This is a genomic window from Polynucleobacter sp. AP-RePozz3-80-G7 (assembly GCF_018882145.1).
Taxonomy (GTDB): domain Bacteria; phylum Pseudomonadota; class Gammaproteobacteria; order Burkholderiales; family Burkholderiaceae; genus Polynucleobacter.
In genome coordinates this window covers 109,049-164,663 of record NZ_JACVPC010000005.1, presented here as the reverse complement: position 1 = coordinate 164,663, position 55,615 = coordinate 109,049, and the positions used below count along the sequence as shown (strand labels likewise).

Genomic DNA, 55,615 nt, shown 5'->3' with positions numbered 1-55,615 from the left:
GGTGTAACCACTAAGCAGCTTCTGGCGGTAGATGTCACCAGCCTCGCTTTTGAAATTGCGCAGCTTCTCAGTCATATCAAATGATTGATTGATTCGATCTGCCGTATAGGTATCCCAAGCGGCAAAAACGAGTAAGTGAGAAGAATCCACTACTTGGGATTGGTCCCATGAAATGGCTTTAATCTTCTCGCGAATGGCTTTATTGGTGATTACAAATACTTCATACGGCTGCAATCCACTAGAGCTGGCAGTTAAACGAATGGCCTCCAGTATTAACTCAACTTTTTCCTGGGGGACGGATTTTGTGGAGTCCATTTTCTTGGTGGCATAGCGCCACTGTAATTTGTCAATCAAGCTCATTCTGATTTCCTTGGATTTAATCTAGCAATAGTGAGACAGTGTAATTTATAACGAGTGCTAGTGCTAAACGAGCTAATATGTAGGCATTCAATCTCAAAAGACTGCAATATGAATCAAATTGAAATTATTCGCGATGTCAGTGATGTGATGGATGCCCTTGGAGTCGCCGTAGTATCCATCGGTGTTTTATGGGGCCTCTTCTGTTTTGCAAAAGGCCTGATTACGCAGACGGCCGATATCGCCTATAAAACTTTTCGTATTCAGATCGTTCGCTCTTTGATCCTTGGTCTTGAAGTCTTGGTTGCGGGGGATGTGATCCGTACTGTAGCCATCAGCCCAACCTTGACAAGTGTGGCAGTATTGGGCGCCATTGTTTTAATTCGTTGCTTTTTGAGTTGGTCACTCACATTAGAAATCGATGGTCGCTGGCCATGGCAAACACCTAGACCAGGTCAATCAGAGTAAGAGGTATTTACTTCAATAAGAGAAAGGGAGTCGAAAGACTCCCTTTGTTTTGCTGCAAATTGATTATTAGTTATGCAGCAACCGCTTCTTCTGGCTCGGTAACTGATGAGCGAATGAGGTAATCAAATGCTCCTAGAGAAGCTTTAGCACCTTCGCCCATTGCAATAATGATTTGCTTATATGGAACAGTGGTGCAGTCTCCAGCTGCAAATACTCCCGGCAAAGAAGTTTCACCTTTTGCGTCGACGATAACTTCCCCGTGCTTAGAAAGATCAATAGCGCCTTTGAGCCAATCAGTGTTTGGTAACAAGCCGATTTGTACAAAGATACCTTCCAGTTCAATATTGTGCTCAGTGCTGTTGGTGCGATCTTGGTAGCGCAAGCCATTGACCTTGCCATTGGCACCCAATACTTCTTTGGTGAGTGCGCTCATAATGACAGTAACGTTTGGCATGCTAGCCATCTTCTTTTGCAATACTGCATCAGCCCGCAACTTACTATCGAATTCAATTAAGGTCACGTGACTAACGATACCCGCTAAATCAATGGCAGCCTCAACACCGGAATTACCGCCGCCAATCACCGCTACACGCTTACCTTTAAATAAAGGGCCATCACAGTGAGGGCAGTAAGCAACCCCTTTGCCGCGGTATTCTTGTTCGCCAGGAACATTCATTTCTCTCCAGCGGGCACCAGTACTGATGATCACAGATTTGCTATTCAGAACTGCACCGTTGGCTAATTCCACTTCAAGACCATGATTCGTTTTGCGCAAAGCATTGGCGCGCTGTAAGTTCATGATGTCGACTTCATAGCTCTTCACGTGTTGCTCGAGCGCTTGCACTAATTTAGGTCCTTCCGTTTCTTTTACAGAAATGAAGTTTTCAATACCCATAGTGTCCATGACCTGTCCGCCAAAACGTTCAGCCACAATGCCGGTGCGAATACCTTTGCGTGCCGCGTAGATAGCAGCAGCAGCACCGGCAGGCCCACCGCCAATGACTAAAACATCAAAGGATTCTTTGGCAGAAAGCTTTGCAGCCTCTTCTTTGGGTGTTGAAGTATCTAGCTTGGCAACAATCTCTTCAACGCTCATACGGCCTTGACCAAATACTTCACCATTGAGAATCACAGTTGGTACAGCCATGATTTGGTATTGATCTACCAAGCCTTGATAAAGGGCGCCGTCAACCATTTCATGGGTAACGTTTGGATTGAGGGCTGCCATTAAGTTCAGGGCCTGGACAACGTCAGGACAGTTGTGGCATGACAAGGAGATGAAGGTCTGAAAGCTAAGCTTGTCATCCAATCTAGTAATGCGATCAATCACCTCTTGCTCTACTTTGGCGGGATAGCCACTGGCCTGCAAAATAGCCAAAATGAAAGAGGTCATCTCGTGACCCATTGGTAGGCCGGCAAAGGTAATGCGTGCTTCTTGATCAGTCTTGCTAACGGTAAAGCTAGGAATATGCTCACTCTTACCGTCAGTTTTTAAGCTGATCTTGTCAGACTGCTCAGCTACTTCATTTAAGAGCTCAAGCATCTGCTTAGAGCTGTCGCTGTCATCTAGGCTGGCTACTAGAACGATCGGGCTAACAATCTTTTCAAAATATACCTTTAACTGAGATTTGATATTGGTATCGAGCATGATGATTTCCTTGGGTATTTTTTTAGGTGAGCCTATTGGGCAGGATCTGGTCCTCTCCAATAGACTCTCTTAAAGAGAGTCTATTGATTACTGATTTAACTTAGATCTTGCCTACGAGATCCAAAGATGGAGTCAATGTTGCTGCGCCTTCTTTCCACTTAGCTGGGCATACTTCGCCTGGGTGTGCTGCTGTGTACTGAGCGGCTTTCAACTTACGTAAAGTTTCAGAAACGTCACGAGCGATTTCATTTGAATGAATCTCTGCTGTCTTGATGATGCCTTCTGGGTTGATGATGAATGTGCCACGCAATGCCAAACCGGCTTCAGGAATATGAACACCGAACGCGTTTGTCAAGGTGTGTGTTGGGTCGCCAACGAGCGGAAACTTTGCTTTACCAACAGCAGGAGAAGTCTCGTGCCAAACTTTGTGTGAGAAATGAGTATCGGTTGTTACGATATAAACCTCAGCACCCATTTTTTGGAATTCAGCATAGTTCTCAGCTGCATCTTCAATTTCTGTTGGGCAGTTAAAAGTAAATGCTGCTGGCATAAAAATCAGAACTGACCAGTGGCCCTTGAGGGATTCGTCAGTAACCGTTACAAACTTACCATTATGGAAAGCTTCGGTTTTGAATGGTTGAACTGCGGTATTAATAATGGACATACTGTGCTCCTAGTGTTGGTTAATCAATTTCTTTAGTAACTACTACAACTAGAGCAATTTTGAACCTCAGTTGTTTATTTGTCTAATGAATAAATTTGATATTTATGATCGAATTTATAGATAATTGATTCTAGGGTCTCCAGCCTGCTTAAAACAAGTTATTTCAAGACTCTTGAAGAAAATAACCATTTTTATGGGTATTTGAAAGGCTCGGGTGAGCCTTTGGGCTATAGTGGCCTTAATGCCATTAAAAGCATATTTTTTACTGATTTTGGAGAAATGACATGAGTTTGACGAAACATGGATTAATAGCCTTATCTATTACAGCACTTGCGCTCTTAAGTGCCTGCGTTACTGATGGCAAATACAATCAATTGGACCAGGCGTATAGCCAGCTTCAACAGGCCTACCAAGGTGATGAGGTGGAAATTCGTCAATTACAGGGCGAATTGCGCATTACTATTCGCGACAAAATTTTGTTTCCAGAGGGTGGCTATCGCTTAAATGCAAAAGCTGAGCAGGTTTTAGCAAAAATGGCGCCAACACTTTCTGGATTTAAAAATACAAAAGTGGTTGTTCGTGGCTATACAGATAATGTATCGATCGGAGCCGAGCTACGTAATCAAGGAATTGCTACAAACTTGGACCTCTCTTCAAAGCGTGCGGATAATGTAGTTGACTATCTTATTCGTAAGGGCGTTAGCCAAAGTTTGATTTCTGCGCAAGGCATGGGTGAATCTAATCCAGTTGCTTCTAATGCAACTCCAGAAGGTCGTGCACAGAATCGTCGTATTGAAATTACCTTGGTTGGACCAGGTAATTAATTCATAGCCCATATAAGGATAGAGAATGAAACATTTATTAAAGCTTAGCGCAGCAGCAATTGTTGCTATGGCGTTGACAGCATGCGGTACGCCCGATATCAAAACATCCTCAGCAGATTTTATAAAGGTGAACAACGGTATTTTGACAAGCAGTTATGGCAAGACCATTTACACCTTTGATAAAGACCAGGCTGGTTCAGGAAAATCCGAATGTGTGTCAACTTGTGCGAATAATTGGCCCCCAGTTTATGTAGAGCCAGGCATCATGCTCTCAGGAGATTTTTCTTCTATCGCCCGTAACGATGGTCAAAAGCAGCTAACTTACAAAGGTAAGCCACTGTACTTCTTTGTTAAGGACAAAAATCCTGGCGATAAGACTGGTGATAACGTCAATAATGTATGGCATGTTGTAACGCCATAGTCTTTCGTTTTTAAATAGATATATGTAATAAATGCCACCCTAGGGTGGCATTGCCTTTCATGAAAATACTTTTATCACTTCTTATTAGCTTTTTTGTGTCAGCAAGCTATGCTGAGGACTTATTGGTCCCCGTTTCAAAATTTGACAACGACTCTCAGCGGCTAACCAATAGCAAGGTGTTGGAATTTTGGGGTTATCACAATTACGACGGCAATGATAATTATCAAAATATTCTTAAGCTTCGCTATTACAACCCTTTAGCAGCCGGCGAGTGGCGTGGACGTATACGTCTGGATACTTCTTACGCCTCAAATTACAACTCTATTTCATCGGCTAATAATTCAGGGCAGTACAGTGCGGGCAACACCATGGTGACGGTATGGGGTCAAGATCAAACTTTTCTGAAGCCCTTGGGGGCTTTAGTTGGTGGTCGCGTTGTATTTCCATTTGGCAATAACGGTCAGTGGGCAGTGGGGCCTCAGTTAGGGTGGTCTTTTTTGCCTGAGGTGGACAGCCTTTTACATGTGACTGATTTCTCGCCCTTATTGCGCTATATGTATGGTTTTGACACCAAAAATAATAGCCAAGTCATTAATCCTAGCCAACCAGCGTTGGTAAGGAATCTCCAGGTGTTCCCAACTATTGGCTTCCAGCTATCCCCAAACACGATGTTGCGTTTTTGGGATGAAAACGGCGCAGTCTATAACTCTGCTGGTGGAGGCTGGTTTGTGCCAATTGATGCCATGGTGACACATCGTTTCGCAAGGAACTGGGTATTTGCAGTGGGGGCTAGCAAGCAAGTGGTTCAAAGTTATCACCAGTACGACTGGTCTACCTACGCGAAGGTCTCCTATAACTTCTAGAGCGCAAGCCTTTAAGTGTTAGGCCTACAGACTATAATTAGTTCCAAAATTTGTATTAACTATTTCCTCACCAATCTTATATTACATCGGTCCTTTTATGAATAAGAAAATTCTCCTAGCATTCTTATCAGTGTCTACATTATTTACTTCGATGGGTTTGGCTTATGCGGATGAGGAGCTTACGCCAATTCCTAAGATTTCTAATCAGTGGACTGTTGATGTAACGCCTTATGTCTGGCTCCCTAATGTTAGTTCTACACTCAACTACAAAGGTCAATACCTAAATACTGCTGATGCGAACATGAATAACATTATTAGCAATCTGAAGTCTGGGGCAATGATTTCTGGAGAGGCGCATTATGGTAGTTGGGGAATGATGGCTGATGTAGTCAGTGCTACCTTGCAAAAGAGCGGTACTACATCAGTTACTCCGGCGCCTGGTTACAACTTTAGGGTGGCGATGAAACCTACCCTTCAGCAAACCATGTTGACTGGCGCGGCTACATATAACCTTATAAACAATAAAGACGCTAATGTTGATGGTTTGTTGGGAGTACGTTGGATTAGTATGACCGCCACGTTGAACCTCGCGCTTGACGGAACAAATTATTCATTGAGCGACTCAAAGACTGTAAGTACCGTTGATCCGATTATTGGCTTTAAAGGGCGCTATCGCATCGCAGATTCCACTTGGTACATTCCTTTTTATGCTGATATCGGCAGCGGAGGTGGAACTACTAATGTTACTTGGCAGGCAATGGCAGGCGTCGGCAAGACTATTGAAAAATGGGTTGATGTCTCCTTGGTTTATCGCGGCCTCTACTATGACATGAGCAGCTCAAAGACAAACGGTGCAGGTTTACTACAAAAGACGACCTTTCAAGGCCCACAATTATCAGCAACATTTCACTTCTAATCCTCAATTCATTAGAAATAAAACATGAACCTCACTCTAAAAATAACAGCTACCTTAGCGGCAGTAGGTGTTTTTGCATCCCCAACTTTTGCCCAAGAAATTCCTGCCCGTGCGGGTATGGTTGCTGCTGAGAAATCAGGTGCTGTAACTGTTTCTGCCAAGCCGGCCGTGGACAGCGTTGACATTGCTAAGAAATTAGCAAATCCAATCGCCAATATGATTTCAGTGCCGCTGCAATACCAATTTAGCCGCGGTGTAGGCCTAAATCAGGGCGGCTCCGAGCAAACTTTATTATTTCAGCCAGTCATGCCATTCAATTTAGGCGGCGGTGACACATTCATCGTTCGCCCTATTGTTGCGGGTGTTAGAGAAACTAGTGTGCAAACTGCGCCTGGCCAATCATTTTCTGGATACGGTATTGCTAGCGTAACTCTTGAGTCTTTTTATGCACCCAATACCAACTCCTCTTGGATTTGGGGTATTGGCCCGTATGCGCAATCACCATCCGGTAATAGCGGTAAGTTTGGCTCACAACAAACTGGTGCCGGCGTGACTGCTGTTGTCCTGAATCGCGAAGGTCCATGGACTTATGGCTTGCTTGGTTACCAATCCTGGAACGTAGGCGGCAATCCAACTTTTGGCACACAAAATAATTTGTATGGGCAGCCTTTTGTTGCTTACACCGATAAACAGGCTTGGACATATACAGCCAATATGGAAGCGCAATATAACTACGATACGCATCGCACATCAAACCCTCTATATGTAGGCGTTTCCAAATTGGTGGTGATTGATGGCGTGCCTTTCTCCTTTGGTGCTGGTCCTATGTATTACGTCAGCAATACACCCGGTGGGCCATCTGGTTGGGGTGCGCGTGCTACGGCCACACTAGTTGTTCTTAAGTAATTTGCTGCAGAGTTTCCCACTTATAAAAGATAGGAAGTTAATCATGAAAAAACGGATGTTTAATAAATTACTAGCCACTTCGGTTTCAGTTACCTTGGCATTTGCTCCATTGGTGAGTGAAGCCTGTACTAGCTTCTTGCTCAAAGGTAGTGATGGTGGCTATGTTTATGGCCGCACAATGGAATTCGGTTTGCCTTTGAATTCTCAGTTAACTACCATTCCAAGAGCTTATGCCCATCAAGGAATTGGTGTTGATGGTAAGTACGGCTCAGGCTTGAATTGGAATTCTAAATATGCAGTAGCCGGCATGAATGCACTTGGCTTGCCTGAGTTGGTAGATGGCATGAATGAAAAGGGTCTCATCGGAGGCGTACTTAACTACCCAAATAGTGCTGCTTACCAGGCAGTTACCCAAGCTGACTCAGCAACAAGCATCAATTCAGTTCAGGTGCTCACTTACGTGCTGACAAATTTTGCTACTGTTGATGAGGTGAAAGCTGGTCTACCAAAGATTAAAGTCAATGGCGCGAAGTTGGCTGTTTATGGGAATCAGACACCACCAGTGCACTATACATTGCACGATGCCAATGGTAAAAGTATCGTAGTTGAGTACTCCAAAAATGGACTATCTATCATTGACAACCCAACGACTGTATTGACAAATGACCCTCCGTTTCAAGATCACCTCAATAGCATTGGAAACTATGCCAATCTCTCTAAAGTAGAGAAGCCACCACTAGTCATTAATGGAGCCACTTACGCAGCACCGAGTTCTGGTAATGGATTGCATGGCCTTCCTGGAGATTTCTTGAGTCCAAGCCGTTTTATTCGCGCACTATTTTTATCAAACTCAGTGCCAACAAACTTTACCAACGCCCAAATGGACGGTGCTGCTTGGCACATTCTAGGAAGCTTTGATATTCCTCCTGGATCAGTGACCTTGCCAGCTAGTAATCCTTATGGTGGCGGCACTGGCGGTTATGAGGTAACTGAATGGAGCATTGTGGCCAACAATAAAACCATGGTTTACAACGTCAAGATGTTTGAAAACAATAATACGTATGCATTTGATTTGAAAAAAATGGATGTGAATGCTAAGGAAATGAAGTACGTTAAATTAGCTCAGCCAAAAATTGTAGTCCCGGTTAATTAATGGATTTAAATTCGGCTATCTGATATTAATAAGAGGCTCGCTTGTCGAGCTTCTTTTTTAATTAGATTGATGATTGCAATTGAAGTATGGTTAGTATTCTATAAATGAAGGTTTGATAGAGGCCCCCAGTGAACCTAAAGTCTAAAATTATTTATGCCGGTGTATTAGGTCTTTTCTCAAGCCTAGCTTCAGCGGTTCAGTTGCTTGATCCGCCATCAACACCTAAGGTCACTAATATCACTGTGTTTGTGGCTAAAAAAATTGTCACGATGGATCCGGCGATTCCGAATGCAACCGCTGTTGCTGTTGCGGATGGGCGTATTTTGTCCGTAGGCTCTTTGGAAGATATGAAGCCTTGGACAAGCAAGTACCCTTCGCAAATTAATCGGGATTTTGCTAATAAAGTGATGTACCCGGGATTCATTGAGCCACATGCACATCCTTTGTTGGGCGGTATTTTGTTCAACAAACCATTGCTGACACCATCGCCAATGCCAAATCCATGGGGGGCAGCATTTCCTGGGGTTGCTAATTTACAGTCAGCAATGACACAGCTCAAAAAATACTCTGATGACATCAAGGATCCGAACAAGACTCTGTTGGCATGGGGCTTTGATGTGGTTGCTATGGGAAAGATGCCTGACCGCCAACTTTTAGATCAGGCTTCTAGTACCAGGCCAATTGTTGTTTGGGACGCTTCTGGTCACGATATGTACGTCAATAGCGCTTTCATCAAGTTCTATGGCATCACACCTGACAAAGTCAAGAATGTGAAAGGCATAGGTATTGATAAAGATGGTCAATTGAACGGTCAGTTTTTGGAAATTCCTGCAGTAACTTATATTTTGGGTATTGCTGGAAAAGATATTCTCAATCCGAGTGAGATTCCGACTGACTATTTGTATATGAGCGATCTCATGCAGCAAGGCGGAATCACCACTTCTGGCGACTTAGCTTTTGGAACATTGAATATTGATATGGAGCTCAAGATTGCTAAGGCTTTTAGTCAATCCTCGGCAGGTGCTTTACGAATTGTTCCGGTCGTTTACGCGGAGCCTTTTATTCAGAAGTATGGTGATAAGGCGATTGCAGAAGCACAGGCCCTACAACAGCAAGATAACGACCGTTTGATATTCCAAGGCGTGAAGTTTTATAGTGATGGCGGTTATTTGCCAGAGACCATGCGCATGCAACATCCAGGTTATACCGATGGCAGCCTAGGATCATCAAACTACAAGTCAGCTCAAGACTTTGCTGCTGCAATGAGGCCTTGGTGGGATGCTGGCTATCACATTCACATTCACAGTAATGGCGATATTGGTAATCAAAATTCGATTAATGCTTTGCAGTTAATGATCGATGCCAAGCCGAGATTTGATCATCGTTACACAATTAACCACTTTGGCATTCCATCGACTGCAATGGTAATGAAGATTAAGGCTCTTGGCGCAGTAGTCAGTGCCAATATTTCTTATATTTCCGAGCGCGCTAAATTGGAGTATCCAGCCTTAGGTATGGATCGTGTGTCTTATGCGACTCGACTAGGTACCTTAGTTCGTAATGGTATTGTTACTTCCATTCATTCGGACGCGCCTGTATCTGCCCCTGTGCCATTAAAAGAGGCATGGACTGCAGTAACTCGTAAGGATGTGTATAGCGATGGCAAGGTGTGGGCTCCAGCGGAGGCGGTAACCGTCTCTGATGCGATGAAGATGATTACCATTAATGCTGCTTACACATTGGGTGTAGAAGATAAGGTCGGAAGTATTGAGGCCGGTAAGTTCGCGGACTTTGCAATTTTGGATGCCGATCCGCAAGCTATTCCCGCAATTAAAATTAAGGATGTTGGAGTGTATGCGACAGTCTTAGGCGGTAAAGTCATCCCCGTATCAGAAACCAAGAAGCCCAGACCCTTAGATTAATACCCTCAATTGAGACTGACTATTTAAACCTTATCAATCACCTAAATATGACCAATACACATCATTCTTTTTTGAAATGCTTTGCCTTAACTTTGCTAGCGGCATGCTTTCTAGCTGGCTGCCAATCGACCGGTCAAAATGGCAAGCCACTCACTACTGCAGAGATTATCCAAAAGCGTGACGCTACATTAAAGATGTCAAAGACGGGTCTTGATGCATTGATCAAGCAAAAACCGGATGTTCAAAAAGAAATTGATCAGGCGGCTGGATATGCAGTCTTTACGACTACCAATGTCAATATTGTCTTGCTGGTTGTAGCCCGTGGCGAGGGTGTCCTGTTTGATAAGCGTCGCAAAGAACCTATTTTTATGCAAGCGCTCAAAACAGGTGAAGGTTTGGGGGCTGGCTATCAAGATCAGTACCAAGTGGCGATCTTTAAGACCCCGGGTGCTATCGATCAGTTTTTGTTGACTTCGATTGATGGTCGTCGTGGTGGCATCGATGTAGATGCAAATTTTTCTGCTGGTTCTGGTGGTACGATTCGCTCCTTTAATCCCGAAATTACCTTCTATACAGTGGGACTCTCAGGATACGATTTACAAGCTAACTATGGCGGCACGCTCTATTTAGTAGATCAACAGATTAATAGTGCGGCTACTCTAGACAGTCTTCCAAAGAAGAAGCCCGACTCAAAGTAAGAAATAGAGTGTATTGATCTCTAAATGCTGATGGAGCCCCAGCTAGTAATAGCCGGGGCTTTTCTTTTGCCTGTATCTGGTAGATCTACTGGTTTTTCTCTATAGAAACCCGCCTGAACCAGAGTAGATTGGTATCTGGGATTACCCATCTGAAAGGTTGATATGAGCAAGAAATCACTTGATATGAATGCAATGCCAGGACAACAAAGAGCTATTGATGCGACCAAGGCAGCTGGGCGCGTGGCGATTGAAAGTGCTCAGGCAATCGCACAGATTAATCAGCAGGCGACACAGGAATTAGCCGGCATGATTCAGAAGAGGGTAGCTGAGCTAATGAAAACTCAGAACCCTCGCTCTGCATTTGAATTTGTTCATGCCGAAGTGCTGCAGGATGCTGCTAAAGAGATCTCTCAGTATCACAACCAATTACTTCAGGTGCTTAAAAGCGGTAATCAAGAGCTCGCTGATATTGCTGAAACCATGATTCAAGAATCTAAGGCAGATTTAATTCACTTTGTAAATGATGCAACGGATAATGCGCCGCTTGGTAGCGAGGCTTATGTCTCTGTATTCAAAACCTCATTTAACAACGCATTGCAAAATTTTGAACTGATTCGCGCTGCAATGGCGGACTCATTTACAAATTTTGAGAAGAGCGTCGAGAATGTTGGCAATCTCGCCAGCCCAAAAAGCACCTCAAAAAAGAAGGGCTAGAGATTTAATATTGCTTCTGAAATTGCAGGGCGGTCTTAATGGTCTGAAAGTGAATATCCACCGTAGATGTCATTTCCTTTCCGTAGCCGCCCGCCATTGAAAACGCGATGGGTCGTTGTCTATCCAAGGCATACTGAAATACCGCCTCATCCCGTAAGCGCATTCCTGCTGTACTGACATTCAGCCTTCCTAGGCGATCACTTTCATGGGGGTCTGCACCAGCTAAGAAAATGAGGCAGTCTGGCTTGAAGCGTGAATCCATTTGATCTAGGGACTGGCCCAGAGCATCTAAGTAGGCGGCATCATCACAACCATCGGTCAGACCCCAATCAAGATCGCTCTCTTCTTTTTTAAAAGGAAAGTTATTTTCCCCATGAATAGAGAGGGTGAAAATAGAATCATCATTTTGCAGTATCGATGCAGTGCCATTTCCTTGGTGCACATCTAAATCAATCACTGCAATCTTCAGGGATGAGCTAATCTCTTTTTGTAAAGTGCGGGCTGCAATAGCGGAATCATTAAAAACACAAAACCCACTACCAGAATCTCGATATGCATGATGGGTGCCGCCCGCAAGATTGGCGGCAATACCTTCTCGTAAAGCAGTTTTGGCTGCAGCAACCGTGGCGCCTGCTGAGCGACGTGAACGTTCCACCATCTGCTCACTCCATGGAAATCCAATCTCTCTTTGCTCTTGCGGAGAAAGTCTTCCTTCAATGACTTTAATGAGATAGCTTGGATCGTGAGCGAATAGGATTTGGGTATCTGTTGCGGGCGGTGCTTCTACAAGCTCAATATTTTTTTCTCCACTCACCAAATCACGTAATCGAGAATACTTTTCCATCGGAAAGCGATGCCCCTCTGGAAGTGGCAATACAAAATGGTCGGTATAAAATGCCTTCACGCTTTTACATTTCCCTTGAATATTCTTTCAGGATATTCAAGGGTACAGTCTCTAGGGCTTTGATGTGAGTGCTTTCAAGTTTGATGGATGGCGCGCATTGGGCATTGAATGCCTCTACCCAGCGATTAATACATAGGCACCATTGGTCACCAGCCACTAACCCTGAAAATTGATACTCTGGTCTTGGGGTGATGAGGTCATTTCCTTTTTGCAGGCTAAATTGTAAAAATTCATTTGTCACAATGGCACAAACTAAGTGACTACCCACATCCTCTTCATTAGTTTTGCAGCATCCATCCCTAAAAAACCCTGTTAGGGGATCGAAAGAGCAAGGAATGAGGGGTTCACCGAAAACATTCAGCGCAACTTCTTTTTGCATAGCAACCTTAAAAATATCCGTGTCAGCCAGTTTATTGAATAAGCCGTAAACTTGCTGAACAATGACCCAATTAGAAAAGCTCACCTTGTTTTACGATGGCGCTTGCCCGTTGTGCCAGGCGGAGATTCTCTTTTTATCGGGACGCAATCAGCACAATCTATTGGGCTTTGTCGACATTAACTCAGAACAGTATGAACCTCAAAAGGTGGGGGTATCCTGTGAGGCTGCATTGGCAGCGATGTATGGCCAGTTTGCTAGCGGCAAATTGATCCAAGGCGTCTCAGTTTTTCCTGAGGCCTATCGTCGTGCAAACTTACCTCGTATGACCTGGCTCTTTTCAAGAAAGCCACTTCAACCATTCTTGAAATTGGCATATCTCTTTTTTGCTAAGAATCGGCATGTGATATCTAATCTCTTTGGGCCAGTAGCGTTACGTTTAGTGAAGACTCGTTCGAGGGTGTCACAGAAATGAAGAAAGCCTATCCTCTTCTCATCGCTGCTCTACTGAGTTGCTTGGCATCGCTCAGCTTTGCTCGCGATCCATTGGAAGTGCCACCATATTTAAGCACTGCAAAACTACAAGGAAGCGGTCGACTGACTTGGTGGGGCCTACATATATACGATGCTTCTTTTTATAGGGTGGGCTCACTATCCTCATCTGAGTTTGCATTGGATATGCGCTATCAAAAATCCTTCTCCGGTAAATCGATTGCCAATCGGAGCGCAGAGGAAATGAAGCGCACTGGCGTACCTGATGAACAAGCCGCCCTTTGGGGTAAGGAGTTAGCATCATTCTTACCCAATGTGGAGTCAGGGCAAACTTTGACTGCTATCTATTCTCCTAGGCAAGGAACCATTTTTTATCATGACGATAAGCAAATTGCGCAAATACCTGGGGCAGAGTTTTCAAAAGCATTTTTTGGAATTTGGTTAGATCCTAAAACTAGCGCTCCTAAACTTAGAACAGAACTATTAGGACAGACCTGTCCGCCACCACTTTTTAATGAGGCTTGTTAAGTCATGAAATCCCTTTTTACACGCTTGATGTTCATAATATTTTGTGGAGCGCTTTTAGTATCATGCTCTTCGCCTCAGGTTTCTCAATATGCGGCTGAGAAACCGGCTTTAGACCTGAGTGAATACTTTTCTGGAGCGATTGATGCCTATGGCATCTTTACTGATCGAAGTGGCGAAGTTAAAAAGCGCTTTACTGTGCTGATCAAAGCAAATTGGACGATAGTTGAAGGTAAAAAAGTCGGAACTTTGGACGAACGTTTTGAATACTCTGATGGCACAAAGCAAACGCGCATCTGGACGCTAACTGAGCAATCTCCGGGTAATTACATTGGTAGGGCTGATGATGTGGTGGGTGATGCGCAAGGTCAGCTTGCCGGAAATGCACTTAACTGGACCTATACCCTTGCTTTGCCGGTGGATGGCGCTATATATAACGTGCAATTTAATGATTGGATGTACTTAATTACCCCCAAGGTAATGCTCAATAAGGCCAAGATGAGTAAGTTTGGGATTGATTTGGGTGAGGTGACTTTGAGCTTCTACAAGCGCTAAGCAAAAGCACCGGATTTGTGTCACACTTTCTTGGAAGTCGCCTTTGGGCGCCTCATCCAAGGAGATCCAGATGAATCATAAAATCAAGCAAATTTCAATTGCTTTATCCGCTGTGGGAATGTTGTCATTAGTGGCATGCCAATCGATGGAGCAAGGCGCCGGGCAAAAAGCCAGCGCTAGCCTTGATTCAAGGTCAGGCTCACAAGCCAAGGGTGAAGCGGTATTCATTTGGCAAGGAGATGATGTTCTCATCAATGGTAAGTTTTCTGGATTAAAGCCAAACTCAGAGCAAGGCTTTCATGTTCATGAAAAAGGCGATTGCTCTGCTCCGGATGCAACCAGCGCAGGTGGTCACTTCAATCCTGAAACAAAATCTCATGGCATGCCAAATAGCGGCATGAATCATGCAGGAGATCTGCCCAACATTAAGTCCGATGCCAATGGCAACGCAACTTACACTGCTAAGTTACATGGATTTGCTGTAAATACAGGCCCAACTGGAATTGTTGGTCGCTCTGTGGTTGTGCACAGAGACCCGGATGATTACAAATCTCAGCCTGCAGGAAATTCTGGCCCACGTATTGAGTGTGGCTTGATTAAGTAATCGCATCTATTCATTAAATTAGTTTATACAGGGCATTTCATGAGAATCGAAGATACCGATCCAGCGCGACATGCAGGGATTGAATATCCAATGGAGGTGGGTGCTCCAGTATTTGCGCCCATTAAAGTTACTGAGGAAAAAGATAAGGCTGTTAACGTAGCTCGCCAAAATGCCAAGCTTGAGTACGATCGCATTATGGAGCAGGCTGAAGTCTTGATGAAGCAGGCCAAAGCATTACAAGCAAGACTAGACGCTACGGAGATGGTGCATAGCGCTAAATTTGGCTTTAATCCTATTCACGGAAAAATTTACCATCTCTACTTTGACGGTAGAAATAACACTAATGTATTGATTCAGAATGGTCCAAAAGAATGGAGTTGCGGAATTCCAGACGGTTGGACTTATTCGATGGCAGTAAAGAAGTTGGGTGACAGTACTTGGGCGGTAATTGAAGAGGATTCTGTTGGCGCCCTTACTGTATGATGTTTTTCTCTATATAAAAATAATTGGGTAATCTGTGACAAAAGCTCGAGTCGTTAGTCTTACTGAACTAGGTAGTGCAGACGTAATCAAAGTGATTGATAAAGAATTGCCACCACCTGCAAAAGGTGAAGTGCAGCTCCGTCAAACTGCCATCGGATTTAATTTCATTGACGTATATCAGCGCTCAGGCATTTATCCATTAGAGATGCCTACGGGCCTTGGGCATGAGGCTACAGGTGTAGTTGAGGCTTTGGGCGAAGGCGTCACTGATCTAAAAGTGGGTGATCGCGTCGTTTATATGAATGCCGGGATTGGCGCTTATGCAAGCGCACGTAATGTAGCGGCCGACAAATTGGTTGTTCTGCCCAGCAATATTTCTGATGAAGTAGCCGCAGCCGTTTTCTTTAAAGCAATGACTGCGCAATATCTTGTACAGAAAACCTATCAAGTAAAAGCGGGTGATGTAGTGCTGGTGCATGCAGCTGCTGGCGGCGTTGGTCAAATTTTGGCTGGTTGGGCAAAAGCATTGGGTGCATTTGTTGTTGGCACTGTGGGTTCGCCAGCAAAGTTTTCTGCTGCTAAGGAAGCGGGTTGTGATGCTGTTGTTGATTACTCTCAAGCAAATTGGGTTGAAGAAGTGCTTAAAGCCACTGGTGGAAAAAAAGCCAATGTAGTTTATGACTCTGTTGCTAAAACTACTTTCTTAGGCTCTTTAGATTGTGCTGCTCCTTTTGGAACAGTCGCTTTGTTTGGCGCTGCTTCAGGCCCAGCTCCAGAAATTCAGCCAGAGATCTTAAATAAGAAGGGCTGTCTGTTTTTAACTAGACCTTCTGTATTTCCACACAACGCTACTGCAGCTTTGTTAAAAGAAAACGCTAAAGCAGTATTTGATGCCATTGCCAAAGGGCATGTCAAAGTACAAATCGGCGCTAAGTTTTCTTTGGAGCAAGCCGCTGACGCGCACCGTGCTGCTGAGGGACGAAAAGTTTCAGGCGCCATTGTGATGATGCCATAAGCTTAAGTGTTCCTATGTACATAGGCCCCGTTTATGCGGGGCTTTTTTTATGCATCAATCAGACGTAAGATAGAAGCATGAAATCACTTTTAAAAATACTGATCGCTACTCAACTAATTTTATTGAGTTCTTTGTCCTTCGCACAAATTCCTGAGACACAGCATTCACAGGGAATTTCTTACATCACTGGTGGCGTAGGTGAGAGTGAGATGGTTGCGATTTTGGCTGATGCAAAGCAATGGCCATTGCTATTAGAAATGTCTCAAATAGAAAATGGCAGAGGAGTCTGGATCTTCGGAGCAAGTATCAAAATCATGAGTTCTCAAAAAAAGTTCATTTTTGATGCCCAAGCAGATGGACCTTATATGCTGATTAATCTTGAGTCTGGTGACTATGTGATCGAGGCAAGTTATCAAGGGGTGGTTCAAAAGAGAGTGCTTTCTATTAAATCCGACTCACCACAAAAAGTTTCCCTTTTCTGGAAATAATGCCTTGAAAATTGACGCATTGCGTCATAAGCCTAAACATTCAACTTGGTCTATAGTTTCTTGATTACTACAATCATCAGGAGATGAATGAATGAAATGCTTTTCAACTAAAAGCGGTTTGGGTGTATTACTTTCAGCAATATTAGTTTCAACAGCCTCACTCAGTAATGCGCAGAATTCTCCAGCTGTCGGTGCTCAGGGTAAGGCTGAGGCGCTATGGCTTGGACAGGCAGGTTTCCGGATTAAATCTCCTCAGGGAAAAATGATTCTGATTGATCCCTGGATTACTGGCGGACCCAAGACGCCGCCGATCTATAAGAATGATTTGGCAGCAATTGGTCCGATTGACGTATTGCTAGTCACGCATGCTCACGTTGACCATCTTGGTGATGCGCCAGCTATTGCTAAGATGAATAACATCAAGTTATATGGTCCGGCTGATATGGTGACGCCACTAACTACTTTGGGAATTCTGCCGGCAGACTTGGGTCATCGCTTTAATAAAACGGGTCGCGTAACGCCTGCGCCTGGAATCAAGGTAACCGCAGTTCAAGCAGAGCATTCTTCTTTATTGGTTTGGAAAAATCCGGCTACAGACAAAATGGAGTCACATCCCGCCGGCGAGCCTATGGGCTTTATTATTGAGCTTGAGAACGGTTTTAAGATTTGGCACATGGGCGATACCGGCTTGTTTAGTGACATGAAATTTATTGGTGAACACTACAAGCCTGATCTAGTGATGGTTCCGATTGGAGGAAATTTCACAATGGCTCCTGATGATGCTGCCTTTGCATTACGCACATGGATTAAGCCAAAGATGGTGATCCCAATGCACTACAACTCTAACCCGATGACTAAAGGTACGTTAGCCGAGTTTCAGGAGGCTATGAAGGGTAGCAATATCAAAATTATTCCGATGACTGAGGGTGAAACAGTTCAATTCTGAGGAATATCGAAGAATGAGCCTAAACCCCACAGAATTTGTGGGGTTTTTTATTGGATTTACTTGTATTTAGTTCGTATTAGTACTAAACTAGTTCTAACTAGTACTTTAAATAGGATTTATGAACTTTTTACCCGCCCTGAGAAACCTCGTTTCTTCATATCAAGCATTTGAGCGTTATTCAGCTCCGCATATAGCGGCAATGGGTTTAACAATGACCCAGTTTGATGTGATTGCCACATTGGGAAATCAATTGCCAATGACCTGTAAAGAGTTGGGAGAAAAAACATTGGTTACTAAGGGCACTCTAACTGGTGTCTTAGAGCGATTGGGGGCCAAAGGTCTTATTCTTCGAGAGACAAATTCTGAAGATGCCCGTAGTCAACTCATTGGATTAACACTAGAAGGTCAGTCTGTATTTGAAAAAGTATTTCCGGAGCATTTAGAGTATCTAAGTAAAGCATTTAAAAAATTATCGTCAGATGAATTAAAGCAGCTCGAAGAATCACTCAAGTTGTTGAAAGACATCTTTTAATCAAGTTGAAAATTTGAAGGAGAATGTAATGACTAAAGTAGCTGTCGTATTTCATAGTGGATATGGACACACCGTAAAGCAGGCTGAGGCTATTGCTAAAGGCGCTAATGGAACATTGATTGCCATTGACGCTGAGGGCAATATTACTGATGAACAATGGGAAACAATTAATGATGCTGACGCGATTGTGTTTGGCTCTCCAACCTATATGGGTTCGGTTAGCTGGCAATTTAAGAAGTTTGCTGATGCTAGTTCTAAGCCATGGTTTTCACAGCAGTGGAAAGACAAAGTCTTCGGTGGTTTTACGAATTCAGCAACGATGAATGGGGATAAGCATTCAACCTTGCATTACTTCTTTACTTTGGCCATGCAGCATTCTGGCCTTTGGGTTGGTACTGGATTGATGCCTTCGAATTCGAAAGCGGCTAAGCGTGATGACATTAACTACGTAGGCTCATCTGCAGGTGCAATGATGCAAACACCATCGGATGCAAGTGCTGATGAAGTGAATGCGGGTGATTTAGAGACTGCAAGGCTGTACGGTGAGCGCATTGCAAAAATTACCAAGCAGTTGCGCGGCTAATGAATAAAGTCAGATACACCTCAATTGCCATCATCTTACATTGGGTGATGGCGCTTTTGATATTTGCAACATGGTCAATTGCAATTGCTGTGGCTGATATGCCATTAAGCCCAGTCAGAATTACAGGAATCAGCTGGCACAAATGGCTTGGTGTCACCATATTCTTTTTGGTGGTGCTACGTTTGTTGTGGCGTGCAATTCAACCTGCTCCTGCATTAAACATCGCAATGCCAGCATGGCAAGAGCGTGCAATGAAGCTAACCCATCTTGCACTGTACTTACTAATGCTTCTGATTCCGATTGTGGGCTGGTTAATGAGTTCCGCTAAGGGCTATACCGTCAACTACTTTGGCTTATTTGAATTGCCGGATTTGGTAGATAAAGATAAGGCACTTGGCCATCAGCTGAAAGAGATCCATGAGTTTCTGGCTAACGGCTTAATGGCTTTGGTTGGGCTTCATATTTTGGCTGCACTAAAGCATCAATTTATCGATAAAGATGGCTTAATAAGCCGCATGACCTTTGGAGGCTCTACCCATGAAAAGTAAATTCTCATTACGTTTTGAGATATTGGCACAAGCTTTATTAGCTATGCTATTTATTGGCGCTGCAAGCTCAGCTTATGCGGTGGAGTATTCATCTATTGATGCCGCGAAAAGCAAAATTACTTTTACAAGTAAATTGATGGGCTCAAAGATCTCTGGAAGTTTTGGAAAATTTTCAGGGAAGGTTGTATTTAACCCGGACGAGCCAGAAAAAGCGAAGGCCAATCTCATCATTGAGATCTCTAGCTTTAACGCTGGTGGAGAAGAGTTACAAGAAGAAGCAAAAGGAAAAGACTGGTTTAGTACAAAGCTCTTCCCAACTGCAAGCTATGTTACTGACTCTGTTAAGTCCACAGGCCCTAATAGTTTGGATGCCCATGGAACCCTAACCATTAAGGGTAAAGCAATACCACTGTTGATTTCTGTCAAGTATCAGCCGCAAGGCAAGCAGATGGTCTTTGATGCCAGCTTTCAGGTACTGAGGTTAGATTTTGGCTTAGGTGCTGGAAATTGGGCAGATACTTCCGCGGTTGCCAATGAGGTGCCAGTCAATGTTCACTTAGTCTTAAATCAAAAATAGTTTTACAAATTAACTTATCTAAACTCATTTTTACTAACTTAGTTATTCAATTTTTAATCAGGAGAATTACATGAAATCAAAATTACTTATCGCTTTATTTGCAACAATTGGTCTTAGCTCTGCTTTTGCTGCGCCAGTAACTTATGCTACTGATGCTAACCATACCTTTGCTCAGTTTGAATATAACCATTTAGGATTCTCTAAGCAGACTAGCCGCTTTAATGCAGTTGCTGGAACTGTAACAATTGATCAAGCCGCGAAAAAAGGCAGTGCAGATATCACTATTGATACGAAATCTGTTGATACAGGATCTACTTTGTTTAATAGCCATATTCAAAGCGAAGACTTTTTATCTACCACTCAATTTCCTACTGCTAGCTTTCAATCAAACGATATGATTTTTAAGGGCGACAAACCCGTGGCTTTAAAAGGTGTGTTGACATTGAGGGGTGTAAGTAAGCCAGTTACTCTAAATATCACTAATTTTGAGTGCAAAAAACATCCAATGTCTGGCGTTGATTATTGCGGTGCCAATGCCGAAACAAAAGTTAAGCGCACAGAATTCAATATGGGTAAATACGCGCCGAACGTAGGTGACGATGTAACCATCATGATTGCTATTGAGGGCTCTAAAAAGGAGTAATTCCTTTTGTTGGGCTGATGTCCTCTGAAAAACCACCTACGGGTGGTTTTTTTCTTGGTTGACTCGGCTTATAATTACATAAGTAATTGAATTAAATGGGATTATTCCTTTAACTCCACTTTTGCTGGTTTGACAGCTCTTAGGGGCTCTTGGACAATGCCATGGGTGGTTGATTCAAGCCCCAAGCCCTCATGACAGTCGATACTCATTCCTCCTCCAATACACCGCATTTGATGCTCGAAGCTCGTAGGCTGACTTGTATTCGTGGGGAGCGACAATTATTTCAGAATCTGAATCTCATGGTAACGGCTGGAGAGTGCCTGCATGTGCGCGGCGAGAACGGGGTTGGGAAAACCAGCCTACTGAGACTCCTGACGGGACTCTCTAAACCAGATGTGGGAGAAGTTCTTTGGAATCATCAGTCAATCGCCAAAGATCCCTCTACATATCATCGTGAACTTTTATTCCTGGGGCATCGTGATGCTCTTAAAGAAGATCTCACTGCATTGGAAAATCTGCAGTTGTATGCAGTGCTTGATGATATTCAATTGCCACACGATAAGGCCCTAGCAGCGCTCTGGCGTTTTGATTTGCGTGGGCGTGAGAGCTTGCCGGTCAGTTTTTTATCTGCTGGACAAAAGCGTCGGGTCTTAATGGCTCGCATGTTGACACGTCAAGCCAAGTTGTGGATCTTAGATGAGCCATTTAATGCGCTTGATATTCATGCCGTACAAGATTTACAAGGATTAATAGCGGAGCATGTGGAGCAAGGTGGTTTAGTCGTGCTGACTAGCCATCAAGCGGTGGATCTTCCGCGTGTGAGGGCGCTAGATCTATGAATGCTCTGCTCGCAATCATTCGCCGTGATTTGCTCTTGGTCATGCGCCGCAAAAGCGAGGTACTTACGGCTCTCTTCTTTTTTGTTGTGGTGACTAGTTTGTTTCCATTGGGTATTGGTGCGGATTCTGCTTTGCTGCGTAAGATTGCTCCAGGCGTTCTTTGGGTTGCAGCCCTGCTATCCACACTATTGGGGTTGCAGCGCATGTTTGCCGCAGACTACCAAGACGGCGCTTTAGAGCAGCTTGCCTTGTCGCCGCAGCCTATGGTCTTGTTAGTAACTGGAAAAATTATTGCCCATTGGATTGTGAGTGGACTACCACTCGTGCTCTTGGCCCCGATTATTGGCATTCAGTTTGATCTGGATGCCAGTTCTTTGTATGTACTGATGGGAACTCTATTATTAGGTACCCCAGTGCTATCCTTACTAGGCTCCATAGGTGCAGCGTTGACCTTGGGTGTCAGAGGTGGCAGCGTGTTATTAAGTTTATTGATACTGCCGTTATATATCCCAGTTCTTATTTTTGGTGCTGGCGCCGTATATGCCAATAGTGTGGGCTTGGATGCCTCAGGCCATTTTTCATTGCTGGGCGCGTTATTGATTTTGGCTTTAGCATTTGTTCCTTGGGTAAGTAGTGCTGCTGTAAAGATTGCAATTGAATGAATCCGATAAATACTTTTTCTAATCACCGCTTAGTTAACTGGTTTAAGTTATCTAGCCCCAGCACTTTTTATCCGGTGGCGGGTAAGCTCACCCCATTCTTCTGGGCCTTGGCTTTTTTATTTGGCGCCGCTGGTTTGTGGGTTAGTTTCTTTGTTGCGCCGGTGGACGCTGTGCAGGGGCAGGGCTATCGCATTATCTTTATTCATGTACCCGCATCCTGGATGTCGATGTTTATTTATTTAGTCATGGCCACATGGGCAGGACTAGGACTGGTCTTTAATACGCGTTTGTCTGCCATGATGGCGCAGGCTCTTGCCCCTATAGGTGCTTGGATGGCATTTTTATCTTTGTGGACCGGGGCATTTTGGGGTAAGCCCATGTGGGGTGCCTGGTGGGTTTGGGATGCTCGGCTTACTTCAGAATTAATTCTTCTCTTTCTGTATTTGGGCTTTATTGCATTGCGAGCTTCTATTGATGACCCTCGCCGTGCCGATAAGGCGAGCGCAATTTTGGCTTTGGTAGGCGTTGTAAACGTGCCGATCATTTATTTCTCGGTGAAATGGTGGAATACCTTGCATCAAGGTGCCTCCGTTTCACTCACAAAAGCCCCGGCGATGGCACAAACTATGCTCTGGGGTATGTTGTTGATGGCTTTATGTCTTTGGATGTACACCGTTGCAGTCACCTTAATGCGAGTGAGGGCAATCATTTTGGAACGTGAAGCCCATGCTGATTGGGTGAGACAATCAATTGAGGTGAAAATCTGATGTGGAATAGCCCTTCTGAGTTTTTTGCCATGGGCGGCTACGCACTGTATGTGTGGAGTAGTTTTGGTGTTTGTGTGCTGATATTGATATTGGAGCCCCTCATGGTGCGTGCTCGCTTTAGAGCAATCGTACGTCGGTTGAAGCAAGAGCAATTAGCCAAGCAGTTTGATAAAGAGATTAGTAAGTGAAGCCTAGATATAAACGTGCATTAATGATTATTGCAGCGCTGATCGTAATTGGTGTAGCTGCACTCTTAATTTTGAATGCACTTAATAGCAATATTGCTTTATATGTCACTCCAAGTGAAGTGTCAGCAGGCAAGGCGCCTCAAAGCCAGGCTTTTCGAATTGGTGGCATGGTGAAAGACGGCTCTTTAAAGCGCGATGGTCTAACCGTGCACTTTGTGATTACTGATCTGGTGAAAGATATTCCAGTAGCATATACAGGCATCCTTCCTGATTTGTTTAAAGAAGGTAAAGGTGCCGTGATCCAAGGTCGCATGAATGCCAATGGTGAATTTATTGCTAGCGAAGTACTGGCTAAACATGATGAGAACTACATGCCTCCTGAAGCCAAGCATGCCTTAGAGCAAGCTCAAAAAAACGGAACGAATAAATGATTCCTGAGTTTGGGCATTACGCACTAGTTCTGGCGCTTTGCATTGCTCTCATTCAAGGGGTTTTGCCCTTGCTGGGCGCGCACTATGGCCGACGCGACTGGTTGGTGCTGGCAAGACCTGCTGCGCAAACGGTCTTCTTATTATTGGCGATTGCTTTTGGAATCTTGGCTTGGAGTTTTTACGCCAATGATTTTTCTGTGCTTTATGTTGCTGAGCACTCTAATTCACAGCTACCGGTGATTTATCGATTAGGCGCAGTATGGGGTGGACATGAAGGATCGCTCTTGTTGTGGATTTTCTTACTGGCTACCTGGACCATTTTGGTTGCTCAGCTTTCTAAAGCATTAGATGACTTTATGGTGGCGCGAGTAATTGGTGTTTTGGGGCTGGTCACTAGTGGCTTACTCCTGTTTGTTTTAACAACCTCAAATCCGTTTGAGCGTTTATTGCCAGCCGCTCAAGATGGCCGCTCATTAAATCCACTCTTGCAAGATCCGGGCTTAGTATTTCATCCGCCAATGTTGTACATGGGTTACGTCGGTTTTTCAGTGGCTTTTGCATTTGCGATTGCCTCCTTATTGTCCGGAAGATTGGATGCAGCTTGGGCTCGTTGGTCACGTCCTTGGACAACCGCTGCCTGGGTTTTCCTGACCCTCGGTATTGCTTTGGGTTCATGGTGGGCTTATTACGAACTGGGTTGGGGCGGGTGGTGGTTTTGGGACCCTGTTGAGAATGCTTCGTTTATTCCTTGGCTCGTGGGTACTGCCTTATTACATTCTTTAGCAGTTACTGAAAAGCGCGGTGGCTTTAAGAGTTGGACTGTGCTCTTGGCGATTACCGCCTTCTCTTTATCGCTACTAGGAACCTTCTTGGTACGTTCAGGCGTTCTGACCTCAGTTCATGCATTTGCAACCGATCCAAGGCGCGGCATCTTTATTCTGATCTTCTTATCACTCGTAGTTGGTTCGTCCCTGATGCTGTACGCATGGCGTGCGCCTAAGAGTTCGATGGGCGGCAAATTTAGTTTGAGCTCCAGAGAAACATTGATTTTGCTTGGTAATGTCTTTTTAGTGGTTTCTGCCGGATCTGTTTTGCTAGGCACCCTATATCCATTGCTGATTGATGCTTTGCATCTAGGTAAGATTTCTGTAGGTCCTCCTTATTTCAATAGCGTATTCGTTCCCATCATGGTGCCATTGCTGGTATTGATGGGTATCGGCCCATGGGCAAGCTGGAAGCAGAGTAATTTAATTGGCATCATTAAGCGTTTATGGATTGCAGGCGCAGTTGCTCTGATTGCAGGCGTTGGAATTCCCTTAATCATGGGGCAATTTACTTGGCTTGCAGGCATGGGCTTCATGTTAGCTTTTTGGGTCATGGCTTCGGGCTGCATGCAAATCGCTCGCCAAGCTAAAGCAGGAAAACCAACCCGTTCCTTTATTGGCATGCAAGTAGCGCATCTAGGTATTGCCGTTTTTGTTATTGGCGTCACAATGGTCGGCGCTTATCAGGAAGAAAAAGATGTGCGCATGTCCGCTGGCGATACAGTAAGAGTTGGCGGGTATCAAATCCAGCTTCAGGGCGTTAGCGCTGCTCGCGGTCCGAATTACCAGGCAATACGTGGCACATTCCTGCTATCTAAAAATGGCAGCGAACAGATCAGTCTTTATCCAGAAAAGAGAAGCTACTTTTCATCGACGATGCCGATGACTGAGGCAGCGATTGATGCTGGGCTCACCCGCGATATCTATGTATCGCTAGGCGAGGAGCTGAATGACCAATCCTGGGCAGTACGTGTTTACTATAAGCCTTTTGTGGATTGGATTTGGGGTGGTTGCCTGTTGATGGCATTAGGTGGCGTGTTGGCTATGTCGGATAAGCGCTATCGACTGAAGTTAAAGAGCAAGTTCGCATGAAAGCAAAATTTTTAATCCCCCTGATCTTGTTTGTAGGCTTGGTAGTCTTTTTGGCTATTGGCTTAAATCGTGATCCACATGAGGTCCCATCGCCTTTAATTAATAAGGCCGCTCCTGCGTTTGAAGTGCCTCAATTAGCCGATGCTAATAAAACATTTTCACCGGCAAGTATGAAGGGTCAGGTATGGATTCTGAATGTTTGGGCATCCTGGTGTGTAGCTTGTCGTGAAGAACATCCGGTGTTGGTTGAGCTTTCCAAGTCCCAAATAGCGCCAGTGATTGGTTTGGACTACAAAGATAATCGTGAAGATGCTGTAGCGATGCTGGCAAAACAAGGTAACCCTTACGCACTCTCCGCCTTTGATGGCAATGGACGTGTTGGTATTGATTATGGTGTCTATGGGGTGCCTGAGACTTACATCATCGATAAGGCAGGAGTGATTCGCTTTAAACACATTGGCCCATTAACAGTGGATTTATTGAATCAAAAAATTTATCCTATGTTGAGTGAGTTAAAGAAATCATGAGGCGAATTTTATTAATCGCCGTTTGCGTATTTAGTTTAGGCAACGCGTTTGCTAAAGATGCTGCACCACTCGCGGATGATCCTGTAACAGAGCAGCGCCTCATTAGTATTTCAGAAGAAATGCGCTGCCTAGTTTGCCAGAACGAGTCTTTGGCTGGCTCACGTTCTGATTTAGCAAATGATTTGCGTCGTGAAATTCGGATATTGATCAAAGAAGGTAAGAGCGATGATCAAATCCGCTCGTTTATGGTTGAGCGCTATGGCGATTTTGTACTGTATCGCCCGCCAGTGAAGCCAGTGACCTGGTTGCTATGGATTGGCCCATTTGTTATTTTGGGTCTGGGTATTGCTGGTTTATTAATCTATTTAAGACGTAGAAATAGTAGTCTGCCTGATATCACGCTGACTGATACTGACAATCAAAAAATTGATGCACTTTTAAATGCAAGCGATAAGAAAGAGGGATGAAATAAGTGACTAGCTTTTTGATCCCCGCTTTTTTACTCCTGGTTCTGGTGTTAGTGCTATTGCTGCGCCCCTTCATCTTCCCCGCAAAGAGCTCTGCGACATCGCGTCGTCAGATGAATGCCACCATATACCGAGAAGAGTTGGATAAATTAGAGGCCGAACATACAGCTGGCGTAATTACTTCTACTGATTATGAAATTGCGCATGCAGAAATGCGTCAGAGACTTTTTCAAGACACCATTGAAGAAGACGACCGAGAGGTTGCGGGCTCTTCAAAGAAGACTGCAATTGGGCTGTGTATCTTTATTGTTTTGCTCTCCTCGGCGCTGTATTTCTCCTTGGGGGATGTTGTTCGAGTAGCCCATAACAATTCTGAAAAACCAGTCACCCAGGAAGGTATCGAAAAAATGGTGGCTGAATTTGCCATCAAAATGGAAAAAGATCCTGGCAACTTAAAAGGCTGGGCGATGTTAGCTCGCTCCTATCGAATCTTGGGCCGTGATGAGGATGCTGCCAAGGCATACGCACGTGCTGGTAGCTTTATTGATTCTGATCCGCAATTGTTAGCCGACTATGCAGATGTATTGGCAAGCAATGCAAATGGGAGTTTTGTTGGGAAGCCTTCGCAGTTGATTAATCAAGCCTTAAAGCTGGACCCCAATAACATGATGGCACTTTGGCTTTCTGGAACCGCATCTTATAACGCTAAAAATTACAAGGCAGCGTTGCAGTCCTGGGAGAAGCTTGCGCAACAACTTCCGCCCAATACGGATGAGGCGCGTGCTATTCAAGGATCGATTGCTGAGGCGCGCTCTAAAGGTGGTCTGACTGCTTCAGTGCCGGTTGCTCCAACCGGAAAAGGCATTAGCGGCAAGATTGAATTATCTGCTGACCTGAAATCTAAGATTAACCCTGGCGACATTGTGATGGTAATTGCACGTAAACCTGGTGAGCGCATGCCTGTTGCTGTCTTGAAGGTGCCTGTAACTGACTTCCCAATGAGCTTTATATTGAATGATTCATTAGCCATGAATCCCAGTGCGCCTCTCTCTCAATTATCTGAGGTGAGTGTCGAGGTGCGCATTTCTAAGACTGGGATGGCAAAACCGGAAGTGGGGGATTTAATTTCTTCAGTGCAGACAATTAAAGTCGGCACAACTAATGTTCGCCTACTAGTCGACCAAGTTCGCCAGTAACGTTTTAGCCTCTACCCACAAATGGCATATTGGTTGCCATAATCGTCATCGATAGAATATTACTTTCTAGTGGCAGTTGAGCCATGTGCAGCACTGCCTCGCCAACATGATTAACATCCATACGTGGCTCTACCTTAATGGATTGATCTGCCTGCATGATTCCAGCAGCCATACGCTCAGTCATTTCTGTGGCGGCATTGCCGATATCGATTTGACCGCATGCGATATTAAAAGGGCGTCCATCTAATGCAATAGTTTTGGTTAAGCCGCTGATGGCATGTTTAGTTGCCGTGTAGGGTGCTGACATTGGACGAGGTGCATGTGCAGAGATCGAACCGTTATTAATAATTCTGCCACCTTGTGGAGATTGCGCTTTCATCATACGAATCGCTTCCTGTGAACACAAGAACGCACCACAGAGGTTGGCATTCACTACATTCATCCATTGCTCATAACTCAGGTCCTCCATTGGTATTGCAGGGGCTCCCATACCAGCGTTATTGAAGAGCACATCAATGCGACCAAATTTATTGCTAAGTGCTGTAAATAGCTTTTTGACTTCATCGGGTTTGCCGACATCGCAAGCAACCGCTATACAGTTACTTTGATTACCACCAATATCAGTAATAGCCTTTTCTAATTTATCTAGATTGCGTCCAGTAAGGACCACTTGATAGCCTCCCTTGAGGAGGGCTTTGGCAGCCGCCCGCCCAATACCAGTTCCTGCACCGGTGACTAGGGCTACCTTGGTTTTTGCTGAATTCATCATGTTCTTTGGGGCTGCTTAAAAGTATCATCTTATCGTGATTTATTAGGCTTGATTTGAAACCTTTGCCTATTGCTTTGCTCGGGGCATAATGCAAAAAACAAAGAGATTTCCATGAATTTCATCAAAAGACAAATTTATAACCCCTTGGCCCTAACAGCAGCCTTTTTTGTCCTGTTAACCATCCTTTTTGGCGTATTGTGGGTTTTAGTCCCGCCACCACCAAAGTCAATCGAGATGGCTACAGGTTTTCCTACTGGCCTGTATTACCATTTTGGCGAACGCCTTAAGACAGAAATAGCCAAAGAGGGTGTTGATCTAAATGTGCGATCCACGGGCGGAACTTTAGATAACTTAGCTCTTTTGAATGACCCTAATTCTGGGGTTGATTTTGCAATGGTGCAGGGTGGTGTTGCTAATGTTGCCGAATATCCAAATTTGGTTTCGATAGCCGGAATGTTTTACGAGCCAATTTGGGTTTGGTATCGTGAGGGCGCATTTAAAAATGATGGCGGCCAACTCAAGATTTTAAGTCAGCTAAAAGGTAAGCGCGTCTCTATTGGTAATGATGGGAGTGGCACTTTAGCACTCACTCAGAATTTGTTGCAGACTAGCGGCATTACAGATAAAGAAATTGGCGCGCAGAAATTAAACCCTGATGAAGCAATCGTTAAGTTAAATAATGGCGAATTAGATGCAGTATTTATTGTGGCAGCTGCAGAGGCGCCCATCCTGAAAAAGTTTTACGCTATCCCTGGCATTCGCTTGATGGATTTTGACCAGGCAGATGCATACACCAGAAATCTTAGCTATTTATCCAAGGTCACCGTACCCAGAGGTTTATTGAGTATTGAGCATGATCAACCTCGTCAAGACATTCAGGTGATGGCCGCTACTGCCACCTTGGTAGCCCATGACAATGTAAGTCCAGCTATGGTCTCACTCTTACTGAGTGCTTCTTACGATATTTTGAAGTCCTATTCTCGATTGCAAAAGGTAGGCGAGTTTCCCTCTGGCGCTGGATTGGATTTCCCATTGCATGCGGATGCGGAGATTTATCTAAAGGATGGCCCTTCATTCTTACATCGTCACTTGCCGTTTTGGACTGCGGTATGGGCAGGACGTTTTGTCAAAATTGTTATTCCATTGCTAGTCATTTTGATTCCATTGTTTACCTATATCCCCACTACCAAAAATTTCTTATTGCGATTGAAGTTGGCGCAGGTATATGAAGAGCTCAAGGTGATTGAGAAGAATGCCCAAAATCCAGCGTTAAAAGAAAAGAACTTTAAGGACCTTGAAGATATCGAGAGGCGCGTTGGAAATATCAAGGTATCCATGTTGGATGCGAAAGAGTTATATGACCTCAAAGGACATGTGGGTGAAGTGCGTCACCGTTTGAGTTTGGTGAGCTAACTTCATCATCTGCCATAAAATAGACCCATGACAATGACTGACCTTGCGCCAACGCTGACCCCCCTCAAGCAGATCGATCAAGCGTTGCGTGATGACGGCTTTGCTGTGGTTTCTGCTGAGACGGTCTCTGAATTTAGTAATGTAGATCTGTCCAAGCTTCAAGATCTCACGAAGTATTGGGAAAACTTGCCCCGCGACCCTTATTTAAAAGATGGTGGGCGCTATCGCTTTCGTCGACATGCCAGCTATGAGATTAAAGGCGATAAACTCACAATGGTTCCACATCGTGCGCACTGGCAATCGCTGGATTACAACGCGTTACATGGTGGAATTGAGCGCTGGTTTGAGCCCATTCAAGGTGAGTTGTTAGGTAGTTCTGCTTGGCAATCCGTCTTGCTGGGACTTGCGCATATCCTCAACGGCCTCAAGGCTGTGAATACTTGGTTTGTTGAAGCGCATCAATTTCGGATTGATACTACTGATGGCATCGGACGCCCAACACCTGAAGGCGCCCATCGCGATGGCGTTGATTTTGTAGCAGTCTTCTTGTTAGATCGAGAAGGCATTAAGGGTGGCGAGACCAGAATATTTGATACCTCTGGCTCTGCAGGATTGCGCTTTACACTCACGCAACCTTGGTCTTTGTTGTTAATGAATGATCAGCGCATGATTCATGAATCAACCCCAATTCAGCCATTAGGAAAATATGGGTATCGAGATACCTTAGTTCTCACTTACCGCTCTAATGGTTTTCAAGACTCTCCAAATCGAAGTCAGCAATAAGGCTACTGGATTTACTCTGGCTCCATGCCAGCTTCTTTAATCGCTTTGGCCCACTTAGCAGTTTCTAGTTTGATTTTTTGACCAAGGGCTTCAGGCGTTCCTGGCTGAGTTTCAAAACCATTTGCTGAAAGTCGCTCAACTAGATCTTTTGATTTGGCTGCACTGTTGATGGCTTGATTGAGTTTGAGGATGGCATCTTTCGGCATGCCCGCTGGACCAAATGCCGCAAAGAATGCGATAAGTTCATAGCCTCTGATACCCAATGCTTCATTTACTGTAGGTAGCTCTGGAATAGCCGGCGAGCGCTTCAGGGAGGTGACAGCTAAGCCACGGATTTTGCCTGCTTGTACCTGAGGTAATGAAACTCCAAAGTCGGATGTGAACATATTCACCTGACCGCCAATTAAATCAGTCATAGCATTGGGGCCGCTCTTGTATGAGACCCCAATCATTTTGATATCAGCAAAGCTTGCCAGCATTTCTGATGAAACGCGCTGTGATGTGCTTGCATAAGCAAATGTCATTTTTCCTGGATTAGCTTTTGCTAGAGATACAAAGCCATTCAGTGATTTAGCGGGCACATCATTATTGATGGCAATAATGAGTGGAGCAGATCCAAAAAATCCAATGGGAGTAAAGGCGGTGTCTTGGTTATAGGGTAAATTTTTGACCAAGCTCTTCAGGGCGGCGTTGGTGCTATTGGTTCCGAACAGAATCGTATAGCCGTCTGCGGGGGCCTTGGCCACAAAATCTGCGCCAATCAGGCCATTTGCGCCAGGGCGATTTTCAACAACTACGGGCTGGCCTAATGACTCAGACATTTTTGCAGCAAAAGCACGTCCAATTTGATCGGTTGTGCTACCAGGGGCAAAAGGAACAATCGCTTTAATAGGTTTTGAGGGGTAGTTTTCCGCTGATGCCAGGGGGCTTGCTGAGCCAATGATGAGGCCGGCCCCGATCTGCAATAAACGAACTATTAAAGATTTGCTATTCATGCTGTCTCCATCTTGTTTTCTGTAGTGTAGCGGGTCTATTTGGTTCTGGGCGAGTAGAATGAGTTCACGTTTCTACTGACTAACTATGCGCTTTCGTTCAGCTGGCTATACCCCTCTTATGCTTCTAGCGCAAACCTGTGCTTTATTAGGTTTTGCTTGCTACGCTGTCGTGTTAACGACTTTGCAAGAGGAGTGGCATCTCAGTAATTTGCAGTCGGGCCTGATTGCGAGTGCTTTCTTCTTTGGTTACATGCTTGCCGTTCCTTTAGCAACGGCTTTAACAGATCGGGTGGACGCGCGTAAGGTCTATTTAATAGGCGGTCTCACAGCAAGCTGTGGTCTTTTAGGCATGGGTTTGTTCGCTTATAACTTTTGGACGGCTCTACTTTTTATGGCTCTAAATGGCGCTGGTCTTGCTGGTACCTATATGCCTGGCCTGAAAATTTTGTCTGATCGCATCCAGTCTGGTGAGTTAACGCGGCACATCGCGTTCTATACCGCTTTCTTTGGCATTGGCACTGGATTTTCGTATTTGTGTTCTGGCTGGATTCTAAGTGGGCTTGGCTGGCGCTATGTATTTGGTTTAATCGCATTGGGCCCATTTAGCGCATTTCTGATTGTTTTATTACTTATTCCAGCGCTTCAGCATGAGAAATGGCAAGGACCAATCCAGATTCGTCTGCACGATATCTTTCCGGTAGATAAATGGAAGTTGGTTTTGCAGGACAAAAATGCTGCAGGATTTATTTTCGGTTACACCGCTCACACTCTAGAGCTCTTTGCATCGAGAAGCTGGATTGTTGCCTTCTTTGCTTTTTGTGCAGTTGCTTCTGGCGAAGATTTTTTCCTAACGGCTACTACTTTAGCTGGGGTGATTAATTTCTTTGGTGTGCCATCGTCCATATTGGGTAATGAAATTGCTTTGAGAGTGGGGCGTCAAAAATGGGTGTGCATTGTGATGCTGACTAGCGCTGTATTCGGTATTGCATTTGCTTGCTCAACTGGTCAGTCGTGGTGGTTGATTGTTGCTCTGGCTATTGGGCATGCCATATTCATCATGGCAGATTCCTCAACGCTCACTGCGGGCTTGGTAATTAGTGCACAAGAAAATATCAAGGGCGCTGCAATGGGCCTGCACTCATTGATGGGTTTTGGTGGTGGCCTATTGGGCCCCGCTATTTTTGGTTTCATCTTGGATATTTCTGGTTCTCGTACTTCACAAGTTGCCTGGATATGGGCATACGTTGCCGTAGTCATGTGGGGCGTTCTGTTTGTGATTTACGAACGTCGTAGAGGCTGGGGTAGCTCAGTGCGCGTATGAGTAGTCAGATAAATGAGCAGATAAATGAGCAGATGAACAAAGAGAATGCTTTAGTTTGCTATCACTGTTCAAGCCAGATTCTCCCAGGGGAATTAACTGAGGCGGAACTGGGTGGTGAGACGCGTCCATTCTGTTGTCCAGGTTGCATGGCAATCGCGCAAACAATTCATGGAGAAGGCTTAGAGGTTTTTTATGCCAGGCGCTCTCAGTCGGGTGATAAGCCGGCGGCTTATCTTGCAAGCAATGAGATTCCAGAAAAACTCAAACCTTATGATGATCCTTCGTTACGAGGTCGTTTCACCCGCACATCTGGAGGGGAGGGTGATCTTGAAACCACTCTGCGCTTAGAAAAAATTCGATGTGCAGCTTGTGTTTGGCTGTGCGAGCAACATTTGCGTCGTAATGCAGGCGTTAAGGATGTGCAAATCAATTATGTTACTCAAAAGGTAATGGTGCGTTTTTCTCCAGATAAAACGAGCTTAGCAAGATTACTTTTTGAAATTGAGCGCATTGGTTATGAGGCTTGGCCATTTGAGCCCTCCCAATCATTAGATCGTGCTAAAAAGGAAAGACGCCACCTGCTTTTGCGACTAGGTGTAGCAATGCTGGGCATGATGCAAGTCATGATGTATGCCTGGCCTACGTATGTCGGCGCTGACATCACTCCGGAATTTGAGATTCTTTTAGGTTGGACTAGCTGGTTATTGACTGTCCCTGTGATGGTCTACTCAGCAGGACCTATATTCCAGTCTGCTTGGCGAAGTGTTCAGTCGTTTAAGCAAACGCATATGTTGGGAATGGATGTTCCTATCGCTTTGGCTTTGGCTTTGGCATTTACTGCGGGCACCATTAATTTGGTTGCCGGTGTTGGACACACATATTTCGATTCCATCACCATGTTTGTAGCATTCATCTTGGCGGCCAGATATGTGGAGCTATTAGCAAGACAAGATGCGCAAGGTGGAGCAGAGGCCTTAGCTAAACAACTGCCTGCAACATGTGAGCGGGCATTCAAATACCCTGCATCACAAGAGATTGAGGTAGTCCCCGTGGTTAATTGCAATCCTGGAGAAGTATTACGAGTTTCCCCGGGGGAGGTGGTGCCTGCTGACGGTGTCTTGATTGAAAATGTGAGCGCCTTAGACGAGTCTTTGCTCACAGGCGAATCTAAGCCAGTTGAGAAAAAGATTGGTGACCGTGTGTACGCTGGCACTCATAATATTCTCAATCCATTGCTCATGAGAATTGAGGCAGTGGGGCAATCAACCCGCATAGCAGGTATTGCTTCCTTACTGGATCAAGCATTGCTAGCTAAACCAGTCATGGTGAGTCTGGCTGAAAAGTGGACTGCTTATTTTGTTGCCTTCCTACTATTTGGTGCGTTTGCTTCGTCGGCTATCTGGCTTTACTTCGACCCTAGTCGTGCATGGACGGTTTTAGTTTCCGTTCTAGTAGCCAGTTGTCCCTGTGCTTTATCGCTAGCAGTGCCAACTGCTATGGCAGCAGCTCAGGGCGCTGTAACTAAATTGGGTTTGCTAATTGTGCGTGGCCATGTAATGGAAGGTTTAGTAAAAGCAACTGACTTAGTGTTAGATAAAACCGGCACGCTAACGATGGGTCAGCCAGAGTTGCAAGAGATCACTAATTTGCGTACGGGCTATCGACGTGAAGATGCGTTAGCCTTAGCTACGGCATTAGAGGCGGGGCAAAGACATCCGTTGGCGCTTTCTTTGATACGTGCTAGCACCTCTGAAAATCTATCTTTACCTATATTGAGTGAGCCAGTGATTAATCAACTGGGAAAAGGTTTAAGTTCGGGCGAGTATCGCTTGGGAAGTCCATTGTGGCTGGGGTTAGAGCAGAGTGCGCAATTAGGGCAATACGGTCAGGTTCATTTAGCGGATGCGCAAGGATTGATAGCTAGCTTTGTATTTTTGGACACGCCTAGAGCAGGGTTAGAGCAATTCCTAAAAGTAGTGAAGTCTAGAAAGATTGCAGTGCATTTAGTGTCTGGTGATGATCGCGCCACGGTTGCATGGTGGGCTCAGCATGTTGGTATCGAGCACTATCAAGGCGGCTGTACGCCTGAAGATAAGTATGACTACATCGAAAGATTACAAAAAGAAGGTTGTTTTGTATGGGCTATTGGGGATGGTGTGAACGATGCGCCTTTGCTTGCCCGTGCAGATATCTCTATTGCGGTTGGTGCTGGCGCACCATTAGCTGCTGCTGGAGCCGATGCAATTCTGACGGCCAGCTCTTTGGAGTCATTAGCAAAAACTTTGTTGCTAGCTGATAAAACTCACATGATCATTAAAGAAAATTTATGGTGGGCCTTAGCTTACAACTTGCTCGCTATACCTGCTGCAATGATGGGTTTGGTAAATCCCTGGGTTGCCGGGATCGGAATGTCACTTTCTTCGTTAGCCGTGACTTTAAATGCCTGGCGTTTACGAAAGGCTTAGACTATAGAGATGGAAAGCCTATTTCTTCTCATTCCCGTTTCTTTGGTTTTAATTGGCCTTTTGGTCTGGATTTTGAACTGGTCCATAAAAAATGGTCAATTTGACGATTTAGACGGTCCCGGTGAGGCGATTTTGATGGATGATGACACCCCAAAATCCAAATAAGTTAGTAAACACTCTCAAAAATAGCTATATATCTAAATAGCTCAAGAAATCTAGGGTTTCCCTTAGAGGTTCAATCTGAATTTGTCCCACCCTTTTTGATATAGATCAAATCCCCCTTAGAGCTCTACTTTGATAATCAATCCAGTCTATTTGGATTATGTCGCTGTTTGGTCACAAAAAAGGAGAAACCATGGGACTTACCGTGGGGAGTAATCAAGATACCTTCAATTACAAGGTTGTCAGCCAATTTGCCATCGTTACTGTGCTTTGGGGAATTGTTGGCATGCTTGTGGGAGTTATCCTCGCAGCCCAGTTGATCTGGCCTGAAATCACTTTTAATATTCCTTGGCTGAGCTATGGTCGCTTGCGTCCTTTGCACACTAATGCAGTGATTTTTGCTTTTGGTGGATCAGCTTTATTCGCAACATCCTATTACATCGTTCAGCGTACATGTCAGGCGCGTTTGTTTTGTGACAAGCTAGCAGCCTTTACCTTCTGGGGTTGGCAGGCAGTTATTGTGCTGGCTGCAGTGACATTGCCATTGGGCATATCAACCTCAAAAGAATACGCTGAGCTTGAGTGGCCGATTGATATTTTGATCACTGTAGTTTGGGTAGCTTACGCAGTTGTTTTCTTTGGCACCATCATGAAGCGCAAAACGAAACATATTTACGTTTCGAACTGGTTCTTCGGTGCATATATTCTGACTATTGCCATTCTGCATATCTTTAATAACTTAGAGATGCCTGCAACATTATGGAAGTCCTATTCCGCATATGCTGGGGTACAAGACGCGATGGTTCAGTGGTGGTATGGTCACAACGCAGTAGGCTTCTTCTTGACTACTAGCTTCTTGGGCATGATGTATTACTTCATTCCAAAGCAGGCTGAGCGTCCAATCTATTCATATCGTTTGTCGATTGTTCACTTCTGGGCTTTGAACTTTACGTATATGTGGGCAGGCCCTCACCACTTGCAACACACTTCTTTGCCCGACTGGACTCAGTCGCTCGGTACTGTGTTCTCTTTAATTTTACTAGCTCCTTCTTGGGGCGGAATGATCAACGGCATCATGACATTGTCTGGCGCTTGGTATAAATTGCGTCGTGATCCGATCTTAAAATTCTTGGTAGTAGCATTGTCCTTCTACGGTATGTCTACTTTTGAAGGCTCCATGATGTCCATCAAGACAGTGAACAGTTTGTCTCACTACACAGACTGGACTATTGGACACGTGCACTCTGGAGCTTTAGGTTGGGTAGCCATGATTACTATTGGTTCTCTCTACTATCTAATTCCACGCTTGGTTGGGCAAAAAGAAATGTACAACACCAAGTGGATTGAGTTGCATTTCTGGATCGCCACTATTGGTGTTGTTCTTTATATTGCTGCAATGTGGATTGCCGGTGTTATGCAAGGTTTGATGTGGAGAGCATTTGAACCAGATGGCACGTTGACATACAGCTTTGTCGAGTCTGTTAAAGCGACTTTCCCTTTCTATGTCATTCGTTTGATGGGCGGCTTGTGCTATCTAAGCGGCATGTTCTTGATGGCGTATAACGTCTTCAAAACAGTGCAGGGTAAAACTTTTGTAAATGCGCCTATTCCAATGGCCGTTGCTGAACACTAAAAGGAGAAGAAAATGTCTAGCGAAAATAAATTCTTTTCCCACGGAACGCTTGAGAAAAACGTTGGTTGGTTAATTATTGCAACGATCGTGGTGGTATCGATTGCAGGGTTGGTGCAAATTGTTCCACTCTTTTTCCAGCACACTACGACTGAGCCTAGTCCTGGCGTTGTTCCATACACAGCTTTACGTTTAGCTGGCCGCGATATCTATCAACGTGAAGGTTGTGTTGGTTGCCATTCACAACAGATACGGACTTTGCGTTCTGAAGTCGAGCGCTACGGCCCTTACTCTTTGGCTGGCGAGTCTGTATATGACCATCCATTTCTATGGGGCAGTAAGCGTACAGGCCCAGATTTAGCTCGTGTAGGTGGACGCTATTCAGATGCTTGGCATCAGATCCACTTAAATAACCCACGCGATGTGGTGCCTGAGTCAAATATGCCTGCTTATCCATGGCTCGGAAAAAATGCGGCAGATGCAAGCTCTATTCAGTCACATATGGTTGCCATGCGTCGTTTAGGCGTTCCATACACTGATGAAATGATTGCAAATGCACCTGCAGAGTTAGAGGGTAAGACGGAGTTGGATGCATTAGTTGCATACCTGCAAGGATTAGGCATTACGCGTCGCTATATTACTGTTGAAGAAGTTGTGGCGAAGTAATCAACAAGGTTATTAATTAAAACTACTTAAATCAAATGGAACAGATCACTCCCTACCTCTCGGCATTTTCTACAGTAATAGGCCTTGTCTTTTTTGTAGGAATTGTTTTGTGGGCTTGGTCTCCCGGTCGCAAAAAAGCAAATCGGGAATCAGCAGAGCTTCCATTTGATCTTCCGGATGAATTTAGTAAGGACAAATCATGAGTGACTTTTTTAGCAGCGGTTGGAGTGCTTACATCGCCTTAGTTGCATTAGTTGGAATTTTCTGGTGTATCTGGCTTTTGTTCTCCCAAAGGAAAGCTAAGGTTGTGCATACGGCCGATGGTGCGGTTGCTGATACGGGTCACGTATGGGATGGCGATCTGCGTGAGTTAAACAATCCATTGCCACGTTGGTGGATGTGGATGTTCTTGCTCTCTTGCATCTTTGCATTGGTCTACTTGGTGTTATTCCCCGGTCTTGGATCGTTTCCTGGAGTGTTGGGCTATAGCACTGATGGATCGCTAATGCAATCTATGACTAATGCTAATGATGAGCTTAGGCCTGTTTATGCGAAATACGTCAAGATGGACATTGAGCAAGTAGCGGCCGATCCTAAAGCCCGTGAAATGGGTCAACGCCTCTTCTTAAATTCTTGTGCACAGTGTCATGGCTCTGATGCTGGTGGTGCAAAAGGCTTCCCTAATTTGACTGATGGTGACTGGCTCTATGGGGGTTCACCAGAAAATATCAAAGCATCCATTACCTATGGTCGTGGCGGTGTAATGCCTCCATTCCCACAGTTGGATAGCAATCAAATTGTGGATGTTGCTAACTATGTACGTAGCCTTTCTGGTCTGTCTGCAGAGGATGCTAAAGCAGCTCGTGGCGCACAAGTATTCGCTGCAAATTGTGTAGCCTGTCATGGTCCTGATGCCAAAGGAAATATTGCTATTGGCGCACCAAATTTAACTGATAAAACTTGGTTATATGGCGGTTCAGAAGCGACGATTATTGAAACGGTAACTAAGGGACGTATGGCAATGATGCCTGCTCAAGACAAGGTATTGAGTCCTGAGAAGATCCAGGTGTTAACAGCTTATGTCTGGGGTTTATCTAACAGTAAACAACCGGCAACAGCTAAATAAGATTAGTAATTAGTGCCATATATTCCGCCGGGTGGGAAACCTGTTCCGATAGAAGTTATTGAGGAGTCTCTTTACGAGGTCCGGCGAAAGATTTATCCGCGTTCAGTGTCTGGGCTCTTTGCCCGCTGGCGCCTCATTCTGGTATTTGCTACTCAGCTGCTCTTTTATGGCTTGCCATGGGTTAGTTGGAATGGCCGTCAAGCCGTTCTTTTTGATTTAATTCAGCGTAAGTTTTACATCTTTGGCCTCGTGTTATGGCCACAAGACGTGATTTATCTTACCCTGTTATTGATTCTTTCCGCGCTCGCTTTATTTCTGTTTACTGCAGTTGCCGGGCGTCTTTTTTGTGGATATGCCTGTCCGCAGACTGTCTATACCGAAATCTTTATGTGGATCGAGCGCAAGGTTGAGGGAGACCGTTTTGCGCGGATTCGATTAGATGGCGAAGAGTGGCCTTGGGGTTTCCGTAAATGGCGCTTAAAGATTACGAAGCATTTCCTCTGGTTATTGATTGCATTCTGGACAGGCTTTACTTTTATTGGGTATTTCACCCCAATTAGCACCTTAGGTTCTGCATTAATTCACCTGTCTTTGGGCCCATGGCAGACTTTCTGGTTGTGCTTCTATAGCTTTGCAACCTGGGGTAATGCAGGGTTTATGCGTGAGCAGGTTTGTAAATATATGTGCCCATATGCACGCTTCCAAAGTGTGATGGTGGATAAAGATACATTCTTGGTTACATACGACAAAGTGCGTGGTGAACCCAGGGGTAGCCGCAGTAAATCTGCAGATCAAGCTTCTCTAGGTTTAGGTGATTGTGTTGACTGCAGTATTTGTGTTCAAGTTTGCCCTACTGGCATTGATATTCGTGATGGCTTGCAATATATGTGTATTGGTTGCGGTGCCTGTATTGATGCATGCGATCAAGTGATGGAGAAGGTAGATTATCCAAAAGGACTCATTCGCTATACAACCGAGCGTGCCATTGAAGATAAAGAGTCCAATCAAAGTGCGATTCGTCATATTTTGCGCCCGCGCGTATTGATCTACACCGCTTTTATTACTGTGCTTACAGCCGCTTTTCTAGTTTCTCTCGCCACCCGAAACCCATTAAGGGTTGATGTGATGCGTGATCGTGGAGCGTTGGCGCGCGAGGTCGAGGGTGTAAGGATTGAAAATATTTATCGCATTCAAATCATGAATGCATCAGAAAATAATATGAATGTGCAGGTGAAGGCGCTTGGTTTGGATGGGTTGAAAGTGCTTAATTCACAAGGGCAGATTGTTACCGAGATTGAGGTTGGGCCAGCTAGCAATCTTCTGATGCCGATCAAGGTGAGCGCCGATGTTGGAGCGAATGAGGCTGGTAACTACCCAATTCATTTTGATGTAGTTGCTCATGAGATGTCAGGTAACGAGTTAATTACGAGAACTCGCGAAGAGAAATCTACTTTTATTATTCCCCGTTAAGCTAGAAGGCAATGGAGAGGATGGATATGACAGAGCAACAAACTACTAAACCCTGGTTCAAGCAACTATGGCCATGGCTTTTAATTAGCGGACCAGCTGTCGCCATGATTGGCTGCGCTATTACTATTTACTTAGCTGTAAATCTATATGCAGATAAGCCATTGCGTGATGGCGTTGTGAAACAGGGCTTAAAAGTTGAACAGATTAAAGATACGCAGGCAACAAAATGAAGTACCGCCTACTAATCTGGATTTTGTGGCCCTCATTTTTGGTGGCCGGTATGGCAGAGGGCTTGTTATTTACTGTGATCCACCCACAAGACCTTTTATTTTTTGGTTATCACCCAGATATTTCTGATGAGGGCATCTATACCATTGGATTTTTTGTGATCTGGACCTTCTGTGCGGCGTCCAGCGCGTTGACTGCTTATATTCTGCCTGGGATTGAGTCACCCGATAGCAAGGAAATCGACCGCGGCTTAATTTAAGCCTGTTTGATTGGAATTTCAGGGCTTGCGCAGCCGTGGCGATCTGGGTTTGGAATTCCTGCTAGTTCGTAAAGCCCATTCATATCGATGAGTTTGATGTGGCGTTGTTTAATTTGAATGAGGCCCGACTCTGCAAAGCGTGAAAGCATGCGACTAACGGTTTCAATCTGAATCCCAAGATAGCTGCCAATATCATTGCGGCTCATACGTAAGTCAAATTCATTATTTAAATAGCCGCGTGCAGCAAGACGTTGCGAGAGGCTCAATAAAAAGGCTGCTAATCTTTCTTCTGCACGCATCGTGCCAAGTGACAGTAGGTGACGCTGATCTTGAGTCAGCTCACGACTCATTATTTTGTGGAACTGATTTTGCAATACAGGGATCTGCCGAGCCAAATCTTCAAAAGCATCGTAACGAATAATGCAGACTTCACTTTCTTCAAGTGCAATCGCATCAGACTGATAATGTCCTTCACCAATGCCATCAAGACCTAGAATTTCACCGGGCAGATGAAAGCCAATCACTTGTTGTCGACCGTCTTGCAGGCAGAACTCTGTTTTAAGAGTGCCAAAGCGCACGCTATATACAGAACTGAGTGGGTCGCCGTGACGATAAAGGCTTTCACCTTTTTGAAGATGAACACGCTCTTTAACTAAGGTATCAATCTGGGAAACTTCGTTACTATTTAATCCAACCGGAAGGCAAAACTGACCCAGTACGCATACAGAGCATTTGCTGGTTGGGCTATCGGTAGGTTTGTAGTTCATATTAGGGCTGATCTATGGGATCAGTTTATTCTATAAGCATGAAGATTATGGCTTTTACCTATTTTCTGTTGATTTCATGCTGACAACTAGCTTACTCGTTGCGGTCTTTCTGGGCGCTCTTGTGAGTGGCTGGCACTGTGCTCTGATGTGCGGTGGGATAGCAGCTGCCATAGAGCGGCCCAAAGCCCTGGAGACCCCTCTCAGACCAAAATCTGAGCTTTTTTACCTCCAATTAATCATGCATTTGGGGCGCGTCACAACTTATGTCTTATTGGGCGCTCTTGCCGCGTCAGTAGGGGTGGTTGTTTGGCAGCAAAACCTCATTCCAATCCAGCGCCCCTTATTTGCTTTAACCTCCCTGATCTTAATTCTGATGGGTATACGTCTACTCAGAATAAGCAAGTCAGAAGGTCTGCTTGGCGGCAAATGGTTAAGTACAAAAATTGCAGCTTATTGGGCTAAATACTTGGGTGCTATGGCTAGTGGCCCTTCGCGTTGGTTTAGCGGCATGCTATGGGGTTTGGTGCCCTGTGGATTGGTCTATAGCGTTTTACCACTCGCCTTTTTATCTGGTGATGTAGCAACTGGTGCCGCACTGATGTTGGCATTTGGTTTGGGTACATTGCCTAACCTATTACTGATCTCTAAATTTTCAGCGGTACTGACTCAGTTTGGGCAATATCTATGGGTGAGGTATTTGGCTGCTGCACTTCTATTGATTGCAGGCGGCTTTGGTATGTATCGTGCCTGGGTATTGCCAGAAGCCTTATTAAAAGGTGGCTTCTGTATTTCTTAAGTTGCTCTTAAGCTGTTGCTGCTTCTATGCCGGCGCTCAGATCTGGATAGAAAGAAGCTTGCGGTAGCGTCGATAGAAATTCACTGCGCTCTGCCATCTCTAATGGTTGATGCGCTAAGCCGCAAATAATTAATCGAATATTACGAATCGTGCACAGATGTGCCAGCTCCATAATCGTATCCATGCCTGAAGTATCAATGTAGATGACGTTCTTTAGATCTAACAAGAGGGTTTGTGAGGGTAAATTCGCCTCAATCTTTTCGAGGAGTTTTACTGCCCCAAAAAAGATGGCACCATGAATTCGATAAGCATCGATTCGACCTTGTTGATTATTCAATCCTGGGTAATCACTAGCTAGAGCAGGCTCGCAACGCGATAGGCTGGAGATTCGGTAAATGAAGGTTATAAAGGCGAGCAGCAAACCTACCTCTACAGCAATCGTGAGATCCAGTACAACAGTGAGAATAAAGACACTTAAGATGGTGATTCGATACGGTAAGCGGAATTGCTTGAGATCAATAAACTTCTGCCAATCCCCCATATTCCAGGCCACATACATCAAGATTGCCGCAAGACTAGCTAGGGGAATGTTCTTGGCAAGGGGCGCTGCAAACAAAACGATGATTAGTAAAGTTGTCGCATGTACGATTCCGGCGATAGGCGTAGAGCCGCCACTCTCTATGTTGGTTACTGTGCGGGCAATCGTACCGGTCGCTGGCATGCCACCAAAAAATGGAATAGTGAAATTAGCAATGCCCTGAGCTACTAGCTCTTGATTTGACTCATGGCGATCATGAATGAGGCCATCGGCAATGCGCGCGCATAGCAAGGATTCAATAGCACCCAATAGGGCAAGTGTTAAGGCTGGTGCCACCATGTATTGAGCGCTATCCCAGCTTATCGGAATCCATTCAAAAGCGGGGAGCCCTGAAGGGATACCGCCAAAGCGACTACCAATCGTATCTACTGGTAAATTAAAAATACTGGTAACGATCGTTGCCACCACCATTGCTACCACTGTGCCAGGAAGGTGGGAGAGCCATCCTAAGCGATCCTGAAATATCTTCCATAAAATGAGTAAGGCAAGACTCCCACAAGCTAAACTAAGCGCAATGGGGTTAAAGGTGTCCGCTGCTAAGTAGAGCGCATTCACTGATTGAAAAAATTGAGCCGGCATTTTTTCGATTTGAAGTCCGAAAAAATCTTTGACTTGCGATAGTCCAATCAAAAAGGCAATGCCATTGGTAAAGCCCACAATGACTGCAATCGGAATAAAGCGCACTAGCGTTCCAAGACGAAATACTCCCATCAAAAATAAAAATACTCCTGACATGGCGGTTGCTAGTAATAAATTGGGAACGCCATAGCGCTCCACAATGCCGTAAACAATGACGATGAAGGCTCCGGCCGGTCCGCCAATTTGTACGCGGCTACCTCCAAGTAAGGAGATGAGCCCGCCAGCAATAATGGCAGTGAAAATGCCTGCTTGGGGTTTAAGTCCGCTGGCAATTGCAAAAGCCATGGCCAATGGGAGTGCAACAATCCCAACTGTTAATCCAGCAAAAACATCCTTAGTGAAAAGGGCGCGGCTATAGCCAGAAAATGAGTCAAAAAGTCGGGGGCGAAAAAACATAAGATGAATGTTTCAATGGCCTAAGAGATACGGTTGCCAACCCAGTAAGCAAAACTCGCACACAAGGCGGTAACAAAACTGCCCCATGCAATATCAATGAAAGCCAATTGTGTTGGAAAGTTTCTAACCACCGCCAGATTGGTGAGGTCGTAGGTCATATAACAAAATAGACCAAACAAAGCGCCATATTGCAGTGCATATATCCAGGACTGTTTTGATAGCGCCGGAACAATTACAAAAATGCAGACGCCTAATGCATAAAGCAGGTAGAACGCAAGCCCAGCTATAAGCTTGGGTTCGCTGGCCATTAAGTCACCCATCTCATTGCGATAGAGATTCTTTGCGATACCCAAAAGCCATACCAAATCGATTGCAATAAGGGCGATTAAAAATGAGAGGTAAATGGCAAAATTCTTGAGCAATTAAGTTACCTTTATTCTTTTATGGACTAATAATAAGTATTATGATGGAAAGAGCAAATGAGTAGTTCAATTTAAAGGGAGTCAACATGTTTAAGCATTTATTGGTGCCAGTAGACGGTTCAGATGTCAGCAAAAAATCTTTAAAGAAAGTCGCCGCACTTGCTAAGGCAGATGGCGCTGCAATTACGTTGGTATATGTTTCTGATCCTACGCCTCCGATGGTTTATTCAGATAGCACCATGGGTTATGGAATTTCGAAGAAACAGCACACAGAAGCTTGTGCAGCTTATGCGCAGGATGTGTTTAAGAGGTCGACAACCGCACTGGGAGCTGGCGCTAAGGTGAAAAGTCTTCACATTGAAAATAGCAACCTATCTGAAGGTATTTTGGCTGGCGCAAAAAAAGCGAAAGTGGATGTGATTGTGATGGCGTCTCATAAGCGTACAGGCATCAAAGGGATCCTGTTAGGTAGCGAGACTCATGAAGTCATTGTGCATTCCACATTGCCAGTATTAGTTCTGGGTTAATTTGCTTAGCCTCAAGTTAAAAGGGTCCAATTGGACCCTTTTTTATTGCAGCAGCATTCTTGAATGTATTTAGTTGCGCTTAATAGGGCTACCTAGTAGAAGCATCTCTCTAGTCAGTTGCCCGCTTTCGTTATCACGCATAGACCATAAATCAAGTTGTGTTTTGGAGCCATAAGGATCTACATAAACCCCATTTTTTCTTAATTCAAAATGAAGGTGTGGCCCCGTTGATCTCCCGGTTGTTCCTACGTAGCCAATTTCCAAGCCGCGCCGCACTTCGTTACCCAACTCAAGCTCTACGTTGTAACCACTCAAGTGTGCATAGTAGGTATGGTAATTGCCTGGATGCTCTAAAACAATTAAGTTTCCAAATGCACCGCTAAAGCCTATGTGCACTACTTTGCCATTGGCAACACTAAAAATGGGGGTGCCGATTGGGGCAGCATAGTCAATCCCCATGTGGGCACGATAGCGTTGCTTTGTTGCTGACGCCTGGGTTGGGACTGTTGACGCAGGATTCTTACTACGCTTACTCGAAGATGCTCTTACCATGCCAACTCCCCGAGAAATACGGCGATAGCTTAATGGGTTAGTCCAGAAGGAGCGCTCTAGTGATTCTCCGGTTCCGGTAAAGAAGCCTCCAGGAATATCATTGCGCTCCATCCAAAAAGCATTCGCATAAACGTCTTTGGTGGTGGGGTCAATAATTTCAGCAGCCCAAATTTGCGCCCATCTTTCTCGATCGCCAAAGTCAACAATCAAGCGCACAATGCTGTTTGTATTTTCGAGAGAATTATTTTCCTCAGGATAGATTTGCTTGATCAGGGAATTTAATTCCCAAACCAGCTCAACTGGCAATTGATCGCTTACTTTACGAGTGTCATACAGAACATCCCTTAAAGGAATGCGAATCTCGGTTAAACGCTTGGACTCATCTTTAAGATAGTCTTGCTGAATTAAAAACCCACCAACAGCTGATGGTGTAAATGTCCATACTTCAGTTTTACTATCTTGGATTGGGCCATTCATGATGCTCAATGAGTCGAAACGATTACGACTTCCAAAGGCAACCGCGTAAGGGATGCAATCTCCACGCATGTGATCAAAAAATGTTTTAGTCTGATTTTTGAAGAATTCAGCGAACTGACGATTATCAATGCCTACGCTAGCTGGCAGGCTATCCTCATTAAAATTACGTCTTAGACATCCTTGGGCTACTCGATAGTCAAGGTTTGCATCGCTATCAAGCATCAATTCATCTGGGGCTTTTCGCTGAAATAGCGATGGGTTTAGGCTCATGCTATTGGTTTTTGAGCCGGTACCCGCTGATTTATCTTTGAAGCCAACCTGCCTGCTGGTTTGAACGATAATTTTCTTGCGCGCTTGGGTTGTGCTTTGGGTTTGGCTACTTTGGGCTTGAGCTGCATAAGCCAAGCCCGGAGTTGAGCTAAGAAAGGCGCAGCCAGACAAAATGATTACCCCCTTAGTAAACAGGGACCCAAGAGATGCTTTTTTATTCACCCCTCAATTATCTAATAATGTGAGAGCATCTCTGAATAAATATGCTGTGCTGCAGCAAATCAGATTTAATCTTGATCTGGGGCTATTTTGAGAACTTCAAGGGCTACTTTCAGTCTTTGCTCATAATTTTTCTTTACAAGGGCTGCCTCATCGGCTGGCCAAGTTCTAAAACCAGCACCTTTAGCAATGTCAGTTTTGCCACTTTTAACTAAATTTGTTGCACAACTTGGCGGTTTGAGAATGTTGGAGAGTGAATATATCAACTTTGCAGCAAATCTAATTCACAAGATACCTGTTCGGATATCAACAACTCAGCTCATTTTCGCCATGTGTATTTGTAGTGGAGTGGGCTAATTAATCATTGTTCGTGCCCCTACTAGCAAATTAAATTCTCGATACAATCAATTTTTATTAAGGAGTTTAGATGCCGATTATTGAATCCATCCAAGTTGCCTCTGTTGCAGTGCCTTTGGATAAAGTTACTTCATTTTCCACTCGTACTGTTTCCGAGCGTCACTATTGCCTGGTAAAAGTTCGTGGCATGGATGGTAATGAGGGTATCGGCTTTTGTTATGTCGGTAGTGCCGGCGGGGATATTGCCAAACTTGCCGTTGAGCAATTGCTAGCGCCAAAACTCATTGGCCAAAATAGTCACCGCAGTGAAGGTCTCTGGATGGAGATGTATAACGAATCTATTCTCCAAGGTCGTGCAGGTGCAGTAATGCGCGGCATCTCGATTTTGGATACGGCTTTGTGGGATTTAAATGCACGCTCAGTTGGTTTGCCTTTACATCAATACTTGGGTTCAGTGGTTGATGATCGGGTGCCAGCTTATGCTAGTGGTGGTTACTATCTTGAAGGTAAAACGCCTGCCAAGTTAGGCAAAGAAATGGAGTCTTACGTAAAGCAGGGCTTTAAGGCAGTCAAGATGAAGGTGGGGCGTTTATCACCATCGGAAGAGGAGGCGCGTGTAAAGGCGGCTCGCCAAGCTGTAGGTGACAATGTATTGCTCACTCTTGATGCGAATAATGCCTGGCGCGATCTACCTACGGCTCTCGAGTATGTGCGTCGCTTTGAAGCATACAACCCGTATTGGATTGAAGAACCTTTTTCTCCAGATGCGATTGATTTACATGCTGCCTTGGCGCGCCAAACCAAAATCAACGTTGCTACCGGTGAGATGGAGGCGGGACGCTGGCGTTTTAGAGAGTTGATTGATGCTGGTGGAGCTGCCATTCTGCAATCTGATGCGGCTGTCTGCGGAGGTATTACCGAGTGGAGAAGAATTTCTGCATACGCTGATTTGAAGGGTGTCATAGTTTGCCCGCATTGGATGCATGATTTGCATGCACCATTGGTGGCATCTACGCCTAATGCACGATTTGTCGAATTCTTCTTAGATGATCAGGTGCTGAACTTCCGAAGATTGATCAATAAGCAGCTGACATTTAAGAATGGGGACTTGATTTTGCATAAAACCTCTGGCTTGGGTTTCGAGTTCGATGAAGCTGCTGTCAAGAAATATGCAGGTAAAGCTGCCTGGACCAAGATCTCTTAAAATAAGCAACTACTGGCAATAATAAGGCCCGCTTGAGCGGGCCTTATTATTTTGAGGATGTGATCCGTCCACCTATCAGGTGTACCTTAAGAAGATCTAGGATTGAGTTTGAAATGGGTAATCGTTTGAGTTACCAGTACCAAGCCAAATCCAACAAAGCCAACTAAGTCCGCCTCTGTGGAAGGGTAGGCAAGAGCAACCCCAGAGATCACCATGATGATTCGCTCAAAGATCTTGGTTTTCTCAATAAACCAACCTTGTAGTCCACCGGCTAGGCAGATGATTCCAACAACGGCCGTGAAAGAGACCCAAGCAATTTGCATCCAGTCCGCCTGCTCTAGAGCGCTGATTGATCCCATTAATAACAAGCTAACGCCTGACTTATCTAATACAAACATAAATGGAACCAGAATGGCTGGAGCCACATACTTCCAAGTTTGCAAAGTGGTCTTGTAGGGATTACCTTTGCAAATCGCAGCTGCAGCAAATGGCGAGAGTGCAGTCGGTGGCGATACTTCCGAAAGTACAGCGTAATAGAAGATAAACATGTGGGCTGCAAAAGCGGGCACGCCTAAATTAATCAAAGCAGGCGCTGCGATTACCGCACAAATAATGTAAGAGGCTGTTACTGGAACAGCAAGGCCAACCACCCAAACCACGAGAGCGGTAAAAATAGTTGTCAGCAAGAGCGAGCCACCTGCATACTGAATCACAATCGAGCTAAATTTCAGGCCAAGACCGGTTAAGGTAACAGTACCCACAATGAGACCGGCACCAGCACAGGTGGCAGCGATAGCTAAGACACCAGTTGAACCAGTTGCAAGCGCCTTGGTCAGATTGGAGTTGTACAGGCCAGAGAGAATGGGTTCTTTGCCTTTAAACCATGCCCATGGAATGATGGCGGTATCTTCACGCAACATGCTTGATAAAGCCGAAACTATTGTCGCCCAGAAAACGGACATCACGGGAGAGAAGCCCATCAACATAAACACCACAATCGAGATGAGCGAGAAGAAGTGAAACCAGTATTTCTTGGTGAGTTGCCAGGCTGTTTCAGCAGACTCAAAATGAATATTTTTCATGCCATATTTGCGTACATCAATTTCGACCATCACAAATAAGCCAAGATAAAAAAGGATAGTTGGAATGGTTGCCATCAGCAATACATCTAAATAGGAGATTTTGAGAAAATCTGCAATCAAGAATGCAGCTGCGCCCAGTACCGGAGGCGAGATAATGGCGCCAAGACCGCCTGCTGCCAAAAGGCCGCCAGCAGCATTTTTCTCGTAACCCACTTTGTCCAGCATGGGGGCTGCAACTGAGCCAACCGTAACAGTGGTAGCAACGCCCGATCCAGAGGGTCCTCCGAGCAAGAAGGAGGACATTACGATAGTTCTGCCAACCCCAGAAGATTTTCCGCCCATTGCTGCGAATGAGAAATCAATAAAGAACTTTCCTGCGCCAGTAAATTGCAAGAAAGCGCCGAAGATGGTGAAGAGAATAATGAGGGTTGCAGAAACATCAACGGCAGTGCCATAGATGCCTTCTAGAGTCATATACATGTAGCCTACTAGACGATCAAGGTCATAACCTTTATGAGTCCAAGGGGCTGGCAAGTAGTTGCCAAACAATGCATAGAGTAGAAACAGGATAGTTACTGTAACCAAGATCATGCCATTGGTTCTTCGAACACTTTCTAAGATGAGGGCAATTAATGCAATGCCCACCATGACATCGGTAGAGTTAGGCGCAGTATTGCGGTCCATAAAGTCATCGCCACCACTCAGAATGTAATACGCGATGGCTACCGAGATAAGTGCGCAGACAATATCCCAAGGCATGAGCCTGTTTTTAAAGCGAGCCGCAATGGGGAAACTTAGAAATACGAGAAATAAAACCAGAGCAACGTGAATGACCCGCAACTCTTGTGTTGGAACGATTGAATACGCGGCATATAAATGAAAGAGTGACATGCCTACTGCTACTAGGGTGATGAACTTCGCCAATAGTCCCTTGTAGTCATTGGAGTCCCCTTCCTCTTGCTTGATAAAGGCATCTAGTTTTTCTTGGGTTTCGTTGTCAATAACGTTTTGATTCATGTCTCAACCTCTGTAATTATTTTTATGTACTACTTTATTTTTTCACTACCGTAAAACGAAAGGGGTGAGATTGACTCACCCCCGATAAAAACATTAACTTAATTGAGTTTGACGTTCTTTTCTTTAAAGTACTTAAGTGCCCCTGGATGAAAATCAACAGGGGTTGATTTTGTTTTCTGGTTTTCTAGGCTGACGCTCATAAATTCTTGATGAGTGCGCACTAATTCCAATTTGTTATCAAAGATCGCCTTAACAATTTTATAGGCCTGATCGTCAGGCATATTGGCATTGACTACCAAAATATTGGCGACTGCTGCGACTTTATTGTCTCTAGCCATGCCGCTATAAGTAGCCTTTGGAATGGTAGTTACAAAGTAAAGGTTGCCATATTTTTTATTCATGGCCGCCACCTCTTCGCCAGTGTCGACCATCACAATCTTGGTTCCTGGCGTATTGGCTAAGTCGGTTACGGCTGCTGTTGGTAATCCACCCACCCAGAAGAATGCATCAATTTTGCGGTCTTTAATGGCGTTAACGGATTCGGCAACACTCAATCGCTCACGCTTAACATCCTTGTCTTTATCAATCCCCGCAGCTTCTAGTAGGCGAAATGCCATGACTTCCGTTGCGCTACCAGGAGCGCCAGTGCTAATGCGCTTACCTTTGAGGTCTTTCATGGACTTGATACCAGTAGAGTCCACTGTTACTACGTGCATGAGGTTTGGATAAAGAACTACTAGAGTGCGTAAGTCCACTTTTTTGCCAGCAAACTTACCTTCGCCAATCTGAGCATCTTTAGCGGCATCAGCCATGGAGAAACCAACGTATGGCTTACCAGTGCCAATGAGGTTTAGGTTATCTACCGAGCCCCCGGTCACCTCTGCAGTAGCAGACATACCAGGAACTTTGCTTGACAGAACAGATGCAAGACCACCACCCATGGGGTAGTACACGCCACCTGTACCGCCAGTTGCGATGGAAATGTTTTGGGCGCTAACACTCGCGCAAAGAAGGCTAAGTGATAAGGCAATGATTTTGAGTAACTTCATTGTTGTCTCCTAATTAATTTTTTATATTTTGAAATTACAAACCTGGCATGCTGAAGTTAATTGCTTTGAGCTCGCTGAGAAGTTGCGCTTGTTGCTCAGGGCTTAACTGCATCAATGGTGGACGCACTCTAAGCCACTCAGAATCTTTGGTGTAATGGGCTACGGCAGTCTTCATACCAGCAATCATTTGGTACTTGGCAAAAATTCCACGTACTTGATCCAGGTTTGTTTGAAGAGCATCAGCGTTTGATTCTCTCCAGTGTGCTGCTAAATCGGCAATGGCTTTTGGGTTGACGTTAGCGGTAGCGGAGATGCAGCCAACACCGCCAGCGCGCAAGGCACGCATGAGGAATACTTCGCTACCTGCATAGACGCGGAAGCCTGAAGGAGCTAATAATTTAATGACTGATTCTGTATAAGACCAATCCCCAGAGCTGTCTTTCATGCCTACAACAGTCTTTGGATATTCTTTCGCTAGCCGCTCAAGCAAAGAGAGACTTAAGTTCACTTTGGTAACCGGTGGAATGTTGTAGATATAAATCTGTAGAGCTGCACTTCCTACCTTTTGAATCACTTCGGAAAAATAAGCGAACAGACCATCATCAGTGACGTCTTTGTAATAGAAGGGCGGCAACATTAACACGCCTGCGCACTTATGGTTGACTGCGTGACGTGTCATATTCACTGTGGCATCAATAGAGGTTGCGCCGGTACCCGGCATTAAGTGCTCAGGATTTAATCCGCCCTCTACTAATGCTGTTAAGGTGCTCATCTTCTGCGGAGCAGACATCGAGTTTGCTTCTGAATTTGTGCCAAAGATAGCCTGCCCAACACCATTAGCTTCTAGCCATTGGCATTGTTTTAATAACTTAGGAGCATCTGGACTGCCGTCCCCCTTAAATGGGGTGATGACAGGGGATAACACCGCTGGCAAGGTGGAAGGATGCAGAGAAATCGTCATGCTGGCTCCGTTTTAGTTATTAACTTCAGAAGGAAGTGTTTGTTGGTTAAAGAAGGCTTCTAAATTATCTACGGCTAAGTTGGTCATGGCTATCCGTGTTTCTGAGGTAGCACTCCCAATGTGCGGTGTTAACAATACATTACCAAGCGTTAAAAATTCATGACTTGGGTTAGGTTCGTTCTCAAAAACATCTAAAGCTGCACCAGCAATCTTTTTATGTTGCAGTGCATATAAAAGCGCTCCCTCATCAACTACACTTCCGCGGGCAATATTGATTAAATATCCCGATGGACCCAAGGTCTCTAGAACCTTGGCATTAATCATATTGGCTGTATCGGGGGTTGCTGGACAAGCTAAAAATAAGATGTCGCAGGCCTTGGCTAATTCTTGAACATCTGGATAGTAGGTGTAGGGCAAAGTTTTTTTATTAGGCCCCGAATACGCTATCTCAACTTTAAATGACTCTAATCTTTTAGCCAGGTCTTGCCCAATGCGACCCATGCCAGCGATACCCACTCGTTTACCAGCCAAAGTAGTGGTGAGTCTGAAGGGTTCTTTTGACCAAGCGGTGCTTTTGACGTATTCCTGCGCCTCGGGCAGTTGGCGCAGTAGGGCGAGCATCATGCCAATGGCCAGTTCGCATACGGCATCGTTTAGGACGCCAGGAGTGTTGCTTGCTTTAATTCCTTGCTCTTTAAGATAAGCCAAAGGAAGGTTGTCATAGCCAACCCCACAAGTGGCAACCATCCGAATACTGGGGATCTGTTTAACCAGAGCTTCGGGCAACTTGGTATTGGAACGAATCAAAATCGCCTGAAAGTTTCCGGCAGGAGCAGGGGCTTGAGGGTCGGGATGGTGGAAAGGGGTAAAACGCCGATCTATTTCTGCCTGCATAATTTCAGGGAAATGGCCGACCTGTAGTACCGAATTGACGGGGATCATGTCTCGCTAACTTTTTTATTGAAATAATGGCCCCATTGTAAGAGGATTTTTCAGAAAAAGTCCTTCCCCTTTTAGGAGAGTATTCATGTTATTTACCCCAGCTGAAACCAAGGTAATTATCGTCGGTGGTGGCACTATGGGTGCAGACGTTGCGGCCGTTTGTGCACGTGGTGGCTGTGCAGTCCAGGTGGTGGAGCCAACTACAGAGCGACGAGCCCTCCTGCCGGATTACTTTGCAAGCACCATGTCGGATCTTGGTTATGAGCATCGTATTCATTTACTGTCTGTTGCGGGTTCGCTTGAAGAGGTTGATTGGTCTGATATTGATTTAGTGATTGAGTGCGTGCCTGAGCGTTTAGATATCAAGCGAGAGCTATTTACTAAGTTGGAAAAATATGCAAAGCCTGAGGCGGTATTGGCGAGCAATAGTACGAGCTTTCCAATTAGTCAAATTGCCAGCGGCCTAAAAACATCTGCTCGTATGATTGGTTTGCATTTCTTTATGCCTGCCCATTTAGTACCTTGTGTGGAAGTGGTATATGGTGCAAAGACTTCGCCAATGGTGGGTGAAAGCCTCTCACGTTTAATGACAGCGTGTGGCATGGTGCCTGTTACTGTGAAAAAAGATCTTCCGGGATTTTTGGCTAATCGTTTGCAGCATGCTTTATCGCGTGAGGCTTTTTCAATGGTTGATGAAGGCATTTGTACACCAGAAGATATTGATAAAGCCGTTCGTTTTGGCTTTGGCTTTCGCTACATCGCAGCAGGCCCAGCCATGCAGCGAGATCATGCTGGCCTTGAGGTGCACGGTGCTGGAGGTGCAACCATCTATCCAACCTTAAACAATTCACCAACGATAGCGAAGTGCTTGAGTGACCGCATTGCTAGCGGCAAGTTTGGCATGAAAACTGGCGAAGGTTTCTTCACCTGGACTGCTGAAACGATTAAGGCTGAACGTGAACGCTATCAAGAAGCGTTGCGTGCTGGCCTAAAGATTATTCAGAAAGATCTTCCTGAAATTAAATAGCAACTAGTTGTTTAGTTGCTTACTAAGAAATATCTTTCAGATGGAGTTTGCTTAGGTGCGGGGCGAGTCGATAAGTAATGAGGACTATGGCAATTGTTGCGACCCCACCAAATACGATGGATGGCACTAAACCGATCATGCTGGCAGCAATGCCAGACTCAAGCGCACCCAATTCATTAGATGAGCCAATGAATATGCCATTAATGGCGCTAATTCTTCCGCGCATATGATCTGGTGTGGTGAGCTGCATGATGCTGCCGCGAATCACCACTGATATTGAGTCAAAGCATCCAGAGATAAATAGAAAGAATGCGCAGAGCCATAAATTGCTGGAGATGCCAAAGGCAATAATCGCTGCACCAAATCCTGCCACTGATATCAGAAGATATTTTCCTGAGTCGTTTAGCACGGGACGCCGAGCAAGGTAGATTCCGGTAATCACTGCCCCAGCCGCGGGCGCAGCACGCAATATTCCTAGGGTTTCTGGGCCCGCATTGAGTACCTCCTTCACAAAGGCTGGAAGAATAGACACCGCACCACCGAAGAGAACAGCAAACATATCGAGCGCCATGATGCTCAAAATAAGTTCATGTTTTCTGACGTAATGAAACCCTTCCAAAAAGCTTTTTAGAAAGTGTTTAGATAAGCCGCTCGATTTTTCTTGGACGGCAGTAATGAAAGTAATTCCGTATAAACCAACTGCTCCACAGAATGCGGCGAGCAGATACGTCCATTCAAGACCAGCAAAGCCAATCATCAGTCCGCCTAATCCTGGGCCCGCTACTACGCAGATCTGAAACGCTGAAGATGCATACGCTGTATAACGAGGCAGTTGATCTCTCGGAATGATTTGTCCGAAAAGCGCCTGATAGGAGGGCCTTAATAAAGCGCGCCCAATACCAATAAATGCCACTGCGGTGTAGATCAATGGAATCGGTGGGCTAAGCCATCCCAATGCGATGACGGTTAAAAATAACCCAACCGCAATATGAATGAGGCAGGCAATTGCAGCAATCCACTTACGGGAGTGGTGATCAACCGCATGACCTGAATATAGAGCCAGCCCAAAGTAGGGAACAAGCTCTGCAAGACCAATCAGCCCGAGTGAAACTACGCTATTGGTGATTTCGTAAAGATGCCAACCTACCGCTACCATTGTAATTTGGTAGCTTAGGGTTGCGCCAACGCGGTACAGCAGTAGGGTTCTA

Annotated in this window: 64 protein-coding genes (2 of these 64 cut by a window edge); 48 read left to right on the top strand and 16 right to left on the bottom strand. The window is 44.9% G+C overall.

The features are described 5' to 3' along the window. Window positions 1-360: the 5' portion of an NAD(P)H-dependent oxidoreductase gene (locus tag ICE90_RS10390; RefSeq protein ID WP_216192371.1), read on the bottom strand. The gene continues 276 nt to the left of window position 1, outside the view; the window shows 360 of its 636 coding nt (coding positions 1-360); its start codon is at window positions 358-360; the stop codon falls past the left edge of the window. 108 nt (window positions 361-468) lie between these two features. Here ICE90_RS10390 and ICE90_RS10385 point away from each other — a divergent pair, with 108 nt between their 5' ends. Then, on the top strand, window positions 469-825 hold the full coding sequence (locus ICE90_RS10385; protein ID WP_215320723.1) for a DUF1622 domain-containing protein: 357 nt from the start codon (window positions 469-471) through the stop codon (window positions 823-825). A gap of 70 nt (window positions 826-895) precedes the next feature. Here ICE90_RS10385 and ahpF read toward each other — a convergent pair whose 3' ends face one another. Further along, window positions 896-2,473: an alkyl hydroperoxide reductase subunit F gene (gene ahpF / locus ICE90_RS10380; protein WP_216192369.1), complete on the bottom strand. Its 1,578-nt coding sequence runs from the start codon at window positions 2,471-2,473 to the stop codon at window positions 896-898. Between the two features lie 100 nt (window positions 2,474-2,573). After that, a complete protein-coding gene (gene ahpC / locus ICE90_RS10375; protein WP_072584055.1) occupies window positions 2,574-3,137 on the bottom strand; it encodes an alkyl hydroperoxide reductase subunit C in 564 nt (187 codons plus the stop codon). A 284-nt stretch (window positions 3,138-3,421) separates the two neighbouring features. Between ahpC and ICE90_RS10370 the strand changes: the two genes are divergently transcribed. From ICE90_RS10370 to ICE90_RS10330, 9 genes are all read left to right on the top strand, one after another. Continuing rightward, complete coding sequence (locus ICE90_RS10370; RefSeq protein ID WP_072584056.1) at window positions 3,422-3,961, top strand: OmpA family protein; 540 nt, start codon at window positions 3,422-3,424, stop codon at window positions 3,959-3,961. Between the two features lie 25 nt (window positions 3,962-3,986). Then, window positions 3,987-4,382 (top strand): hypothetical protein, encoded by a 396-nt coding sequence (locus ICE90_RS10365; protein ID WP_072584057.1) that lies wholly within the window; start codon window positions 3,987-3,989, stop codon window positions 4,380-4,382. 59 nt (window positions 4,383-4,441) lie between these two features. Continuing rightward, a complete protein-coding gene (locus ICE90_RS10360) occupies window positions 4,442-5,245 on the top strand; it encodes a hypothetical protein (RefSeq protein WP_216192367.1) in 804 nt (267 codons plus the stop codon). 97 nt (window positions 5,246-5,342) lie between these two features. After that, window positions 5,343-6,161 (top strand): hypothetical protein, encoded by an 819-nt coding sequence (locus tag ICE90_RS10355; protein WP_215320717.1) that lies wholly within the window; start codon window positions 5,343-5,345, stop codon window positions 6,159-6,161. 24 nt (window positions 6,162-6,185) lie between these two features. Continuing rightward, window positions 6,186-7,067: a hypothetical protein gene (locus ICE90_RS10350; protein WP_072584059.1), complete on the top strand. Its 882-nt coding sequence runs from the start codon at window positions 6,186-6,188 to the stop codon at window positions 7,065-7,067. Between the two features lie 43 nt (window positions 7,068-7,110). Next, window positions 7,111-8,220: a linear amide C-N hydrolase gene (locus ICE90_RS10345; protein WP_216192365.1), complete on the top strand. Its 1,110-nt coding sequence runs from the start codon at window positions 7,111-7,113 to the stop codon at window positions 8,218-8,220. A gap of 128 nt (window positions 8,221-8,348) precedes the next feature. Further along, on the top strand, window positions 8,349-10,142 hold the full coding sequence (locus ICE90_RS10340) for an amidohydrolase (protein WP_216192363.1): 1,794 nt from the start codon (window positions 8,349-8,351) through the stop codon (window positions 10,140-10,142). Between the two features lie 47 nt (window positions 10,143-10,189). Continuing rightward, complete coding sequence (locus ICE90_RS10335; protein ID WP_215320711.1) at window positions 10,190-10,840, top strand: hypothetical protein; 651 nt, start codon at window positions 10,190-10,192, stop codon at window positions 10,838-10,840. A 162-nt stretch (window positions 10,841-11,002) separates the two neighbouring features. Then, entirely contained in the window at window positions 11,003-11,554 is a 552-nt protein-coding gene (locus ICE90_RS10330) for a phasin family protein (RefSeq protein ID WP_216863873.1), read from the top strand. A gap of 4 nt (window positions 11,555-11,558) precedes the next feature. Here the strand turns inward: ICE90_RS10330 and ICE90_RS10325 are convergent, their stop codons facing one another. Both ICE90_RS10325 and ICE90_RS10320 read right to left on the bottom strand, forming a co-directional pair. Beyond that, window positions 11,559-12,458, bottom strand: coding sequence for a histone deacetylase (locus ICE90_RS10325; RefSeq protein WP_216192361.1), 900 nt, complete (start codon window positions 12,456-12,458; stop codon window positions 11,559-11,561). A gap of 4 nt (window positions 12,459-12,462) precedes the next feature. Beyond that, window positions 12,463-12,837 carry a DUF2237 family protein gene (locus tag ICE90_RS10320; protein WP_215322345.1) on the bottom strand — a complete coding sequence of 125 codons (375 nt, stop codon included), beginning with the start codon at window positions 12,835-12,837 and terminating at the stop codon, window positions 12,463-12,465. A gap of 61 nt (window positions 12,838-12,898) precedes the next feature. On the opposite strand from ICE90_RS10320, the gene ICE90_RS10315 reads away from it, so the two are divergent. From ICE90_RS10315 to ccmI, 22 genes are all read left to right on the top strand, one after another. Then, window positions 12,899-13,309 carry a thiol-disulfide oxidoreductase DCC family protein gene (locus ICE90_RS10315; RefSeq protein ID WP_216192359.1) on the top strand — a complete coding sequence of 137 codons (411 nt, stop codon included), beginning with the start codon at window positions 12,899-12,901 and terminating at the stop codon, window positions 13,307-13,309. Then, window positions 13,306-13,854, top strand: a complete 549-nt coding sequence (locus ICE90_RS10310) for a chalcone isomerase family protein (protein ID WP_216154506.1) — start codon at window positions 13,306-13,308, stop codon at window positions 13,852-13,854. Before ICE90_RS10315 ends, ICE90_RS10310 begins: the two co-directional genes overlap by 4 nt. Before the next feature lie 3 nt (window positions 13,855-13,857). Next, window positions 13,858-14,406, top strand: a complete 549-nt coding sequence (locus ICE90_RS10305) for a DUF3833 domain-containing protein (RefSeq protein WP_215320702.1) — start codon at window positions 13,858-13,860, stop codon at window positions 14,404-14,406. Window positions 14,407-14,476: 70 nt separating this feature from the next. Then, a complete protein-coding gene (locus ICE90_RS10300; RefSeq protein WP_255533357.1) occupies window positions 14,477-15,010 on the top strand; it encodes a superoxide dismutase family protein in 534 nt (177 codons plus the stop codon). A 39-nt stretch (window positions 15,011-15,049) separates the two neighbouring features. Continuing rightward, the gene (locus tag ICE90_RS10295) at window positions 15,050-15,493 is read left to right on the top strand and encodes a DUF2452 domain-containing protein (RefSeq protein WP_215320700.1); all 444 of its coding nucleotides are present in this window, start codon (window positions 15,050-15,052) and stop codon (window positions 15,491-15,493) included. 34 nt (window positions 15,494-15,527) lie between these two features. Further along, window positions 15,528-16,508: a zinc-binding dehydrogenase gene (locus ICE90_RS10290; RefSeq protein ID WP_216192356.1), complete on the top strand. Its 981-nt coding sequence runs from the start codon at window positions 15,528-15,530 to the stop codon at window positions 16,506-16,508. A 77-nt stretch (window positions 16,509-16,585) separates the two neighbouring features. Beyond that, window positions 16,586-16,996 (top strand): carboxypeptidase-like regulatory domain-containing protein, encoded by a 411-nt coding sequence (locus ICE90_RS10285; RefSeq protein ID WP_216192349.1) that lies wholly within the window; start codon window positions 16,586-16,588, stop codon window positions 16,994-16,996. Between the two features lie 91 nt (window positions 16,997-17,087). Continuing rightward, a complete protein-coding gene (locus ICE90_RS10280) occupies window positions 17,088-17,942 on the top strand; it encodes a metal-dependent hydrolase (protein ID WP_216192348.1) in 855 nt (284 codons plus the stop codon). 118 nt (window positions 17,943-18,060) lie between these two features. Further along, window positions 18,061-18,474, top strand: coding sequence for a MarR family winged helix-turn-helix transcriptional regulator (locus ICE90_RS10275; protein ID WP_215320693.1), 414 nt, complete (start codon window positions 18,061-18,063; stop codon window positions 18,472-18,474). Window positions 18,475-18,502: 28 nt separating this feature from the next. Beyond that, a complete protein-coding gene (locus ICE90_RS10270; protein ID WP_216154510.1) occupies window positions 18,503-19,057 on the top strand; it encodes a flavodoxin family protein in 555 nt (184 codons plus the stop codon). Beyond that, window positions 19,057-19,605 carry a cytochrome b gene (locus tag ICE90_RS10265; protein ID WP_215320689.1) on the top strand — a complete coding sequence of 183 codons (549 nt, stop codon included), beginning with the start codon at window positions 19,057-19,059 and terminating at the stop codon, window positions 19,603-19,605. The genes ICE90_RS10270 and ICE90_RS10265 overlap by 1 nt, the downstream gene beginning before the upstream one ends. Next, on the top strand, window positions 19,595-20,182 hold the full coding sequence (locus ICE90_RS10260) for a YceI family protein (protein ID WP_216154512.1): 588 nt from the start codon (window positions 19,595-19,597) through the stop codon (window positions 20,180-20,182). Before ICE90_RS10265 ends, ICE90_RS10260 begins: the two co-directional genes overlap by 11 nt. Window positions 20,183-20,252: 70 nt before the next feature. Continuing rightward, window positions 20,253-20,825 carry a YceI family protein gene (locus tag ICE90_RS10255; RefSeq protein WP_216192347.1) on the top strand — a complete coding sequence of 191 codons (573 nt, stop codon included), beginning with the start codon at window positions 20,253-20,255 and terminating at the stop codon, window positions 20,823-20,825. A gap of 191 nt (window positions 20,826-21,016) precedes the next feature. Next, window positions 21,017-21,664, top strand: a complete 648-nt coding sequence (gene ccmA, locus ICE90_RS10250) for a cytochrome c biogenesis heme-transporting ATPase CcmA (protein ID WP_251368456.1) — start codon at window positions 21,017-21,019, stop codon at window positions 21,662-21,664. Then, window positions 21,661-22,326, top strand: a complete 666-nt coding sequence (ccmB, locus tag ICE90_RS10245; protein WP_215320684.1) for a heme exporter protein CcmB — start codon at window positions 21,661-21,663, stop codon at window positions 22,324-22,326. The genes ccmA and ccmB overlap by 4 nt, the downstream gene beginning before the upstream one ends. Beyond that, window positions 22,323-23,093: a heme ABC transporter permease CcmC gene (gene ccmC, locus ICE90_RS10240; RefSeq protein ID WP_216154514.1), complete on the top strand. Its 771-nt coding sequence runs from the start codon at window positions 22,323-22,325 to the stop codon at window positions 23,091-23,093. The genes ccmB and ccmC overlap by 4 nt, the downstream gene beginning before the upstream one ends. Then, window positions 23,093-23,281, top strand: a complete 189-nt coding sequence (ccmD, locus tag ICE90_RS10235) for a heme exporter protein CcmD (protein ID WP_215320680.1) — start codon at window positions 23,093-23,095, stop codon at window positions 23,279-23,281. The genes ccmC and ccmD overlap by 1 nt, the downstream gene beginning before the upstream one ends. Further along, window positions 23,278-23,712 (top strand): cytochrome c maturation protein CcmE, encoded by a 435-nt coding sequence (ccmE, locus tag ICE90_RS10230; RefSeq protein WP_215320677.1) that lies wholly within the window; start codon window positions 23,278-23,280, stop codon window positions 23,710-23,712. The genes ccmD and ccmE overlap by 4 nt, the downstream gene beginning before the upstream one ends. Next, window positions 23,709-25,628, top strand: a complete 1,920-nt coding sequence (locus ICE90_RS10225) for a heme lyase CcmF/NrfE family subunit (RefSeq protein WP_216192340.1) — start codon at window positions 23,709-23,711, stop codon at window positions 25,626-25,628. Before ccmE ends, ICE90_RS10225 begins: the two co-directional genes overlap by 4 nt. Beyond that, window positions 25,625-26,155, top strand: a complete 531-nt coding sequence (locus tag ICE90_RS10220) for a DsbE family thiol:disulfide interchange protein (RefSeq protein ID WP_216192339.1) — start codon at window positions 25,625-25,627, stop codon at window positions 26,153-26,155. The genes ICE90_RS10225 and ICE90_RS10220 overlap by 4 nt, the downstream gene beginning before the upstream one ends. Next, window positions 26,152-26,622 carry a cytochrome c-type biogenesis protein gene (locus ICE90_RS10215; protein ID WP_216192338.1) on the top strand — a complete coding sequence of 157 codons (471 nt, stop codon included), beginning with the start codon at window positions 26,152-26,154 and terminating at the stop codon, window positions 26,620-26,622. The genes ICE90_RS10220 and ICE90_RS10215 overlap by 4 nt, the downstream gene beginning before the upstream one ends. Window positions 26,623-26,627: 5 nt before the next feature. Next, on the top strand, window positions 26,628-27,818 hold the full coding sequence (gene ccmI, locus ICE90_RS10210) for a c-type cytochrome biogenesis protein CcmI (protein ID WP_216192337.1): 1,191 nt from the start codon (window positions 26,628-26,630) through the stop codon (window positions 27,816-27,818). 4 nt (window positions 27,819-27,822) lie between these two features. Here the strand turns inward: ccmI and ICE90_RS10205 are convergent, their stop codons facing one another. Then, window positions 27,823-28,584, bottom strand: coding sequence for an SDR family oxidoreductase (locus tag ICE90_RS10205; protein ID WP_370623808.1), 762 nt, complete (start codon window positions 28,582-28,584; stop codon window positions 27,823-27,825). Window positions 28,585-28,698: 114 nt separating this feature from the next. On the opposite strand from ICE90_RS10205, the gene ICE90_RS10200 reads away from it, so the two are divergent. Beyond that, a complete protein-coding gene (locus tag ICE90_RS10200; protein ID WP_216192336.1) occupies window positions 28,699-30,000 on the top strand; it encodes a TAXI family TRAP transporter solute-binding subunit in 1,302 nt (433 codons plus the stop codon). A gap of 27 nt (window positions 30,001-30,027) precedes the next feature. Continuing rightward, complete coding sequence (locus tag ICE90_RS10195) at window positions 30,028-30,783, top strand: 2OG-Fe dioxygenase family protein (RefSeq protein ID WP_215320662.1); 756 nt, start codon at window positions 30,028-30,030, stop codon at window positions 30,781-30,783. Window positions 30,784-30,794: 11 nt separating this feature from the next. On the opposite strand, the gene ICE90_RS10190 is transcribed toward ICE90_RS10195, so the two are convergent. Continuing rightward, on the bottom strand, window positions 30,795-31,778 hold the full coding sequence (locus ICE90_RS10190) for a tripartite tricarboxylate transporter substrate binding protein (RefSeq protein WP_216192335.1): 984 nt from the start codon (window positions 31,776-31,778) through the stop codon (window positions 30,795-30,797). An 85-nt stretch (window positions 31,779-31,863) separates the two neighbouring features. Between ICE90_RS10190 and ICE90_RS10185 the strand changes: the two genes are divergently transcribed. The 10 genes from ICE90_RS10185 (at window position 31,864) to ICE90_RS10140 (ending at window position 41,105) form a co-directional block, all read left to right on the top strand. Further along, complete coding sequence (locus ICE90_RS10185; protein WP_216192333.1) at window positions 31,864-33,099, top strand: MFS transporter; 1,236 nt, start codon at window positions 31,864-31,866, stop codon at window positions 33,097-33,099. Next, window positions 33,096-35,564, top strand: a complete 2,469-nt coding sequence (locus ICE90_RS10180; RefSeq protein ID WP_255533356.1) for a heavy metal translocating P-type ATPase — start codon at window positions 33,096-33,098, stop codon at window positions 35,562-35,564. The genes ICE90_RS10185 and ICE90_RS10180 overlap by 4 nt, the downstream gene beginning before the upstream one ends. Window positions 35,565-35,573: 9 nt before the next feature. Then, complete coding sequence (gene ccoS / locus ICE90_RS10175) at window positions 35,574-35,729, top strand: cbb3-type cytochrome oxidase assembly protein CcoS (protein ID WP_215320656.1); 156 nt, start codon at window positions 35,574-35,576, stop codon at window positions 35,727-35,729. A 190-nt stretch (window positions 35,730-35,919) separates the two neighbouring features. Continuing rightward, window positions 35,920-37,359: a cytochrome-c oxidase, cbb3-type subunit I gene (gene ccoN, locus ICE90_RS10170; RefSeq protein WP_215320654.1), complete on the top strand. Its 1,440-nt coding sequence runs from the start codon at window positions 35,920-35,922 to the stop codon at window positions 37,357-37,359. Window positions 37,360-37,371: 12 nt separating this feature from the next. After that, window positions 37,372-38,022 carry a cytochrome-c oxidase, cbb3-type subunit II gene (ccoO, locus tag ICE90_RS10165; RefSeq protein ID WP_215320652.1) on the top strand — a complete coding sequence of 217 codons (651 nt, stop codon included), beginning with the start codon at window positions 37,372-37,374 and terminating at the stop codon, window positions 38,020-38,022. Between the two features lie 35 nt (window positions 38,023-38,057). Next, window positions 38,058-38,225: a cbb3-type cytochrome c oxidase subunit 3 gene (locus ICE90_RS10160; RefSeq protein WP_216860878.1), complete on the top strand. Its 168-nt coding sequence runs from the start codon at window positions 38,058-38,060 to the stop codon at window positions 38,223-38,225. Beyond that, a complete protein-coding gene (gene ccoP / locus ICE90_RS10155; protein WP_216192331.1) occupies window positions 38,222-39,148 on the top strand; it encodes a cytochrome-c oxidase, cbb3-type subunit III in 927 nt (308 codons plus the stop codon). The genes ICE90_RS10160 and ccoP overlap by 4 nt, the downstream gene beginning before the upstream one ends. Window positions 39,149-39,160: 12 nt before the next feature. After that, complete coding sequence (gene ccoG / locus ICE90_RS10150) at window positions 39,161-40,618, top strand: cytochrome c oxidase accessory protein CcoG (protein ID WP_370623806.1); 1,458 nt, start codon at window positions 39,161-39,163, stop codon at window positions 40,616-40,618. A gap of 26 nt (window positions 40,619-40,644) precedes the next feature. After that, the gene (locus tag ICE90_RS10145; RefSeq protein WP_215320648.1) at window positions 40,645-40,848 is read left to right on the top strand and encodes a FixH family protein; all 204 of its coding nucleotides are present in this window, start codon (window positions 40,645-40,647) and stop codon (window positions 40,846-40,848) included. Continuing rightward, window positions 40,845-41,105 carry a hypothetical protein gene (locus tag ICE90_RS10140; RefSeq protein ID WP_215320646.1) on the top strand — a complete coding sequence of 87 codons (261 nt, stop codon included), beginning with the start codon at window positions 40,845-40,847 and terminating at the stop codon, window positions 41,103-41,105. The genes ICE90_RS10145 and ICE90_RS10140 overlap by 4 nt, the downstream gene beginning before the upstream one ends. On the opposite strand, the gene fnr is transcribed toward ICE90_RS10140, so the two are convergent. After that, a complete protein-coding gene (fnr, locus tag ICE90_RS10135) occupies window positions 41,102-41,872 on the bottom strand; it encodes a fumarate/nitrate reduction transcriptional regulator Fnr (protein WP_215320643.1) in 771 nt (256 codons plus the stop codon). The two genes, ICE90_RS10140 and fnr, sit on opposite strands and share 4 nt — an antisense overlap. A gap of 76 nt (window positions 41,873-41,948) precedes the next feature. On the opposite strand from fnr, the gene ICE90_RS10130 reads away from it, so the two are divergent. Further along, window positions 41,949-42,668, top strand: a complete 720-nt coding sequence (locus tag ICE90_RS10130) for a sulfite exporter TauE/SafE family protein (RefSeq protein ID WP_216154527.1) — start codon at window positions 41,949-41,951, stop codon at window positions 42,666-42,668. Window positions 42,669-42,675: 7 nt separating this feature from the next. Here the strand turns inward: ICE90_RS10130 and ICE90_RS10125 are convergent, their stop codons facing one another. After that, a complete protein-coding gene (locus tag ICE90_RS10125) occupies window positions 42,676-44,301 on the bottom strand; it encodes a SulP family inorganic anion transporter (RefSeq protein WP_216192329.1) in 1,626 nt (541 codons plus the stop codon). Between the two features lie 20 nt (window positions 44,302-44,321). After that, the gene (locus tag ICE90_RS10120) at window positions 44,322-44,723 is read right to left on the bottom strand and encodes a DUF2177 family protein (RefSeq protein WP_215320637.1); all 402 of its coding nucleotides are present in this window, start codon (window positions 44,721-44,723) and stop codon (window positions 44,322-44,324) included. A gap of 86 nt (window positions 44,724-44,809) precedes the next feature. Between ICE90_RS10120 and ICE90_RS10115 the strand changes: the two genes are divergently transcribed. Continuing rightward, window positions 44,810-45,250 (top strand): universal stress protein, encoded by a 441-nt coding sequence (locus ICE90_RS10115; RefSeq protein WP_215320635.1) that lies wholly within the window; start codon window positions 44,810-44,812, stop codon window positions 45,248-45,250. Window positions 45,251-45,319: 69 nt separating this feature from the next. On the opposite strand, the gene ICE90_RS10110 is transcribed toward ICE90_RS10115, so the two are convergent. Then, entirely contained in the window at window positions 45,320-46,771 is a 1,452-nt protein-coding gene (locus ICE90_RS10110; RefSeq protein ID WP_370623807.1) for a M23 family metallopeptidase, read from the bottom strand. A gap of 424 nt (window positions 46,772-47,195) precedes the next feature. Between ICE90_RS10110 and ICE90_RS10105 the strand changes: the two genes are divergently transcribed. Then, the gene (locus ICE90_RS10105; RefSeq protein ID WP_215320631.1) at window positions 47,196-48,329 is read left to right on the top strand and encodes a mandelate racemase/muconate lactonizing enzyme family protein; all 1,134 of its coding nucleotides are present in this window, start codon (window positions 47,196-47,198) and stop codon (window positions 48,327-48,329) included. 86 nt (window positions 48,330-48,415) lie between these two features. Here the strand turns inward: ICE90_RS10105 and ICE90_RS10100 are convergent, their stop codons facing one another. The 4 genes from ICE90_RS10100 to ICE90_RS10085 all read right to left on the bottom strand — a co-directional run bounded on the left by ICE90_RS10100 (window position 48,416) and on the right by ICE90_RS10085 (window position 53,380). After that, window positions 48,416-50,428: a TRAP transporter fused permease subunit gene (locus ICE90_RS10100; protein WP_215320629.1), complete on the bottom strand. Its 2,013-nt coding sequence runs from the start codon at window positions 50,426-50,428 to the stop codon at window positions 48,416-48,418. Between the two features lie 98 nt (window positions 50,429-50,526). Beyond that, complete coding sequence (locus ICE90_RS10095) at window positions 50,527-51,477, bottom strand: TAXI family TRAP transporter solute-binding subunit (protein WP_215320627.1); 951 nt, start codon at window positions 51,475-51,477, stop codon at window positions 50,527-50,529. Window positions 51,478-51,511: 34 nt separating this feature from the next. Continuing rightward, the gene (locus ICE90_RS10090) at window positions 51,512-52,438 is read right to left on the bottom strand and encodes a dihydrodipicolinate synthase family protein (protein ID WP_216192328.1); all 927 of its coding nucleotides are present in this window, start codon (window positions 52,436-52,438) and stop codon (window positions 51,512-51,514) included. A gap of 12 nt (window positions 52,439-52,450) precedes the next feature. After that, on the bottom strand, window positions 52,451-53,380 hold the full coding sequence (locus ICE90_RS10085; protein WP_216192327.1) for a 2-hydroxyacid dehydrogenase: 930 nt from the start codon (window positions 53,378-53,380) through the stop codon (window positions 52,451-52,453). Between the two features lie 85 nt (window positions 53,381-53,465). On the opposite strand from ICE90_RS10085, the gene ICE90_RS10080 reads away from it, so the two are divergent. Next, window positions 53,466-54,407, top strand: coding sequence for a 3-hydroxyacyl-CoA dehydrogenase family protein (locus ICE90_RS10080; RefSeq protein ID WP_215320621.1), 942 nt, complete (start codon window positions 53,466-53,468; stop codon window positions 54,405-54,407). Between the two features lie 22 nt (window positions 54,408-54,429). Here ICE90_RS10080 and ICE90_RS10075 read toward each other — a convergent pair whose 3' ends face one another. Then, window positions 54,430-55,615, bottom strand: the 3' portion of a protein-coding gene (locus tag ICE90_RS10075; RefSeq protein WP_216192326.1) for an MFS transporter. Its footprint extends 20 nt past the window's final position; the window shows 1,186 of its 1,206 coding nt (coding positions 21-1,206); its start codon lies beyond the right edge, outside the window; it ends in the stop codon at window positions 54,430-54,432.

What these genes read in the sequence shown, in the direction of transcription:
- ICE90_RS10385 (WP_215320723.1), top strand. Translation starts at nt 469, where the DNA reads ATGAATCAAATTGAAATTATTCGCGATGTCAGTGATGTGATGGATGCC.
- ahpF (WP_216192369.1), bottom strand. Translation starts at nt 2,473, where the DNA reads ATGCTCGATACCAATATCAAATCTCAGTTAAAGGTATATTTTGAAAAG.
- ahpC (WP_072584055.1), bottom strand. Translation starts at nt 3,137, where the DNA reads ATGTCCATTATTAATACCGCAGTTCAACCATTCAAAACCGAAGCTTTC.
- ICE90_RS10370 (WP_072584056.1), top strand. Translation starts at nt 3,422, where the DNA reads ATGAGTTTGACGAAACATGGATTAATAGCCTTATCTATTACAGCACTT.
- ICE90_RS10365 (WP_072584057.1), top strand. Translation starts at nt 3,987, where the DNA reads ATGAAACATTTATTAAAGCTTAGCGCAGCAGCAATTGTTGCTATGGCG.
- ICE90_RS10360 (WP_216192367.1), top strand. Translation starts at nt 4,442, where the DNA reads ATGAAAATACTTTTATCACTTCTTATTAGCTTTTTTGTGTCAGCAAGC.
- ICE90_RS10355 (WP_215320717.1), top strand. Translation starts at nt 5,343, where the DNA reads ATGAATAAGAAAATTCTCCTAGCATTCTTATCAGTGTCTACATTATTT.
- ICE90_RS10350 (WP_072584059.1), top strand. Translation starts at nt 6,186, where the DNA reads ATGAACCTCACTCTAAAAATAACAGCTACCTTAGCGGCAGTAGGTGTT.
- ICE90_RS10345 (WP_216192365.1), top strand. Translation starts at nt 7,111, where the DNA reads ATGAAAAAACGGATGTTTAATAAATTACTAGCCACTTCGGTTTCAGTT.
- ICE90_RS10335 (WP_215320711.1), top strand. Translation starts at nt 10,190, where the DNA reads ATGACCAATACACATCATTCTTTTTTGAAATGCTTTGCCTTAACTTTG.
- ICE90_RS10330 (WP_216863873.1), top strand. Translation starts at nt 11,003, where the DNA reads ATGAGCAAGAAATCACTTGATATGAATGCAATGCCAGGACAACAAAGA.
- ICE90_RS10320 (WP_215322345.1), bottom strand. Translation starts at nt 12,837, where the DNA reads ATGCAAAAAGAAGTTGCGCTGAATGTTTTCGGTGAACCCCTCATTCCT.
- ICE90_RS10315 (WP_216192359.1), top strand. Translation starts at nt 12,899, where the DNA reads ATGACCCAATTAGAAAAGCTCACCTTGTTTTACGATGGCGCTTGCCCG.
- ICE90_RS10310 (WP_216154506.1), top strand. Translation starts at nt 13,306, where the DNA reads ATGAAGAAAGCCTATCCTCTTCTCATCGCTGCTCTACTGAGTTGCTTG.
- ICE90_RS10305 (WP_215320702.1), top strand. Translation starts at nt 13,858, where the DNA reads ATGAAATCCCTTTTTACACGCTTGATGTTCATAATATTTTGTGGAGCG.
- ICE90_RS10300 (WP_255533357.1), top strand. Translation starts at nt 14,477, where the DNA reads ATGAATCATAAAATCAAGCAAATTTCAATTGCTTTATCCGCTGTGGGA.
- ICE90_RS10295 (WP_215320700.1), top strand. Translation starts at nt 15,050, where the DNA reads ATGAGAATCGAAGATACCGATCCAGCGCGACATGCAGGGATTGAATAT.
- ICE90_RS10285 (WP_216192349.1), top strand. Translation starts at nt 16,586, where the DNA reads ATGAAATCACTTTTAAAAATACTGATCGCTACTCAACTAATTTTATTG.
- ICE90_RS10280 (WP_216192348.1), top strand. Translation starts at nt 17,088, where the DNA reads ATGAAATGCTTTTCAACTAAAAGCGGTTTGGGTGTATTACTTTCAGCA.
- ICE90_RS10275 (WP_215320693.1), top strand. Translation starts at nt 18,061, where the DNA reads ATGAACTTTTTACCCGCCCTGAGAAACCTCGTTTCTTCATATCAAGCA.
- ICE90_RS10270 (WP_216154510.1), top strand. Translation starts at nt 18,503, where the DNA reads ATGACTAAAGTAGCTGTCGTATTTCATAGTGGATATGGACACACCGTA.
- ICE90_RS10265 (WP_215320689.1), top strand. Translation starts at nt 19,057, where the DNA reads ATGAATAAAGTCAGATACACCTCAATTGCCATCATCTTACATTGGGTG.
- ICE90_RS10260 (WP_216154512.1), top strand. Translation starts at nt 19,595, where the DNA reads ATGAAAAGTAAATTCTCATTACGTTTTGAGATATTGGCACAAGCTTTA.
- ICE90_RS10255 (WP_216192347.1), top strand. Translation starts at nt 20,253, where the DNA reads ATGAAATCAAAATTACTTATCGCTTTATTTGCAACAATTGGTCTTAGC.
- ccmA (WP_251368456.1), top strand. Translation starts at nt 21,017, where the DNA reads ATGACAGTCGATACTCATTCCTCCTCCAATACACCGCATTTGATGCTC.
- ccmB (WP_215320684.1), top strand. Translation starts at nt 21,661, where the DNA reads ATGAATGCTCTGCTCGCAATCATTCGCCGTGATTTGCTCTTGGTCATG.
- ccmC (WP_216154514.1), top strand. Translation starts at nt 22,323, where the DNA reads ATGAATCCGATAAATACTTTTTCTAATCACCGCTTAGTTAACTGGTTT.
- ccmD (WP_215320680.1), top strand. Translation starts at nt 23,093, where the DNA reads ATGTGGAATAGCCCTTCTGAGTTTTTTGCCATGGGCGGCTACGCACTG.
- ICE90_RS10225 (WP_216192340.1), top strand. Translation starts at nt 23,709, where the DNA reads ATGATTCCTGAGTTTGGGCATTACGCACTAGTTCTGGCGCTTTGCATT.
- ICE90_RS10220 (WP_216192339.1), top strand. Translation starts at nt 25,625, where the DNA reads ATGAAAGCAAAATTTTTAATCCCCCTGATCTTGTTTGTAGGCTTGGTA.
- ICE90_RS10215 (WP_216192338.1), top strand. Translation starts at nt 26,152, where the DNA reads ATGAGGCGAATTTTATTAATCGCCGTTTGCGTATTTAGTTTAGGCAAC.
- ICE90_RS10205 (WP_370623808.1), bottom strand. Translation starts at nt 28,584, where the DNA reads ATGAATTCAGCAAAAACCAAGGTAGCCCTAGTCACCGGTGCAGGAACT.
- ICE90_RS10200 (WP_216192336.1), top strand. Translation starts at nt 28,699, where the DNA reads ATGAATTTCATCAAAAGACAAATTTATAACCCCTTGGCCCTAACAGCA.
- ICE90_RS10195 (WP_215320662.1), top strand. Translation starts at nt 30,028, where the DNA reads ATGACAATGACTGACCTTGCGCCAACGCTGACCCCCCTCAAGCAGATC.
- ICE90_RS10190 (WP_216192335.1), bottom strand. Translation starts at nt 31,778, where the DNA reads ATGAATAGCAAATCTTTAATAGTTCGTTTATTGCAGATCGGGGCCGGC.
- ICE90_RS10185 (WP_216192333.1), top strand. Translation starts at nt 31,864, where the DNA reads ATGCGCTTTCGTTCAGCTGGCTATACCCCTCTTATGCTTCTAGCGCAA.
- ICE90_RS10180 (WP_255533356.1), top strand. Translation starts at nt 33,096, where the DNA reads ATGAGTAGTCAGATAAATGAGCAGATAAATGAGCAGATGAACAAAGAG.
- ccoS (WP_215320656.1), top strand. Translation starts at nt 35,574, where the DNA reads ATGGAAAGCCTATTTCTTCTCATTCCCGTTTCTTTGGTTTTAATTGGC.
- ccoN (WP_215320654.1), top strand. Translation starts at nt 35,920, where the DNA reads ATGGGACTTACCGTGGGGAGTAATCAAGATACCTTCAATTACAAGGTT.
- ccoO (WP_215320652.1), top strand. Translation starts at nt 37,372, where the DNA reads ATGTCTAGCGAAAATAAATTCTTTTCCCACGGAACGCTTGAGAAAAAC.
- ICE90_RS10160 (WP_216860878.1), top strand. Translation starts at nt 38,058, where the DNA reads ATGGAACAGATCACTCCCTACCTCTCGGCATTTTCTACAGTAATAGGC.
- ccoP (WP_216192331.1), top strand. Translation starts at nt 38,222, where the DNA reads ATGAGTGACTTTTTTAGCAGCGGTTGGAGTGCTTACATCGCCTTAGTT.
- ICE90_RS10145 (WP_215320648.1), top strand. Translation starts at nt 40,645, where the DNA reads ATGACAGAGCAACAAACTACTAAACCCTGGTTCAAGCAACTATGGCCA.
- ICE90_RS10140 (WP_215320646.1), top strand. Translation starts at nt 40,845, where the DNA reads ATGAAGTACCGCCTACTAATCTGGATTTTGTGGCCCTCATTTTTGGTG.
- fnr (WP_215320643.1), bottom strand. Translation starts at nt 41,872, where the DNA reads ATGAACTACAAACCTACCGATAGCCCAACCAGCAAATGCTCTGTATGC.
- ICE90_RS10130 (WP_216154527.1), top strand. Translation starts at nt 41,949, where the DNA reads ATGCTGACAACTAGCTTACTCGTTGCGGTCTTTCTGGGCGCTCTTGTG.
- ICE90_RS10125 (WP_216192329.1), bottom strand. Translation starts at nt 44,301, where the DNA reads ATGTTTTTTCGCCCCCGACTTTTTGACTCATTTTCTGGCTATAGCCGC.
- ICE90_RS10115 (WP_215320635.1), top strand. Translation starts at nt 44,810, where the DNA reads ATGTTTAAGCATTTATTGGTGCCAGTAGACGGTTCAGATGTCAGCAAA.
- ICE90_RS10105 (WP_215320631.1), top strand. Translation starts at nt 47,196, where the DNA reads ATGCCGATTATTGAATCCATCCAAGTTGCCTCTGTTGCAGTGCCTTTG.
- ICE90_RS10100 (WP_215320629.1), bottom strand. Translation starts at nt 50,428, where the DNA reads ATGAATCAAAACGTTATTGACAACGAAACCCAAGAAAAACTAGATGCC.
- ICE90_RS10095 (WP_215320627.1), bottom strand. Translation starts at nt 51,477, where the DNA reads ATGAAGTTACTCAAAATCATTGCCTTATCACTTAGCCTTCTTTGCGCG.
- ICE90_RS10090 (WP_216192328.1), bottom strand. Translation starts at nt 52,438, where the DNA reads ATGACGATTTCTCTGCATCCTTCCACCTTGCCAGCGGTGTTATCCCCT.
- ICE90_RS10085 (WP_216192327.1), bottom strand. Translation starts at nt 53,380, where the DNA reads ATGATCCCCGTCAATTCGGTACTACAGGTCGGCCATTTCCCTGAAATT.
- ICE90_RS10080 (WP_215320621.1), top strand. Translation starts at nt 53,466, where the DNA reads ATGTTATTTACCCCAGCTGAAACCAAGGTAATTATCGTCGGTGGTGGC.